Consider the following 50,618-nt stretch of genomic DNA (forward strand, 5'->3'; position numbering starts at 1 on the left):
TGCCGCCGGTAGCCGTGCTGGAAAAGTTTCCGGCCACTGAAAACGCATCTGAAACTGTCTATGAAGCGCGTAAAGCCATTCATAACATTTTAAATGATGAAGATGATCGCTTGCTGGTAGTGGTTGGCCCTTGCTCCATTCACGATACGAAAGCGGCTATTGAGTATGGAGCCCGCCTGAAAACATTGCGTGACGAACTGAAAGATCGTCTGGAAATTGTTATGCGTGTCTACTTTGAAAAGCCACGTACTACAGTTGGCTGGAAAGGTTTGATTAACGACCCGTATATGGATGACAGCTTTCAGTTAAATGACGGCTTGCGTATGGGTCGTAAACTGCTGCTGGATTTGACCGATATGGGCATGCCGACAGCCGGTGAATTCCTGGACATGATCACACCACAGTACATGGGTGATCTCATCAGTTGGGGCGCAATCGGTGCGCGTACCACTGAGTCCCAGGTTCACCGTGAACTGGCCTCTGGTTTGTCTTGTCCGGTGGGATTTAAAAACGGTACAGACGGCAATATCAAAATTGCCACTGATGCTATCGGTTCCGCCAGTGCGCCACACCATTTCCTTTCCGTAACCAAGTTCGGTCATTCCGCGATTGTATCAACGGCGGGTAATGAAGACTGCCATATCATTCTGCGTGGCGGTAAAGAGCCGAATTATAGCGCGGAGCATGTGAATGCTGTGGTTGATCAACTCGAAAATGCGGGTCATCGTCAGAAAGTGATGATCGACTTCAGCCACGCCAACAGCCTGAAGCAGTATAAGCGCCAGGTTCTGGTTGCTGAAGATGTGGGTCAGCAGATTGCCAGCGGTAACAAAGCTATCTTCGGGGTGATGATTGAAAGTCATCTGGTTGAAGGTCGTCAGGATATTGTCGATGGCAAGGTTGCTACTTACGGCCAGAGCATCACGGATGCCTGTATTGGTTGGGAAGACACTGAAAACGTGTTGCGTGAGCTGGCAGATAAAGTCGAACAGCGTCGTCAGAAGTCATGATCTGATATCGGCGCGGCCACTCAGCGCCAGCGATGATTGAAAAAGCGAGAGTCTGACCGGGCTCTCGCTTTTTTTTGTATTCAGGTATGGCGCTTGAGGTGATATCAGCCGCCCTGACCGGGCGGGTACTGTGTGAACATTTCACTGACCTGTTCCTGTATGAAGTTGTCTCTGGCTGTCGGGGTCATGCTTTCTGTCAGTTGGCGACGGGAAATAGAACGCCAGATAACTTTATTGGTTTTGTTATCAATTAATTCAACGATCAGCTTGCCATAGGTGTATTCACGGAGTCTGACAGGGGCTGAATAGGCAATGCTGCTATAACCGTAACCAACTCCAAATCCGACTGAGGTGCCGTAAGAGTCAAAATCTGTCATTTCCCGGATATAGGGGTGAACCGTGATATCAGCCTTTGGCTCTGCTTCCAGTACCGGTTGCAGACCTTTATATCTTAATTCCCGTTTGATGGTGTCTTCCAGCCGCGCTTTATCAAGACTGACAATCGACGATTTTCCAGGCTCAGCAAACTGGAAGGTTTTGTACTGGCCGAAGTCGACGTTTGCATTGTAGTCAGTGGATACCTTGGCGCTGCACCCGCTCAGCAGAATCAGGACACTGGGGATAAGTATCAGTAAAGCTCTCATGCCATTACCCTCGCTAGCTGATTGGATCCCGGTTGCTTTGAGTATAGCGTTTTGGTGGCTTCTATAATCAATACATCTGAGAGTGACATTTTTCATCCGGGAGCAAGAATGAAAGTCGCAGGTGGTTGTTTTGCTGTGCTAATCATTTTCGTTGCTGCTGGTAGTCGTCTGTTGGCGGAAAACCCTGCGGCACAGGGGGCCGAGACAGACATTGTCAGCCTGTCGGTTCATTTCATCGACCAGACCAGAGTGAGCGATGCCCAGTCAGACAAAGCAGAGCGAGCAGATAAGACAGAGATACCCGGCCTTCTTTTTCATCCGCTAGACGGCTATGTGGAGTATGAGCGTATTTGGTGCCTGTCCGGTGATTTTTCAGTTAAAGACTACCAAGCGCGCATTCAGGCGTTTTGTCGTCGTCAAAAGGGTCGAATGGAAGGGGAGTGGTGCCAGGCAGCAGATGTACCACTCTTTAGTGCCTCCATTGCCCTGATGGGGGAAACGTGCACCCCGGCAGGAGAAACAGCGGTTGTACATGTTTATCAGCCGCTTACCAGCCCGGACTCTGCCGACTGGCAGCGATTTGCTGATGTCATGGGGTATCAGGCTGTAAAGAAGTAGCTCCTGTGTGGCACCGGGCAGAGTTTCATCATCTGCTAGCTGATTTTATCAATCAGTCAGGTACACTTATCTGGACTGACCAGATAACAAACAAGGATGTAGCATGTCAAACTGGCAACGGCTTTTGGTAACAGAAGAAGAGGGTATTGTTACCGTCTCTTTAAATCGGCCTGAGAAACTGAATGCGCTGGATATCAGGTTATTCAAAGAACTGGATAGCGTCAGCCAGTCTTTGCGTAAGCGAAAAGATATTCGTGCCATTATTTTAACCGGTGAGGGCGGTAACTTCAGCAGTGGCCTGGATGTTAAGAGTGTAGCGACCTCACCGAGCAAGGTGTTGGGAGTGCTCAAAAAATGGATGCCGGGCAATGCCAATCTCGCCCAGCGGGTATCGCGCAACTGGCGCCGTATTCCCGTGCCAGTGATTGCTGCGATAGAAGGGCGTTGTTATGGCGGTGGCATGCAGATAGTGCTGGGGGCCGATTTTCGTTTTGCCACACCGGAATCTGAACTGTCTATCATGGAGATACGCTGGGGCCTGGTGCCAGATATGGCGGGCTTACTGTCACTGCGCGAGTTGGTGGCAAAAGATGTGGCGATGAAGCTCACGATGACCGGCGAAATCGTATCCGGCTCTCGCGCGCAGCAACTTGGCCTGGTCACGGAAATTCATGATAACCCACGCCAAGCCGCGCAAGTGCTGGCTCAGCAGTTTTGTCAGGCGTCGCCAGATGCGATTGCTGCCATCAAATCAACCACAACCAGCAGCTGGTCTCGCAGCGAACGGTATTTGCTGGCCAGAGAAACCATCAGCCAGCTGAGATTGATTCTGGGGAAGAATTTTCACATCGCCGGATACAGGCAGCGTAACAAAGCGGATAAACCCTATCGGCAACGCCAGTCATTTTGGTAACAAATCCATGGGCTTATCTGTTCAGCAGGCTTATACTTTCTAAAGACCCCGCTGGAGGAGAGCCTGTTGGATCAAAGTGACAAAGACGCCATCTGTTTTATTGGCGCAGTCGTTGTGGTTTGTTTTGTCGTACAGGTTGTCAATGTACTGCTGAATGGCTACCTGCTGGATTTTGGCTTGCTGCCAAGACACCTTAACCATGCGATAGGCCTGTTAGCCTATCCGTTTATTCATGGCTCGTGGGCACACCTATTCAGTAATATGGTGTCATTTTCAGCCCTGGCTTATCTGGTGTCACGCTCAGGGACGGCCAGATTGATCTCTGTCTTTATGATCAGTTGGGCGGTCAGCGGGGCAGGCGTGTGGTTATTTGGCCGCATGCATTACCATATTGGCTTAAGCGGTATTATCTACGGACTCTGGGCGTATCTATTGGTTTATGCCGTGCTCAGACGTAGTATCAAGTCGATGGCGATTGCTTTGATTGTGATGTTTTTTTACGGCCCGATGCTGACGGGGATCATTCCCGCGCATAGCTGGATAAGCTACGAAAGTCATTTGTCCGGCGCGCTGGCCGGTGTGATGGCCGGCTATGTGTTCGCCCGGCGGGATAAAGCCAAAGCCATAGCAAATGTTGAACAATAAGAGGATGACGCATGTTAATTACCTTTCACTCCCAAGCCAGTGCCAACATCACCATGTTTGGCGATGTGGCAAAACAACTGATTCATATGATGGGATACTGCGAAAATATTCCCGGTATCATTGATGTCGATGACGTGCCGCAAGCGTTGTCGAATCTGCAAAGTAAACTGGCAGAAGCAGAAAAACAAGAAGCGGTTCAGCAGGCTGAAACAGAAGCGGAAGAGGATCCCTGGGAAGATCAAGAGCCACAGATCAGTATGATGACAAGAGCCAGACCGCTGATTGAGATGCTGGAATCTGCCATCGCGGATGAGGTCGTGGTGATGTGGGAATCAGACAACTGATTCACTCGACCAGATGAAGTGGTGCAAAAGGATCGTCGTCCGGATCGTTGCGCCACAGGTATTCTGCGTCAATGGCAACCTTACGTGCTGCTTCCTCCCCCATTAAAAAGGCAATGAGACCAAGCGACATATCCAGCCCTGCGGCAGTGCCGGATGAGGTAAAGGTGTTTGCATCCTGAACCCATCTGGCAACAGGCTGCCATTGCACGTTATGGTTGAGCTCACTGACCCAATGATACTGGTGTTTGCTGGTGGTTGCGGCTTTGTGATCCAGCAGTCCGGCCTGAGCCAGCAGTGCCGATCCGGTACAAACGGCACAGCAAATTCTGGCTTTGCGGCCCTGGCGGCTTATCCATTGAAGCAGCTGAGGGTTGTTCAGACTGGCTTTGACGCCTTTACCACCAGGTACCAGTAACAAATCGCAGAACAGATCGTCATTAAAGTCGGCCTCGGTCATCAGGCTGACACCCTGCTCACTGATAACGGCTGAGGCGTTCTCAGAGACCATAGTCACTGTAACCTCTTCTTCGAGCGCGTTCAGCAGCGTCAGCGGGCCACTGACATCCAGCAGGCAAAACTCTGGAAATAAGGGGATCACAATACTGATTCCACGCTGTTTGTCTGGGGCAAGGGCTTCTGTCATCCTGTCACACTTTAAATTGCTCAACCTAACGTAAAGCATAGTTGTTTAACTGGTTATCCAAAAAAATCCTGCCAGACCAGAGGTAATATTTTCTCCATGGTATGGCAGCCCTGAGGCAGAGATATCGCTTACATGACGGTCAGACTATCGATTCGAAGTTATTCTCTGGTAATGCGTGCTCATTTACATACGTATCATCAGTTAGTGCTGCCCCTGCATGGCAATATAACCATGACATTGCCTGGTTACTCTGGAAAGGTCGGACCTGGGCAGTGTGTGGTTATCCGTGCTGAAATGATGCATGAGTTTAAAGCGGATGAAAAATGCCGTTTTCTGGTTGCTGATCTGGACAACTTGCCAGAGAGCATGCAGCAGTTACCCCGACCTGTATTTGCGACTTCGCCTGAACTGGTCGCCTATTGTCAGTTTCTGGAACTTCAACTGACACAGTCGGCACAGCCCGGTTTGATAGAGTCAATGTCAGCGCTGTTTTATCACTTATTGCAGAATCAGGTCATTCCCGCTTGTCGTGATGGCCGGATAAGTGAAGCCGTACGTTTTCTTAATGAAGATATCAGTCGAACACCGTCTCTTGGTGAACTGGCGGTACGGGCCTGCCTCAGTCTCAGCCAGTTCAAGACGCTGTTCAAACAGCATATGGGGATGACGACAGGGCAGTACTTGCTCACTCAGCGTATGACAAAAGCCAAAGCGCTGCTGGCGCATTCAGATTTACCTGTTTCCCTGATTGCCGAGCGGGTAGGCTTTACGGATGTGTCAGCATTCAGCCGTCGTTTTTCGGTGTATTGGGGGGAAACGCCCCGACAGATACGCCAGCGGTGAGAGTTCGGCTTCTGGCAATACAAAACCGGCTTTTCAGCAAAAACGGCGGAATAATTCTGCGCTAATTTCTAACCTCTTTTAATCAGTGAGGCAGGAAAGAGTATGGATATTTGCTGGCAGGATTTCGAAAAAGTGGATCTCAGAATCGGACAGATCATTGCCGTCGAAGCATTTCCGGAAGCAAGGCGGCCGGCGTTTAAGCTCTGGCTGGATTTTGGTGAGGACATAGGCCAGCGTAAAAGCAGCGCGCAAATTACCGACTTATATGACGCAACAACGCTGGTCGGTAAAAAGGTGATGGCAGTGGTCAACTTTCCGGCCAAACAGATCGGCCCCTTTATGTCGGAATGCCTGGTGACCGGATTCTATCGCGAAGATGGCTCTGTCGTGCTGGCTGTGCCGGATCAGGATATCCCCGTTGGTGCGCGGCTCGGATAAAGCGGTCAGAAAGCGGTCAGGGCAGACAGCGGATAGAGTACCCGCTGTCTGTGGATGATTTATGGTTTGTGAATTTTACCCAGATAGAGGTAGGTGTCGTAGTCGAAGGTCAACTGTCCGTCGATCTGGTGAGTATGAAATAAAGTCGTCAGGGCATCAGTGAGCGCATGGTAAGCGGCGCTGTCTTGCGGCGGGCAATAAGACGCTGAACGTACTCTGCCGATAAAACCGTCTAAGTCGAAATATTGCCGGTATTCAAAGGCCAGTTTTTGCATTTGGCCATCGGCAAAGAAATGACTGAGATCGCCGTCGGTCAGATTCATGTGATTGACGCTGGTGTAATCCGTGCCGTACTGGGCCAACAGGTCATCATACTGCTGTTGAATCGGTGTGCAGAGCTTGCGCTGATTCCAGATTAACGCGAGATGCGCGCCTGGTCTGGCAATGCGCTGAAACTCGCGACGGGTTTGCTCATTGCAAAACCAATGAAAAGACTGGGCGGCGGTGATCAGATCAACCGACGCATCAGCTAAACCTGTGCGTTCAGCAGGTGCGGCCGAACTGGTATAGCCAGAGTATTCTGCCAGTTGCTGATCAGCAGTAAACCGCATGGCGTCATTGGGTTCAATGGCGCTCACCTGAAGCCCTTTATCGAGCAGCAATTTTGTCAGTATGCCGGTACCCGCGCCGATATCGGCAATCTGTGACTGACTATCGAGATGGGTTTGAGACACTAACGTCTCGATCAAGGCGAGCGGGTAGCCGGGGCGATATTTCAGATAGTCATCGACTCGGTCTGAAAAGCGTTCTGTATTCCCTGTCATAGCAGATGATTCCTTGCATTTAGTGATACGATTACCGGTTATTGAATCAGTTGCAGCCATTGTGCTGGCGTTTCAAACATATAAGCGGGATGCTCAGTTTCCAGCTCTTTGCTTGAACCATAGCCCCAGAGCACACCGGCAGATTGCAGGCCATTCTTGCGGGCCGCTGTCAGGTCAACCGCTCTGTCGCCAATCATGAGTGAATGCTGGCTGATCGTGAACCGCTGCCGCAAGTCTTGCAGTTGCTGCCACTTTTCAATCCCGACATCGCCACCATTGATAAATTCGAACAGGCCGTCCAGGCCGAACAGCGTCAGAATCTGTTTGGCAAAGACAGCAGGCTTTGACGTGCAGATACCCATGTGTATTTTCTGATTGTGCAGGGTAAGCAAGGTGTCTTTTACACCGTCATAAAGCCTGTTTTCAGAATAACCTATGTCTGCGTATCGCTCACGGTAGCGGGCCACCAGATCGGCGATGAATTGTGGGTCATGATTGCCCGTTAACGCGATAAACGTCTTGTCCAGTGGTGGGCCAATGTAGCTGGCTATCTTCTGCTCGGGCAATTCGGGCAGCCCGCCATGGGCGAGGGCGTAATTGAATGATTTAACGATCCCCTCTTTGGGGTCACTGATGGTGCCGTCCAGATCAAAAATCAAGATGTCATGCTTCATTTATGCGGTCTCCTGAACCTATAGCGTCTTATTATGGGGTGGGTGCACCAACAAACAGTGCCATGCTGAACATTATCCAGTCATTGATAATATGGGCGCCGGTAGAAACCCAGATACTTTTGGTCTTGAGGTAAGCAAGGGATAACACCAGCCGGGCGGTTCCTATGACTAACAGACATTGTAAGAGGTTCCAGCCATAGGTGGGTAAATGCGCCAGGCCAAAAATGACGGCGGTGATCACCCATGCCAGAATAATCGAGCGCGTTCTTGAAAAGTGGCAGTGGGAATAGAAAACATGCATCAGCGCCAGGAAAGGCAGAATAGTGAAAATTTCTTCGCCAAACAGCTGTGGCAAGGTCTTGAGAAAAAACAATACTTTTTCTACGGTCGTCATGTCTGACAACTGTGCCAAAGCATGATTAGGGTTGGCACCAAAAAGTTTGACGACCAGTAAACCGAGCAAGACGCTGATTACTAGATTTAACAGACCAATACCTATCATCCATTTGAGATGATTGAATGACATCGGGCGAAAGATTGCGCGCCAGTGGAAGGGAGCTATCCGGGCAAGATAGAAAAGAGGAATGGCAAAAAACAGGATGGCGGGAATGAATTGTCCAAATGGGGTGGCAAAGAGTGGGATGGGAGTAATCAATACCGCAAACCCAGCAAAGACTAGTACCACAAGGAGTAGCCACTGGCGGGGGCTGAAGGCAGCAGGTTTGTCGTTATAAAAAGGAAAATCGTCAATGGTTGAATCATTCTTGTCTATTTTCATTGCTTTCCCTACTTATTTATGTGCGTCTGATTGTACATGGTAAATGCGTGCTGGTCAGCATTCGTTAACTTGCGTAACATGGACCACAGAACTGATTGATAAGGAATTTATCATGCCTCAATTAGACTGCGTTGAAGTCAATCCTAAGGTCAAACCCACTGCTTCTGTTATCTGGTTGCACGGATTGGGATCGAATGGCCATGATTTCGAAGCCATTCTCCCTGAATTAAAGTTACCTGCTAATTCCCCTGTGCGCTTTATTTTTCCTCATGCACCGTCGCTGCCTGTGACAGTTAATGGAGGAATGGTGATGCCAGCCTGGTACGATATTCTCGAAATGGGTATCGGCCGGAAATTGGACAAAGAACAGTTGCTGGAATCTGCCGACAAAGTGGCGGATCTGATTGACCGTGAACGTGGGCGGGGCATTGCGAGTGATCGGATCATTCTGGCCGGTTTCTCTCAGGGAGGGGCAGTGGCTTATCAGGCCGCGTTAACCTATCCGCATCCATTGGCCGGTTTACTGGCGCTGTCCACCTATTTTCCGACCGCTAAAAGCATTGATGTGGCACCTGCTAATCGCCAACTGCCTATCGAAGTGATGCATGGCAGCTTTGATCCTGTCGTGCTGCCATCCATGGGTAAATCGGCAGTAGAAGATTTACAGGAGCTCGGCTTTCAGCCCCAGTGGCGGGTTTACCCCATGGAACATCAGGTGTGCATGCAACAGGTTAAAGATATTGCAGACTGGCTGAAGCACACCTTAAATATCGATAATTAACCTCGCTCTTTCGCCCGGCCTGTTATTAACCTGGCAGAGCCGGGACTATTTCCCGGCAATTTTACTGGCAAGTAATCCTTGCAGCTGGTAGATATTGGTTTTGCTGCCAAATTCCATACCGATTGGATCATGCTGGCCTGAAATCCAGATTTTTAACTCTGCGTCTAAGTCAAAATTGCCAGTCGATTCCACCAGAAACATGGTAATCGACTTATAAGGTATTGAACGATATTCCACTTTTCGCCCTGTCATACCTTGTTTGTCTATCAGCAATAAACGGCAGTCGGTCAGGATCAGCATGTCTCTTATCAGCTTGTAGGCCAGCTCAATCTTTTCATTAGGCCCCAGAATGATCTGAAGCTCTTCCGTCGCTTCAGAAATCGCCATTTCTCCGGCATTGCCCAGTAGTTTATCCAGTAGGCCCATGGTGTTTTCCTTTTTAATTATTGAGTTAGTCAGTAATTTGCTTTGTGTGGCGCTGATTAAACAATACGCATCAATGCAGAAATATACCAGCTCGGTATATTGACAGGTCAGAATGGACTTGTATATTTATACAGTGCTTTTTTTGTTGTTCATTAACTGGAGAATGATAATGCAAAAGGAAAAATTGTCTGCGAACTGGCTTGCTTATGTCGAAGTACAGGGGCCATACGGTGAGAATTATGATCCGGCATTAAGCACCCTGTTTGGCTGGGCGGCACAGCAAGGGCTGCAGGGAGGGCGGTGTATTTTCGTCTACCTTGATGATGTGGAAAAAACACCACCGCAAGAATGCCGCACCCGTGTCGGCATCACTGTGCCTGAAAGCACTCAGGTAGAAGGCCCGATTGCGCTGACTCATTTACCGGGTGGCGATTACGCAACGTTACGTAAACAAGTAACAGATAAGACGCAATACGGGAGGTACTGGCAACAGCTGCATCAGGAGATAGCGGAAGAGACCAAAATGCAGTTCGATTATGAGCGACCGTGTTTTGAGTTGTACCACAGTGTGGATGAAGCAAATGATATTTGTGACACCAGTTTCTGCATTCCGGTTAAGTAGGGAACTACTGTTGGTATCGCAGCCACCAACCCAGGTGAAATGTCGGGGGCTGGTGGCTGTAACCGGATAACGGTATACCAGAAATCAGAACAAATTAGCGTTTATCTAAATCCATGTATTCCAGCATTTCAGACAATTGCCGGTTGCGTTCAGCCGTGAGTATTCCCAGCCAGTCCTGCATGGTCAGGGTAGTGTTCAGAGAAGCCAGCATCATTGCGGTTTGTTCTCTGTAAATCAGCCAGGCTCTCTGTACGCTTTCAACATCCCGAGCAGTGACTTCCAGGTTAAAGTCTTCAATCGGCCCCATTTTCAGGCGCTGAATCAGGCTGTCATAAGTCTGGCTTAATGTAGAATCGGCTTCATCTAACGATGGAATGTCTTCTGGCTGGTTACCCGCTAACGTGTCCAGAATTTGCGACAGATATCTGTCGTTTTGGTTAGATACCGATTCAATGCGAAAGGCCGTATGGCTGCTGCCACCGTGAAGTTCTTCATGTATTGCTCTGTGCTCAAAGAAGTCTTCTGCCATTCTGACCGCGTTTTTAATGGTTTGCTGCTGAGAAACAGGCAACTGTTGGATAGCGGTATCCTGTCGCTGTTTTCTTTCAATATGCTGTTCACCGGCAAACCGATTGGCACAGAAAGCCGAGCCAACACCGCTAGTGATGTATTGGCACAAATCAAATGTGAATGGCTGATTATGTTGCCAATGATCAAACGCATCCTGTACGGCATACTTCTCTTCTGCAGGCGCGAATCCGCCTTCGCAGATGAGCTGTAGCGTAAGCTGATTCTTTTCTGTCAGGGGGTAAGTGGAACCTGTTGAGACCTTCTCTGCTATTTCCCACACTTGGTACAGTGTGTTATCAGCCTGTGCCAGCAGATAAGCCTCGCGGTCTGCCGGCGTTAATGCTGCCAGCTCGATATGACCCACTTGTGAACACATTTGTTCAGTACTGAGTTCTGGGCGATCGCCAGCCAAGGCTGATAACGGGTAAATAACGGAAAGCGTAATAAGAGACAGGGCTGAAGCCTGAATTAAAGGGATGCCTTTGATGGTGTGTCCTGACATGGTTAAGGTGTGATGGAACGTAATGAATGGCGATAAGATCGCAGGTTGTTCGTGAAAGAACAAGGGGTGAAATCAAAAATAAGCAGGAAAATTGCAAAGCATTGGCCTGATGCGATTCGGGTCATAGAAAAAAGTCGCAGCAGGCCAAAAACAGGGAGTCTGGTTACTGAGCTTGCGTCAGTAATTGTTCGATACTTTGCGTCAGTTTAGGATCGTTCGGCTTGGTGGTACTGGCAAAAACGGTGAGTACTTTGCCATTGCGATCGACCAGATATTTGTAGAAGTTCCATTTGGGCGTGATACCCGAGTCGTTAGTCAGTTGCTTAAACACAGGGTTGGCGTCGCTGCCGCGAACAGCGCTGCGATTCATCATGGGAAACGTTACGCCGTAATCCAGGTAGCAGACTTTTGCCGTGTTTTCTTCATTGCCTCTGTCCTGGAAGAAGTCATTGGACGGGAAACCGATAACGGCAAACCCCTGGTCTTTGTAAGTCTGATACAAGGTTTCGAGACCTTCATACTGAGGGGTGAAACCGCACTGGCTTGCGGTATTGACTACCAGCAGAACCTGACCTTGAAATTGCTGGCATAAATTCACGGAATCAGCACTGTTAAGTTTAGTGAACTCATGGTTTAACAATGGCGGACATTCAGGTTCAGCGGCTTGCACTGTAGTGAAAGTCGCTGACGCAGTGGCAATAGCAGTCGCTAGAATCAGGTGTTTAGTCATTGGGCGGAGCATAAGTGAATCCTGTCGTGTGAACCAGCCACAGCCGAGAGGCTATTTAAAGCTGTATGTTGATAAATTCTAACGTCTTATCGCAACATTGCGAGACATTCACCAGGTTTATTTGGCATGCAGTAAGAATTGATGCACAAAGTCTTGCAATCCGACAGACAAGCTTTAACGTGTGGCAGTTATTGATAGACACTTTAATTGTAGGAGGGCGCTTGAACAGACCCAAAAACAGCGGATGGCAGCGATTGCTGACGGCTTTTCAGTCCGTGATGGACTTTCAGCAGAGGATCTGGGTCGTCAATGTCCGTGAAAGCCGTTTCCAGGATGAATCATTCATAGTGAGTGAAGGCAGCTTTACAACACCGCTCCAGTGGATGAGCAAGAAAGGTTACAGTGAAGCGATGCTGAGTGAAGTAGAGAGCATGAAGCGCTCTCAGGTGCTTGAGTTTACATTAGGCGATAGCCATCATAGTGTCATGCGAGTGAAGTAACTCGTTTCTCCTTTTCTCTGCTGTGAATAATGACCAGCGCAGCCTTGTTTAAATCAGCCCTATCTCTTTAGTCTTCTGAAAAATAAGTCAAATTTAAAAATTATCAAACATTTTCACTTTCGAAAGTGCGCATTTTTATGCGTTTTTCCGTCTTCTTTGTTATAAAAAAGTTATGATTTAGATCAAACTTATAACATTAAGAAGATAAAAAATGCTCGTAGTCGCAAATACTAGATGCAGTGCAACTGAAGTGACTGTTGCGCCACATGAAAGAATAATGTTGATAACGAAGAAGAATGACTATGAAGACACTTTCGACCTACCTCACCTTAGCAACACTCCTTGCGGCGGGTTCTGCTCAGGCCGCGTTGAGCGATTACAAAGTCGTCCTGGTTCATGGCTTCCAGCCTGGGCAGTTGCAATCAAAACCCGACAGTAGTCAGGTTAATCTGGACGGGGCCTCGTACTGGCAAGATTATTGGCAATCCCGTGCTGATGCCCGTATCGACTGGCCATCTCACGAACGGATTACGGGAAAAATATCGACAGATTACGTGTGGCCTAAGCTGAAAGCGTTTTCGGAGCAAGGTTTATGTCATCCAGGTTGCGTGTTTGTCACCCATTCAACCGGTGATCTGGTGACGCGCTATCTGATCGATAACCAGGCAAACTGGCTGGAAAATGCCGGCCTGCAGCCACTCAATATTATTGCGACATTTGATTTTGCGGGTGCCGGTGGCGGGTCTGAATTAGGTGACATGGCAGTGAATGTTGCTGAAGGCAGCGGAACATGGAACAGCATGCTGAAATACGCAGTGTCCTTGTGGCTGGGAGAGATGCCCAGCAAAAACAATACGGGCGTATTGAACGATCTTCGTGTTGCCAATGCGCGCCAGCTTGCTGCCTTGCCGGACAGCCGTGTTCCCAGAATCCGTTTTACCGGCGACAGCAGTGATTATCTGGGGGTTACCTCAGGGTATTTGCCCGGTAATGATGACGGGGTAGTGGCCAGTCATTCCACTTGCGGTGCCAGTAACGCGGGAGACTTTACCAGCTGCTCGGTGAATGTGGGCTATAACGGTAAGCTTACAACACAATCTCGAGGTGTCAGCCAGTTCATGCCTTATCATTACCCATTACTGATGGGGGAAGGCTACAGCCACAGCGGCCTGATCCATAATAAGCATGAAGGACAAGTTACAACGGCCGCGGAGCAGGTCAGTTTGCTGGATGGAAACCTTGTCCGCGTGAATTCTACCGATGAATGGTACTGGCTAAATGGCGCCTATTACCGTTATGTCGATGGTTCGGACACCCTGACTATGTCTGAAGTGGTGCATTCTTTCTTATGATCTCGTTATGGCTTTGGCGCAGGCCAAAGCCATCCTCAGCAGGTTGGATATGAAAAAGAAAAGGATAATAGTCGTCGGGCTTTCAGGCACTGCTGTGTTGATGTTTGCCATCTATAGCATTTGGCCAACTCAGCACACGGATACGGAATCTGTGCAGGTTGCAGCCAGAGAAACTGTTAGTACCAGCAATAAAGCCGCTTTGGTGGCGACCCAGCCAGCAATAGTGACACCCCACTTATCGGTTTCAGATGACAGAAAAACTGCACCTGAGCAGAAGGAGATAACGCTTCCTGTTGATATGGCAGATCAATTTGCTGTGATTTCAAGTGTATACGCTGCAGAACTGGCTTATCCGTCTTACTCCAGGCCACTATCGGTTCAGGATACCCAGTGGCTTGAGCCGAACCGGTTTGTCGCGGTGCAGGCTCCCGTCATGGACGGTAATCATACTGCGTCGTTATTTCTTGATTCCTTTCGGCATTTTTATCCTGATCCCGTGAGCCTGACGGTGCAGAGCAGTTTGCCGGTTGAGTCGATATCTGTTGAGCTGATTGATGTCAATACATATCAAAAGCTGGCCGCTGAACAATCACTGGGCAATCAGGTTTTCTTTGAGTCTGACGAGAGCTGGCCGTCAGAAATACGAGCCAGAGCAAACATTTACTTCACAACAGGCTCCGACATACTTACCGCTGATTTTCGCTATTACATACCGGTGGCAGAAGTTGTTGCAGTTGCTAAGCCAGTTTCCGAGCGTGCTGATATGAGTATTCCGGTCACTTTGTCGGTTAAGCGTGATGGGATATACCGTGTCAGAGCCAACCTTTATACCCAGAGTGGGAAGCCTGTCGCCGTTCTGAGCGCCAGGCAATCGCTTTTTGCAGGTGAACAGACGGTCACATTGAAAGCGCACAATAGTGTCCTGTCTGACACAGATGACTATGAACTGAGAACGTTTCAGGTAGAGAAAATGTCGGGCTTTCCCGGTGAAGAAACGGAATATGGTATCAGCCAGAAACCCGTCTGGCCCTTGGGCACCATAGACGTGTCTCTGTTGAGTGATGAACCGTATACCCCCACACCAGAAGAGCAGCAACGCATGCAGTTTTTGCAATCGGCCGCCTCAGACTGAGGCGGGCGGAATGTCACTGAGAATCCAGTCAAACAGCAGGGACAAGGATGCATTCGGAGTCACGTTTGGCCGAACCAGATAATATCGTTTACCCGAAGGCACACTTTGCGGGCAGGGCATGATTAACCGGCCGGCATCTAAGTCTTGCTTGGCCAGTTCAACATCCCCCACCGCGATACCAAAGCCCTGAATAGCCGCACTTACTGTTAAATCCAGAGTGGCAAACCGCTGGTTCTGGATGGCGTGTTTACCCACATAACCCATATGTGTCAGCCATAACCGCCAGTCGGTATGCTGTGGCGTTGCATGCAGCCAGGTATGCTGACTGAGCTGCTCCGGCGAAACGGGCAGTTGAGAGTGTTGAAATAACACTGGTGAGCACATGGGTGACAAGTATTCATCAAACAGACGAAATGTTTTTACTTCTTTATGGGGAGGTTGCTCGTCATAGCAAATCGCCGCATCAAAAGGTTCGGACGAGAAATTCACGCTGTGCATGATGGCAGAGGTTAACTCGACATCAATATCTGGGTGGGCCTGCTGAAATGACATCAGTTTTGGTAGCAGCCAGGAGGTAATACAACTGGGGGCTTTTAACTTGATTTGCTGTTTCTCATTCGACACCTGATCGACTGCCTTTTGCAGTTGGGTCATGACATGCTGCACCATGGGCAAAAATGCATGCCCTTTGGTTGTCAGCGTCAGCCCGCGGGCATGGCGCTGAAACAGTCTGACTTTCAACTGTTCTTCCAAAGCCAGAATCTGGCGGCTAACAGCGCCTTGAGTGACATTCAGGTGTTTAGCTGCCATCGTAAAATTTAAGTGTTCAGCGGTTATCAGGAAAGCCTGAAGCTCTCGGGTAGAAGGAAGGCGCATCAGTGAATCAAACCTCTCAAGCCATGCGTTTTTCTCATGGCTAGTATGCCTACTTTTCGATTCTTATTTCAAATTTATTTGTTTAATTTATGTAAACGGAAAATATAAAGATTCTCAGGTTGAATGTTTAATCATAAATCTGGGCTTAATTTTGTTATTCATGCATTGCGAAGAGGTGTGTTGTGACGTCGCTAGCTACGAAATTAGTTCCAGAGGTAGTAAAAAACCTCATACCCTATCAGTCTGCTCGCCGCATTGGCGGGAAAGGACATATCTGGCTTAACGCCAACGAGCTGGAGCAGAGTGAGCGTTACGGCGAATCAGAGAGTTACAATCGCTACCCTGATTTTCTTCCGCACGTTATTGAAAAAGCGTATCTGGAATACAGCGAAAATGTCTTAGGTGGCGCAGCGCTGCAATGTCAATCGCTGGCGGTTCGCGGGGCCGATGAGGGGATCGATTTATTGATTCGGACGTTTTGCCAGCCGGGTAATGATCAAATCATTGTTTGCCCTCCCACTTATGCAATGTATGAGTTCTGTGCCGATTCAATTGCAGTGAACACAGTGAAAGTGCCTTTGGCAGAGGATTTCAGTCTGAATGTTGAGGCGATTACCCCTTATCTGAAAGACAGTAAAATTCTGTTTTTATGTTCGCCTAATAATCCGACAGGTAACGTTATCCCTCACGAGCAAATTGTGGCTTTGCTTGAAGCGAGCAAAGACTCCACCCTGGTGGTGGTTGATGAGGCCTATATTGAGTTCGCGCCGCACACCAGTGTGGTGAATCTGATAGCCGAGTATCCGCATCTTGTTGTGATTCGCACCCTGTCCAAAGCGTTCGGACTGGCCTCGATCCGAGTAGGATTTTTACTGGCTGACACGAGTGTGATGGATTATGTTGCACGCTTGATTCCTCCTTATCCGATAGCGGATCCAAGTGCGCTGGTCGCCAAAAAAGCACTCCAGGAAGAAGGACTTGAGGCCATGCGTCGTCAGGCGGATGAGCTGGTGTCCATTCGAAACTGGTTTGCTGAGGAAGTGGCAGGGCTGGCTTTCGTCGAGAAGGTGTATCCGTCTTCCACCAATTTTGTGCTGGTTAAATTCAGTACCGACGATTGCCTCTATCAGTACCTGCTGCAAAAAGGCATAGTGACCCGTAATCAGGCTCATGATCCACGACTGGCTCGCTGTGTACGTATTTCTATCGGTACCCGAAACAGCATGCAGGAAACACTGGATGCGTTAAAAGAGTATCCATTAAATTAAAGAATAAACACGACAGTGTAAGAGGGGACAACAATGAAAAAGCAACTAGGTCTGGGTCTGATCCTGGCAACAGCAATGATGGCGAATGTTCAGGCTGCGGATAAACCGGTACGTTTAGCATCCGATTTTACTTACCCGCCATTTAACTACAAAGACGCGAATGGCACCCCGAAAGGGTTTGATATTGAAATTGCCGATGCACTCTGCCAGGAAGCGAAACTGGACTGCGTTTGGGTAACGCAGAGCTGGGACGGTTTGATTCCGTCGCTGTTAGCCCGTAAGTCAGATGCAATCATGGCTTCCATGCGTATCACAGAGGAACGTAAGCAGCGGGTATTGTTTACCGACAAGTATTATCAGACTCCGGCCCGGTTTGTTGCTCGTAGCGATGCTGGTATCAGCATAGATAAAGCCGGCCTGGAAGGGAAAAAGATCGGTGTTCAGCTGGGCACTATTCATGACCGTTATGTCACTGACATGTATGGCGATGTAGCGAAAATTCAGCGTTACACAGGGCAGGACGAAGTGTATCTGGATTTAACTACCGGCCGTCTCGATGCCGCCTTTGGTAACTCGGATCAGCTTGCGCTGGCTTTTCTGGAAAAAGAGCAAGGCCAGAATTTCGAGTTTGTCGGTGAAGCGGTCACAGACAAAGCCTACATTGGCGAGGGAACAGCCCTGGCATTGCGTAAAACAGACAAAGCTCTGGCGGATAAATTCAACAAAGCGATTCAGGCTATCCGTGAAAATGGTACCTATGACCGTATTGCCGGTAAGTACTTTAAGTTTGATATTTACGGTGAGTAAGGGTTTCCGTTTACTCTCTGAAAAATCCGAAGCGGTTGCTTCGGATTTTTTTTGCGCTGGGGTTGGGTGAGTTTGTCGCGTATTTGATTCTGTGGCTTATTTGACATTGTCTGATAAGCCACAGGTACTCTTTGTCAGCCCAAAGCGTACCCAGAAATGCCTTGTTGTTCTTTGGTATTGTCCGGGCCGGTTGTAGGCGCTCCCGGCGCCGACAACCTAAAAATTCGTCCTGAATTTTTCCCTGATTATGTACCATCAAAGTACGTTACTAGGCCGTCATGCCCGCGTCAGGCGGGAATTCATAAAGCGAGTGCGATTTCTAAGGCTGGGTGGGTATTCGCATGTCTGCGGCATCTTTGCACGGAGAAAGTGACTGATGTCTCTGAGTTACAAGTGTATAAACACTGATTGTTTGGGGTAAGTCATGAAATACAAAAAAGTAAAGAATATCAATAGGGTGGCATAAGTAGTTTGAGTAAGATATACGACATGCTGTCGTGTATCTTGCTGATATATTTATATGGTAATGCGCAGTTAGTTTAATATGATCAAACACTAAAGTGGCTTCTGATTAAAAGAGTTATACGACATGGTGTCGTTGAATAAAATGTTATGTGCCTTATCAATATTGCATGTTCAATTTACTGTACAAGTAGATTGATGAAGACTATACTTGTCCCATTAAATGTACATGTGGAGGTTCTTATGAGAATCGTATCTTTTACTGAAGCTAGAAATGGTCTCAAAGCTGTTTTGGACGGTGTAGTTAATGACGCTGATACAACAGTTATTACACGCCGTGATTCTGAAGATGCTGTAGTTATGTCTTTAGACTACTACAATAGCCTTATGGAGACAGTTCACTTACTACGCTCTCCTCAAAACGCTGAACACCTAAACCGTTCGATAGCACAGTACCGTGCAGGTAAAACAACTGCACGAGAGTTAATTGATGAGTAGTAGTCAACATTTACTATCGTGGACTGATGACGCTTGGGATGACTACCTGTATTGGCAAACTCAAGACAAGAAAACACTCAAGCGCATCAATAAACTCATCAATGAAGTTAAGCGCTCCCCATTTGAGGGCATCGGTAAACCAGAGCCGTTAAAAGAGAACTTATCTGGTTTTTGGTCTCGTCGTATTGATGACACTAACAGGCTTGTTTATGCAGTCGATGATCAAGCGATAACGATAATTTCGTGTCGTTACCACTACTAAATAAGGTTCAGCGACCTGGCATCTAACAAATAAGGATATGTAGTGGTTTAATGAACCCGGACACCATTTTAGGTGGTAAAGTAGCCACCAAAGAAAGAGGTGTTTAATGACAAGAAAGCGTCGCTCATTTACTGCTGAGTTCAAACTGGAAGCTGCATGTCTGGTATTGGATCAAGGCTATTCGGTCGCTGAAGCCAGCCGCTCTTTAGATGTTGGGGAAACAGTGCTCCGCCGGTGGGTCAGTCAACTCCAGGCTGAGCGTGGTGGTAAGACTCCCAGCAACAAGGCTTTGACTCCTGAGCAGCAGAAGATCCAAGAGCTTGAAGCTCGCATCAACCGGCTAGAACGCGAAAAAGCGATTTTAAAAAAGGCCACAGCTCTCTTGATGGCGGACGAGTTCGAACGTACGCCCTGATAGACCAGTTAAGAGAGCAAGAATCCACTGAACTGGTCTGCTCCGCTTTCAATATTTCCACGTCCTGTTTTTATGAGTATAAGGCTCGAATTCGTAATGTCGATTGCGAGCGACTGAAGCTTCGAAGTGAACTTCGTCGCTTGTTCAAGGCGAGCCGTGGTTCCGCTGGTAGCCGATCGCTAAAGTCAATGATGCAGGAGTTGGGATATCAGGTTGGTCGTTTCAAGGTGCGTAACCTGATGAAAGAGGCAGGGTTAATGTCGAAGCAACCCGGACCACAGCAAAGAACAAAAGGTGTTTTCTGGTTACTCTTTGCACCCACAAAGAGTAACTGGCGCGCGTCAGATAATGGTGAGATAAGCGCCGGACTCAAGCGCGACATACCTTCAAACTCAGACAGCTCATCAGATCCAGAGAAATCCTCCTATTCCCCCAAAGCCAAAGCCTTTACCTCAACCGACTATGCTTATAACTTAAGGACAGGAAAACAGAACGTTTTTTAGCGTGTGCAAACAGGCATGTTTGGCATACCGAACAGACAAGGAGGAGAAATGAAGGTCTTAGTCGCAGGGGGCAATTCGGTGCTCGGATGCTATGTGGTCCGGCACTTGATAGATCACGGTTATCAGGTCTTTGCGCTCAGTCAGCATCCTGAGCAGGATAACCCGCTGGCTATCCCGCTTGCTTTGCAGGATGAACACATGGCAGGGAAATTTGATGCCGTGATCTGCTGTGCCAGACCTGTTATGGCACCTTATGCGCAGGAAAAGCAGGCACCGGATTTTTCGGTATTGATGGACAGCATAGAGCGCTTTGCGAAACCGAATGCCAGAAAGCTGTATACATCAGGTATCGAAGTGTTTGGGTGCGCCGATGAATGTTCACCCGATGAACTCCAGTTTGAGTCCCTGACTGCGGCAGAAAAAGAGGTTCCGGTGCTGAAGAAAGCCATAGAACTGAGCTGGACACCCGTTTTTGTGCCTACTCTGGTGTACGGTGGTCACGAATGCCCGATTCATACTTCACTGAATCGTCGCGAAAGCCTTCGCATTCCTGTCCTGATCCCGTCTTACGGCCTGTATTATGCCGCTCATCTTGATGATCTGGCGGCTTTTCACGTGACCTTAATTGAGAAGGACACGCTGGCGCCGTTTTATTTTCTGGCTGAGGAAAAGCGCTACAGCCCTGAAAACCTGGCTGACATGCTGGTGAAATACGGTTGGGCGGAGGGGGTGAAATGCTTGTCATTGCCAAGCTTTCTCAAACAATACGGCGAAGAGGTACTGGAAGTTGAAACCATGAATGTGAGCGTGCCGATCAGCCCGGATTTCGAGCCGTTCAACAGCCTGTCAGCCTACCTGTCTCAAACGCGGATAACGCCGGCCCATGACCTCCCATAATACTTGTTTGACCGGCACACTCAGTGATGCCGGGATAAGTGAACACTTGCTTTTTATTGATCTGCGATCAGTACAACGTTGAGAAAATGTTATTATGTCATCTGTTACTTATTGAATTGACTTGATTTAATTTCCTTCCGGCGTAGTGTGTGGGCTTTTGTTATATGCGGTTAAGAGAGGCTCCATGCGTTATCCTTCCCCACTGGTTCCCGGTAGTACAATAGCAGTAACAGCATTATCGGCAGGTGTGCCTGAAGATTGTCATGCACGTCTCGATCTGGTTATCCAGGGGTTGCGGGACAGAGGCTTTAAGGTGCTGGAAGGGCACTGCTTACGGGAAAATGCCGGCCATGTCAGTGCTCCGGCGCCAATGCGGGCCAGAGAATTGATGGCGTTTTTGCTGGATGATCGCGTTGATGCCATCCTGCCGCCCTGGGGAGGTGAACTGGCGATGGAACTGTTGCCATTGCTGGATCTGGACTTACTGCGTCACGCCAAACCTAAATGGCTGATTGGCTTTTCAGATATCAGCACTATCTCGTCTGTCTTAACGGCTCGCTGCGGTTGGGCCAGCCTGCATTGTGCGAATCTGATGCAGCTTCATCCTGCTGTGACGGATCCGCTCAATAGCGCAATATTTTCTTTGCTGAGCCTGACTGTCGGTGAATCTGTCAGGTTACAGCAATCGTCCTGCTATGAGCTGGCCTCGGCCAATTATGGCAAGGATCCCGAGGCACAATTCGCTTTCACTCAGCCAACGCAATGGACGGTGTTATCGGCAAACGATGCAGCGAAATCGGTCGCGTTTTCGGGCCGTCTGATCGGTGGCTGCCTCGATACCATAGGCCTGATATCAGGTACCGAGTACCTGAATCTGCCGCAGATGAAAATGCAGTATGCTCAGGACGGCCTGATTCTGTTTCTGGAAAACGCCGAGTTATCGCCAACCGCGATGGCCCGCGTGCTGATGGCAATGAAATTCAATGGTGTGTTTGATGCCGTCAACGGGGTCATTTTCGGTCGGGATGGTTCGCCGCTGAGTCACGGCAAATCACTGTCACATTCTCAGGTTATTCAGCAAGTGCTGGGCGATCTTTCAGTACCTGTCATCCTGAACGCTGACATCGGCCATCTGGCACCCAATATGCCATTAATGAACGGTGCTGTTGCAGAGATTCATGTAGCTGAAGGACAGGCTTGGGTTCATCAGACATTAAGCTGATCCAGAAGAATGGCAAGTGACTGATACTTCGTGGCTTGCCGTAGCGTCTATACTCTCAGGAACGGATTTACAGCCAACAGGTAAGCCTTGATGCTATGAGAGAAGACAACATGGCCGTGCTGTATCACCATGTTCGCACGGCTTTATCAGACGAACAGTGCCGCGCCCGGTATCTTGAAGAAAAAGCGGCCCGTCTGCTTGGGTTGCATTCCGCTGTCATCGCAGGGTTTACCGTTCTGGTATTTATTGCTTCTTCATTGTTTGTCCCGCCTCAGCATGCCATCGCCTGGCTGGCAGTTATTGCCGTGACCGTGACCTATCTGGGTTTGATATCTGCCTGGAGTTTTCTGTTTCGCCTGCTCAGGCCGGCCGATGTGTATGGTGTGCATTTACCCAACAACTGGCTGGAAGGAATGAAGCAACAAGGTGCGAATGACAATCTTCATCTGGCCGTGGTTCGCTGTTACGAAACCTGGCAGTTGTTACATCAGAGCAATCAGCATAAAAACGCGCTGCTGATTAAGGCTTACCATGAGATTGTATTCTCAGCCTGGTTAATTGCGATCTCTTTACTGCTTTTATTGGCGGCCAATTATCTGGTTGCTGCAGTTTAATCCATGGCTTTTGCCTGCAACTTGGCTGTTTTGCTGAAATTTTCGCTTAACGCTGGAAAAGTTAGTGGTAAAGTATTTGCCTGACTGAAGGCAATGATTGCCGAGTATTGTGAGCATCAGGAGGGATGATGCAGTTTGTTCATTGTACCTATGAAAAACATGGCGAAGCCATTCTGGCAATTTTCAATGATGCCATTCTTAACACCACCGCACTTTACGAATATCAGCCCCGTACGATGGACATCATGCAAACCTGGTTTGCCACCAAAACGGCCAATCAGTTTCCTGTGATTGGTATTGAAAATGATGCCGGTGAGCTGATGGGGTTTGTCAGTTACGGCACCTTCCGCGCATGGGCTGCGTTTAAATATTCTGTTGAACATTCTGTGTACATTCATCCGCAGCACCAGGGTAAAGGCTTGGGGCGAAAGCTGATGGATGCCCTGATTCAGGCAGCCCGAGAGCAGAATTACCATGTGCTGGTTGGCGGTATAGATTCGACAAACACTGGCAGCATTGCCTTGCACAAAAAGCTGGGGTTCGAATATTCCGGCACGATAAAGCAAGCGGCCTATAAATTTGAGCGCTGGTTGGATCTGGATTTCTACCAGCTGATACTGGATACCCCGAAACAGCCTGTTGCAGGGTAAATCGTGAGATAAGGACATTGGATGTTATTTAATAGCCCACTCAGCCTCGAAAAAGCACATCGACTGATCGACCTACTGAATCTCCACACTGACAGCCATGTTATTGATATTGGTTGCGGGGAAGGGGAATTTTTACTGCGTCTTGCCAGTGCGACAGGGGCACACTGTCTCGGACTGGATATTTCTGAGACTTGTATTGCCGCCGCGAATGCGAAAGCAGAAGCCTTGGGCTTGGCCGATCGCGTGAAATTCGAAGTAGCTGATGCCAACGACTATCCGTTCGCGATACAGTATGACGTGGCTATCTGTATGGGATCGACCCATGCGTTTGGTGAAGGGGATGCGGGTTATCCGGCAGCACTGACTCAAATGCAGCAATGGCTGAAACCCCATGGTCAACTGCTGATTGGCGAAGGTTATTGGAAGCAGCCACCGGCCCAGGCGTATCTGGACTTCATTGGTGAGCCGATTGGTATTTATTACGATCACCAGGGCAACATGTCGGTCGCCGAGTCTCACGGCCTGGCCACTGTGTATGCGGCCACCAGTAATCAGGACGAGTGGGATCATTTTGAAGGTTGCTTTCGCCTGAAAGCAGAACGTGCTGTGATGGCCAATCCAGAGGATGACAAAGCGCGTCAAAAGCGTGATGCGGTTCGCGAGTGGAACGCGTATTACCACCAGTTTGGCCGCGACACGATGGGATTTGGTTTCTATTTGTTCATCAAGGACAAGGGTTAATCTGAACCTGTGGCATAAGCACTGGCTGCATAATGGCCAGTCGCTTAGTCAAATCTGGCTTGAAAGGAGAGAGGGATGGCAGTGGCAGAATCACAAGCTCTGGTTGTCGAAGGCGGTGCGATGCGCGGCATTTTTGCCGCCGGTGTGCTGGATGGCTTTCTAGAGCAACATTACCGGCCATTTGATTTTTGCATCGGTGTCTCGGCGGGTTCTACCAATCTTGCAGCCTGGCTGGCAAATCAGCATGGCCGTAATTACAAAGTGATCACGGATTATTCCTGCCGCCCGGAATTTATCAGTTTACGTAAATTTATTCGCGGCGGGCACTGGCTGGATCTCGACTGGTTGTGGCAGATCACCATCAATGAAATACGCTTGGATCTGGATGCTTTCGACGCACAACCCATTCCTTTGTACGTGGTCACCACCCAAGTCTCTAGCGGAGAGGCGGTTTATACCCAAGCCACGGCAGATAATCTTGAACAATTGCTTAAAGCTTCTTGCTCTGTGCCGGTCGCGTACCGGGATTATCCGCTGCTGAATGGCGACGCCATGACCGACGGTGGGGTCGCCGATTCCATTCCCGTCATCAAAGCCTATCAAATGGGTGCCAGAGAAATCACGGTGATTTTGTCACGCCCGCTGGGCTACCGGAAGAAAACCAGCAAAACGAGCTGGTTTCTTCGTCGTATGCTGGCAGATACCCCTGAGCTGGCGCGGGTGATGATGAAGCGTGCCGACAATTACAATAGCGCCATTGAGTTTATTGAGAACCCGCCTCAAGACTGCCGCATTCATGTTATAGCACCGCCGGCAGAGTTTGATGTCGGCCGTATTACCACAGACAAAAAACGGTTAGATACCGGCTATCAGATGGGATTAGCGGCGGCACTCGCCGGACGATAAGCCTGTACCGAGCACACAGTTAACAACGACAGGGACATCATGATTTTTAACAACTTTGCACCGGCAACATTAGCGGAACAGTTTCAGCTTTCTCCCCAGGCGGCAGACTGCCTGTCGGCTTATCTGGTGACTTTACCGGAAGCTGAAATACCGGCCATTCCAAGTGTCAGCGCAGATTATTTCTGTGCAGACAAAGACAATGCAGACATTTGTGCCGAACTGGTACGAAAAGGAGAAAAGCAAGCCAGTTGCAGTATGAAATACTGGTATCTGGCTGGCGGTGCAGAAGAACCGGAGCCAATGCCGCAGGTCGGCCATTTGCAGGTGGTCACTGACTGGGAGGGCGTTCCGGTCGCGATCACGCAAATTACCCGGGTGGCAGAAGCCCGGTTTAAAGATGTGACCGCTGAGTTCGCGGCGGCTGAAGGAGAAGGTGATAAGTCGCTGAGCTGGTGGCGGGATGCCCACTGGCAGTTTTTCAGCACCGAGTGCGAAGAGCTGGCTATTGAGATGAGCGAGGACACTGTGCTGGTGCTGGAACATTTTCGAACCGTTTGGGCGAAACCTGCCTGATCTCTGCAATGAACTGCCGTAAGCCGCGCTGACATCAAGCCTGATATCAGTGGTTTGCTTTTCTGCTCTGCTATCTTTATCACAGCGGGCAGACGTATGTGCCCGCCATTTTTGCCAGCTGATCTCCAGGGTTGTTGCTGATACACGCACGAGGCTGTCTGGCAAGTCAGGTGATTTCACTTCACGGCAGGGCAGGCATGAAAACACACTGGTTTAATCGTTGGGAAGCGGTAAGGAGCAGTTTCTGGTTCGTCCCTGCCATGATGGTGATTATTGCCGTCGGGCTGGCCCGGATTGTAGTTACTCTGGATCATCAACTGGTGCACTTCTCTCTGGTTTTGCCTGATATCGGCTTCACGGGAGGTGCAGAGGGAGCACGCAGTGTCCTTTCTACGATTGCAGGTTCCATGGTAACGGTGGCCGGGGTGGCTTTCTCTATCACCATAGTGGCATTAACGCTGGCTTCCTCTCAGTTTGGTCCCCGTTTACTGCGAAATTTCATGCGCGATCCGGGTAATCAGTACGTGCTTGGCACCTTTATCGCGACGTTCATCTATTGTCTGCTGGTATTAAGCAGTGTGACCCATTCCAACGGTGATGTGTTCGTGCCTCGCATTGCGGTCAATCTGGCTTTGTTACTGGCCCTGTTCAATGTCGCGGTTCTGATTTATTTCATTCACCATGTGGCGACTTCGATTCAGGCGGATAACGTCGTCAATGGTGTGTATGAGGAGCTGAATCAGTACATTGAGCATTTTTTCCCTGATGAACTCGGTGAGTCTGATCCTGAACCTTTTCAGAGTGATCGCAATCCAACCGGCATGTTTCATCATGTGGTCGCGGCGGACAGTGAAGGTTACCTGCAAGCCGTAGACAGACAGTGCTTATGTCAGCTTGCCCAGCAGTTTGATTGCCGGATTGAATTGGGTTACAGAGCCGGGGCATTTGTCGTAAAAGGTAGCTCAATCGCTGTCGTGCGGTCTGACACTGAGCCGGAAGACGGTCTGGATACACAGCTTCTTGATTGCATGATTGTCGGGAAATTGCGTACCCCGGAACAAGATCCTGAATTCGCTGTTCATCAGTTGGTGGAAGTGGCCGTCAGAGCATTGTCACCGGGTATCAATGATCCTTTTACTGCCATGACCTGCGTTGACAGACTCAGTGCAGTACTTTGCACCCTGACTGGCCGGTCATTTCATCCCGCGCGATGGTATGGCGATGACGGCCAGCTGCGACTGGAAGAACCGCCTCTGACTTTTACCGGGATACTCAACGCCGCTTTTGAACAGATCCGCCAGCACGGCAAATCCGATACGGCGGTTACCATCCGTTTGCTTGAAAGCCTTGGCCGGATTGCCAGTTACTGCAGAACGCGTGAGCAGCAAAGTGCCGTTTGTCGTCAGGCCGAAATGATCCTGCGATCCAGTCAGGATTGCCTGAATGAACCACAGGATCTGGCAGACATTGAACAGCGGTTTCAGGCGATACAGGATGAAATGCGTCAATGCTGATTGAGGTTACTTCAATGCTGACTCGTTAGCCAACAGCCATTTTCGCAATAATCCCGCTAGCTGGGCCTGCTCATCTTTGTCTAAGGCCGTCAGCATCTGATGCTCATTGGCAACATGGGCTGTGACGGCTTTGTCGACCAGAGCCTGTCCTGCTTCTGTTAACGACACCTTACAGCTGCGTCTGTCATCGTCACTCGGCTGCCGGTAGATCAGCCCTCTGTCGGTCAGCTTATCCAGCCGGGCTGTCATCGCCCCGGAAGACAGCATCACGGTGTGATAAAGCTGGGTTGGCGTAAGGGGTTCGCCAGCTCTGCGCAGCGAGGCCAGAATATCAAACTCAACCTGGCTCAGCCCGTAGCCTTTGAACACGTCATTGATGCTGTCCGTCATTATTCTGTGGGCCCGATACATGCGGCCAATGATCCCCATAGGAGAACAATCCAAGTCTGGCCGGTGTTCCTGCCATTGAATCAATAGTTTATCGACATGATCTTGCATAGGGTTGTGTTTGTCCGTTCTTCATTGAGTCAAAAATATGTCATTAACTTTTCGAAAAAGATACTTGATTAAAAGGCAAATAGCCACTAATTTATCTTTATGCAAAGATATTTGATATGAAGATTCTTAAAGGGAAGTGAAATGAACTATCTGCTCGCGTTATTAGTGCCAATGTTGTGGGGTAGCACCTATGCTGCCGTCAGCCTGTTTCTGCAAGATATGTCTCCTTACTGGGTGGCTGTGTGGCGGGCTTTACCTGCCGGACTGGTGTTGCTTTTGCTACGACCAAAGCTGCCGCCGCTGAGCTGGAGTCGCATGACCTTGCTGAGCTTTTGCAATATTGCCGCATTCTTTGTGTTACTTTTTATCGCTGCTTACCGCTTACCTGGCTCTGTCGCCGGTACGTTGGGGGCAACGATGCCGTTGCAGATGATGCTACTGCAGTGGATAGGTGAAGGTAAAAAACCGGACCCTCGCTCAGTGGTGTTAGCGATACTGGGTTTAATTGGAGTGGGCTTATTGCTGAACCCGTCTGCAGATTTGGATCCGATTGGCACCCTGGCCGCTCTGGCTGGCACAGCTCTGGTCTCGCAGTCCGCTATCTGGATGAAACGATGGCCGGTTAACGATGCGCTGAGCTTTGCCGCCTGGCAGCTCGTCCTTGGCGGCATGATGCTGATTCCCTTCGCTTGGTTCGTGGCCGGCGCGCCGGTTGCGCTGCCTGTGGATGCGATACCCGGTCTGTTGTGGCTGGTATTACTGAACACTGCATTTGGTTACTGGGCCTGGGTACGTTCAGTGAAAAAACTCGGCCCGAACGTGATGTCGATGTTCTCGTTGATAAACCCGGTTACTGCTGTCTTGCTGGGTATTGGACTGGTCGGAGAAAGCCTTGGGCTCTTGCAATGGGCGGGAATTAGTTTGATCCTGATGGCATTGCTATTCATGAAGAAACCCGCCAAACCAACCCGGATTACTGCTTCGGCACTGGATGGTCAACAAGAAAAGCCAGGCCAGAAGAAAGCGAGTCACCAGCAGAATAATCCTTCGGCTTCTGTCAGGCAGCAATAGACAAATACGGAAAAACCAGGCGAGAAGATAGCAGATCATGAATAAGAAGCGGCTTAGGCCGCTTCTTTCAGTTCAGTCCCAGTTGCCGACGGTACTCGTCTTCAGTGGCGTAATCGTGCGAGTCTGCACGATCAAGAAAAACGATACCGTTTAAGTGGTCTAACTCATGCTGGAATATCCGCGCGATGAAGCCAGATAACTCACAGCGGACTTTTTGCCCATCAAGCTGTTCGTAACCAACACTTATTCTGGTGGAACGCGGTACCAGCGCGCGAATACCGGGGATACTCAGGCAACCTTCCCAGTCTTTTTCTATCTCCTCGCTCATCCAGTAAATCTCAGGGTTGAGCATCAGCGTTGGCGTCATGGTCGGCGCATTCGGGTAACGGGCATTCGGAGAAGAGGCAACGATAAAAGCACGCAGTGATTCACTGACCTGCGGGGCTGCAATACCTACTCCCTGGTGGCTGAGCATCAGAGATGCTAAGTCAGTAAAAAAGGGGGCATATTCTTTCCATTGTTCAGTCGACAGGGCTTTCGCCTGCTGGCGTAGTATCGGATTGCCTAACTGCGCGATGATCATCCTTGTTCTCCCTGAGTCGTTTATGGATGGGTTATAGCGTTATCAGGCATGTACTGCAAGGATTCCTTTTTTATATTCCGGAATGACACTAACAGAACGCTGTTAAGCAACTATGCTTATATCTGCAATTCATTTATCTACGATTCACTGGCCGCAACTGTGAGCCACCCACTTTGAGAGAGTATGAGATGGACAGAAAAGCATTTGTAGAAAAGCTCAGCGCACAAATGAAAGAGATCAATGCAGAAATCGACAAATTAGAAGCAAAAGCTCAGCACTCAGGCGCAGAGCTGAAAGAAAAATATCGTGATGAAATTCAACAACTGAAAACCAGAAAAGCAGAAGCGGAAAAGAAACTGGACGAAGTGAAACATGCCAGCGAAGAGGCATGGGGAGAATTACGGCAGGGTGCTGAAGAAGCGTTTGATTCAATGAAAAAAGCGTTCAGGGCAGCCTGGGATAAATATAAATAACTTGCCCGACTGGTATCGGGCAAGTGTAGTTACAGACTGACTTTCTTCAGGGCAACGGCATTCATGCAGTACCGCAGTCCGCTGGGTGCCGGGCCGTCAGGAAAGACATGACCGAGATGAGCATCGCAGACAGCACAGACGGTTTCAATTCGCTGCATGCCGTGCGAGGTGTCCATCAGATAATTGATAGCATTGACGCTTACCGGTTGTGTGAAAGATGGCCAGCCTGAACCGGAGTCAAATTTTTCCCCGGCGTCAAACAGCATATTGCCGCAACAGACACAGGCGTATTCCCCCGGCTCGAACAATTCACACATTTCTGACTTAAACGGTCTTTCCGTACCTTTCTGGCGCGTAATGTAGTATTCATCGTCAGTCAGTTGCTGGCGCCATTCCTCTTCGGCCTTTTCAACGCGGCGGGGAGGCACGATATCGCCTTTGGTTGCGTGTTCAATAACTTTTTCCCAAGTGAGCATGTCGTTCTCCAACTAACTAGATGTGGTTTTATAGATAGGGCCATAGTTCAAGAATTTCAAGAAAAGCGCCCTCAAAGGTATAGACCCGAGATAACCGTATAAATTAACCATATTCTAAATGTGTGTTTTATGCGGACAGACTTGGCTATAATGCCGCGCTTATTCACTTTTGTATGCTGTCTGTAGGTGCAGTCATAGTAAAACTGTGAATGACGAGTCTTTTGGCCAGCCGGTATCAGCCTGAAACTGGTTGGCTGGGTATTGCTGCGAGAACAAGTAGCAGGGTCAGCAAACGCTACCCGTTGATGTATAGAACAATGCTCTGGATTTACGATCCAGTCCGCACTGAGGAAAAACGATGTCCCAATATGTAGTTTGTGCACTGTATAAGTTTGTTGCACTGGAAGATTTTGAAGCCCTTCGTGAGCCATTACAGAACCTGATGGAAGAGAATCAGGTTCGCGGTACGTTACTGCTTGCTAAAGAGGGTATTAACGGCACAGTTGCCGGCAAGCGCGAAAACATTGACGCTCTGCAGGCCTGGTTTAAGACGGACTCTCGCTTAACAGACATAGTGTACAAAGAGTCATTCGACGATCATCAACCGTTCAACCGCTCAAAGGTTAAGTTGAAGAAAGAGATAGTGACCATGGGTGTAGAGGGTATTGACCCTCGCCATGTTGTCGGCACCTATGTGAAGCCAAAAGACTGGAACGAGCTGATTGCTGACCCGGACGTTTTCGTCGTCGATACCCGTAATGACTATGAAATCGAAGTAGGCACTTTCAAACGCGCTGTCAACCCGAAGACAGAGACTTTCCGCGAGTTCCCGGAGTACGTGAAAGAGAACCTGGACCCGGCTAAACACAAGAAAGTGGCGATGTTCTGTACCGGGGGTATCCGCTGCGAAAAATCCACCGCTTACCTGAAAGAGCAGGGTTTTGATGAGGTTTATCACCTGGAAGGCGGTATCCTGAAATACCTGGAAGAGGTGCCTGCCGAAGAGAGTTTGTGGGAAGGCGAGTGCTATGTCTTTGATGGCCGTGTCACAGTAAATCACCAGTTGGAAAAAGGCTCTTATGACATGTGTAACGCCTGCCGTTTACCGATCACAGAGCAGGATATGCAGAGTGTGCAATTTGAAAAAGGCGTAAGCTGCCCGAAATGTTTTGATAAACATTCTGACGAGCAGAAAGCCTGTTTTCGCGAGCGTGAGAAGCAGGTTCAGCTGGCAGCACAGCGTGGTGAACAACACGTTGGCGGTGATGCTAAAAATATTATCGAAGCCCGTCGGCAGGAAAAGCTGACACGCAAGAAACAGCAGCGCGAACAGCGTTAACTGCATTAGAAAAGAACACATCCCCGGGCAGCCTTGCCCGGGGACAGCCTTCCTGTAGTCCGTCAGACCATAAAGTGCTCATCCGGCCAATAGAGCACAGTGCTGAAACCTCTTTACTTTCCAGCCTGCTAACCGTTTCAGAGACGGTTGTTGATTGCTTCCCGCCAGAGTCATTTCGGCCTGCTACTGTGTTGTTCTATCGGCGAAAAATGGCTGGCTGTCGCAGCGAGTGCAACATTTGATTACATAAATTGCGCAGAGAAATCGGCAAGATGCTACTGTCGGTGAAACCATTTCCTGCCTGAAGGAGTCCAATTACCAAAGTCGAATGGATAAAGCAGGAGGCACTGGATGGAAACTGTCGGTCTGGGCGGAAGTTGCCATTGGTGTACGGAGGCTGTGTTTCGGTCGCTGAAAGGCGTTGGCGAAGTCGATCAGGGCTGGTTGTCAGCTCAGGGACACGAAGAGATGTCTGAAGGGATTTTATTACGCTTTGATCCTGCCAGGATCGATCTTTATACCCTGATTCAGATTCACCTTTATACTCACAGCTGTACGTCGAACCATGCCTTGCGCCACAGATACCGCTCGGCTGTTTATGCGTTCAGTCCTGACCAGCAACGTGCCGCACAGGTTTGTCTCAAAGCTCTTCAACCGGAATTCGAACAGCCTATCTTAACGCAGGCCCTGCGCTTTGATGCGTTTCAGCCATCACGGCATGAAATCCAGAATTATTTTTACAGCAATCCGCAGAAACCTTTTTGTCAGATGCGTATCAGTCCGAAACTCAGCATTTTACTGAGTCAGTTCAGTGATCGCGTTGACGATAGGAAACGGCATGTGCTGGAGCAGTTACCTGTCGATATAAAGTGACACTAAAAACCGGGCAGTGCACTGATTCAGCGGGTTTGTGATGAGCGGCACCAGAGGTCTTCGCAATAAATTAATGCTTGACCTCAAGTTAACCTGAGGTTTTATCGTGGCGTTATCAAATCTGATTCAACGGAGCGATTAAATGAAAAACCTCATCGATCAATATCTGCAAAGCCTGGGTATTAATGAGCCGCAAATCAGCCTGGAATGGCTGCAATCTCTGCTAGCTGCCCATTTGGCACGTTATCCGTTTTCCAGTACGAATGTTATTCTGAAGCATGATTTAAGCCTGGAACCAGACGCTTTGTTTCATCGTTTGGTAGTGCAACGCCGCGGCGGGTATTGTTTCGAGCACAACAAGGTCTTATTTTTGGTGCTGAAACAGCTGGGCTTTGATGTCCGCCCTCTGATTGGTCGTGTGATGCTCAACGGTAACCCGGACAATGGTCGTTCTCATCGCTTAACCTTACTCACCCTGCGCGATAAGCAGTATCTGATTGATGCCGGCTTCGGGATAATGAACCCAAGACAGATTATTTCCCTGGATACCAACCTGCCTCAGCCTGATGTCAGATACCAGTACAGCGTGGAATCAGACAACCGTGGCGGCATGCTGGTGATGGCCACAAACTCTGATGAAGTAGTAACACTGTATCGCTTTGATTTTGCAGAATACCTGGAATCGGATTGCACAATCAGCCATTTTTACAGTCATCAAGCTCCTGACGCCGTATTTGTGAATCATCTGGTGGTATCGCGGATTCTTGAGAATCGGCGGTATCTGATCCGAAACCTGACCTACTTTGAATATGAAGATAAGACAGGGCAAGAGAGAACTGTCGATATCAGTGACGGCACCATGTTATATCAGCTTCTGACCACGCAGTTTAATTTACAGTTAACAGAACAGGATGCTGCAACCTTGTATTCACATCAAATGGCTAAGATACGTCAGAAGCAGTAATCGCCGATAAGCAGAAGCAATCAAAGCAGAGCGGTATAATTCCAGATAAAGCTGGCGTATAGCCATGATATCTTTAGAATGAACGGTTAGAAATTTTATTATAAGCCTCAGTCAGGAGAAATGTGTGAGCGCTATTTTGTATTACGTTCATGATCCTATGTGTAGCTGGTGCTGGGGTTATCGTCCTGCTTTTCAGCGGCTCAAAGATCAGTTACCGGCTGGTGTGGAAATCCGCTGTGTGTTGGGTGGCCTGGCTCCTGACAGTGATCAGCCCATGCCGGAAGAGATGCAGCAAATGTTGCAGCTGACCTGGCGTCGGATAACCAGCCAGCTTGGGACGGAATTTAATCATGAATTCTGGACACAGTGCCAGCCGCGCCGGTCGACGTACCCTGCCTGTCGGGCTGTTCTTGCCGCAAAAAAACAGGGACAGGAGTATACAATGACAGAGGCGATTCAGCAGGCCTATTACCTGAGAGCAATGAATCCTTCTGACTACCAGACCCACGCCAGACTGGCAGCTGAGCTGGGTTTGGACGTTGCGCGTTTCATGACAGACATTACCGGTGCTGAGGTTGACGCATTACTTCAGGAAGACATAGAACACGCGGCAGCATTGGGTGTGTCGGGCTTTCCTTCACTGGTTCTGGAAGTGGAAGGCCAGCGCTGGCCGATTGCGGTTGCCTATCAGAATGAACTGACCACACTGAATGACATCAAGGATAAGCTTAAATGGGCAAACGCCAAGTCGGTAATGAAAGGGTGGTTTGCGAAAAAAAGCTAGCCGGTTATGAATCACACGATGGCAGCGCAGGCTGCCATCGTGTGTAATGTGATTAAAACGAATAGGCCAGCCCTATACTGTACAGGTTCTGAGTTTCTTCATAAAAATCAATATTGGATGTCAGGTTATCGAATCCAGCCCGGGCAATAGCACTGGCGTTTCGCCAGTTAAACGGGGCCAGGTAGATCAATGTTGCGGAAAAACCGTATTGGTTGTCATCCCGGATCTGGTTAAAAATGGGATGGGCCTCGTCATAGTCAATCCATGCCGCACTGGCACCCAGCATCACAATATAGCGATCGATCCGTTGCCGGGCTGTCAGCTCAACACCATAGCGATTGTTCGCTATCGCACTACCTTCCGCGCTGTCATCGATGTAGTGAATTTTCCAGTCGATACCAAACTGACGATTTAAATCCAGTTTTTGACTCAGTGCGGCATAGAAAAGATCGCCTTCACGAACCAGCGCGTCTTGTGTCGCCGAGCTATAGCTGGTTCCGCTGCGCTCATCGTCGATTTTTCGTTTACCCGCAGCCAGCTCCAGTGACACATTGGTTCCCGCAATGCGGTTATAGTCCAGCACTGCGCCCCGGATTGAGCGCTTGGTTTCCTGTCTTGGTGCTCCGGTCAGAAAAGGGTCATCCCACACTTCGTTGTCAAAAAAGCCGGGAATAACGCCAATGCCTAAGCTGGAGCCATCGCTCAAATACTGAGTAAGGCCAGCCTGCATATATAAACTGCTCGCCATACCCCCCAGTGCTGATTTGAAATACAGCGCAGTATTTGGTGTGACACCCAGCTGTAAATCCCACATGGGCAGGGGCAGATTTTTTTCTTCGTCCGTGCCGGATTCGTCCAGTGAACTGAGTACGGAAGACTGCTCGGTGCTCAGGTGGGAGTCGTTCTTAAACCAGCCCAGGTTAATACTGACATTACCTGACAAGCCGGGTTTGACAGCACTCTGAGCTGAAACGGAAAAAGCAGACAGTGCTCCAAGAATGAGCACTGTCTGTCGAATAGTTCGTAACATGGCCACTTCCTGTGAAAAACATTGGTTAATGTTTCTTTTTGTTACGCTTTTTTGTCTTCATTTTATAAAGATCCAAGCGCCGATGCTTTAGGTTAGTGACAGAGCCTTCGTTGTGCAACAGTTTTAATTTTGACAAGTCGACATCGGCGAAAATAATCATTTCGGTATTGGCATTGGCTTCCGTAATGATCGCATCGTGCGGGAAATACACATCGGAGGGAGAAAACACTGCAGACTGGGCATATTGGATGTCAACATTATCGACCCGGGGAAGGTTGCCGACGCTGCCACCCAGCGCGACATAGCACTCGTTTTCAATCGCCCGCGCCTGACCACATATACGTACCCGCAGATAGCCGTTTTTAGTATCTGTCCAGAAAGGGACAAACAGAATCTGGACTCCCTGATCGGCCAGCAGCCTGCCCAGTTCGGGAAACTCGACATCGTAGCAAATCAGAATACCAATCCGCCCGGCATCGGTGTCGAAGACTTTGACTTTATCGCCTCCGTCTATGACCCAGTCTCTGACTTCGTGAGGCGTGATGTGAATTTTATATTGCTCGTCAATGTCCCCGTCTCTGTGCAGCAGGTATGAGACGTTATATAGCTTGTCACCTTTCAGGTAAGGCATACTGCCGGCAATGATGTTGATGTTATACGTGACAGCCAGCTGAGAAAATCGCTGACGGATTTCTTCAGTGAACTGGCTGAGATAGCGAATGGCCTCAACCGAGTCTTTGTCTCTGGCTAACCCCATCAGCGGCGCATTAAAAAACTCAGGGAACAATGCAAAATCGGACTGATATTTGGATAAAGAAGAAACAAAAAACTCGGCCTGATTCATCAGGTCGTCGACCGACACGACCCGACGCATGTGCCACTGCACTATGCCCAACCTTATCAGTGTTTTTTCGGTTTGATGGATCGAGATATCTTCTTCGTAGAAAATGTTGTCCCATTCAAGCAATGTGGCATAGCCTTTGGACTTCGCATCTTCAGGGAGATAACGGTTCATCAGGCGTTTTACATCGAAATCATTGGCAAGCTGAAACGAGAGTATCGGGTCATGAATTTCACGGCGTTTGACCTTGGCAATATACTCAGAAACATGCATTTCATCCGCATACTTGTGATAACCCGGAATGCGTCCGCCGGCAAGAATGGCTTTGAGGTTGTTGGCCCGGCAGAGCTCCTTACGGGCTTCGTATAAGCGACGCCCTAAGCGAAGGCCGCGATAATCAGGATGGACAAATACGTCCAGTCCATACAACGCATCTCCACTCGGGTTGTGACAGGCCACATTGTTGGCATCGACTATATCCAGATACGTGTGGTTCAGGGAATAGCGGTTGTAGCTGACTTTAATGGTCAGTGCTGCGGCAATGATTTTTCCCTTGTCCTCAATGCAGATTTGCCCGTCGGGAAAATGTTTGACCAGCCCTTGAATGGTAGATTTTGGCCAGGCACCGCCCACATCAGGAAAAACCAGATCTTCCAATGCAGCAAGTTGCTTAAAGTCAGAAGGCTCAATGGTGCGCAGATTCAATAAAGTGCTATTGTTCTCATCCATAACTTATTGTTTTTCATTGTTGAAACCAGTGCTATAAAGTATGGAACATCCGTTAGGATTCGCCAGTGAACCGTATCCTGACAGTGAATGAACACAATGTTATTCGGGATCAACCATACTTTAGGTCTGATTTTTCATTCATATCACGACGCTTGGAGGAAATATGAAAGTGAGTGTAGTTCGTCGTTATGCCTCAGTATGTGCATTAGTGGTGTCTATCGGGCTGTTGCCTGGTGTAGTCACTGCGGCCCATCACGAAAAAGAAGAAGCAGTGACATCAGCTGAGCAGGTGAACAAAGAAACGAAGGATTTGCTGGAGTCACTGAAAAACTACTCCGCAGAGCAAAAAGACGAAGCCATGAAGGCGACGAAAGAGGGCATCGACAGCCTGGATAAACATATTGAGCAGTTGCAGACCCAGATAGAAGACGACTGGGATGATATGGATAAGGCAGCCCGTGAGAAATCCAGAGAAAGTCTCAAATCTATGCAGGAACAGCGAGTGAAACTGGCTGAATGGTATGGCAGTATGAAAAGCAGCTCAGCCGGTGCCTGGGATCATGTCAAAGAAGGCTTTTCCGGTGCCTATGACAGCCTGAGTGAAGCCTGGCAAAAAGCCAGCGAAGAATTTTCTAAAGAAGAGAAAGAGTAATATTACCGCTGCGCCTCTGCGAACGGGGCGCATTTTCCATTGTGACGTTTTTCCCGTCATTTTTGCCAGAAACCAGAAACCAGAAACCAGTAAGCAGAACCTGTAATAAGTTGCCTTCCTGTATGGGTTTGCAGACCGGGTGTTGGCTGGCACGGCTTGCAAGCCGGCAGATGATATGAGAAAGTTTGTCCCGTTGTGGTCATCGGTTTAGCGTAAACCGATACAACCCGCTTCGTATAACCCCACTGATAGGGTGTGGGGGTCTCTACCAGAATCCGTAAAATTCTGATTACGAAGAGTTAAGTCGATTAATCGCTTTTCTCTTTGTCATGGTCGGAATACCCATTCTCCTTTGCTGCAGAAAAGCTGTTAATCATCCCAGTCAACGTATTGAGAACCTGATTAAGAGCACCTTATGACATCTTTTATTACTGGTTTACCGAAAGTGGAATTACACCTGCATATTGAAGGCTCGCTGGAACCTGAGCTGATGTTTGCACTGGCCGAAAGAAACCAGATTGCGATTCCGTTTCATTCACCTGATGAAGTGCGTGCGGCGTATCAGTTCCACAACTTGCAGTCTTTTCTGGATATTTATTACCAGGGCGCAAACGTACTGATCCACGAGCAGGATTTTTACGATTTAACCTGGGCCTACCTGTTGCGCTGTAAAGCCGATAACGTGGTACACACAGAGATCTTCTTTGATCCGCAAACCCATACCGAGCGGGGTATTGCCTTCGATACTGTGGTGAAGGGCATTCACCGCGCACTGGAGCAGGGCAGGGAAACACTGGGTATTTCCAGCCAGCTGATCATGTGTTTCCTGCGCCATCTCGATCAGGACTCTGCTTTTGCCACGCTCAGTCAGGCGTTGTCGCATAAAGACAAAATAGTGGGAGTGGGTTTGGATTCTTCAGAGCAGGGCAATCCGCCGGAGAAATTCAACGCGGTCTTTCAGCAAGCGCTGGCAGAAGGTTTTCTGACCGTAGCCCATGCCGGTGAGGAAGGGCCACCGGAAAATATTACCAATACCCTGGATCTGCTGGGGGCGACCCGGGTGGATCACGGCATTCGTTGTGTTGAAGATGCAGCTCTGGTTGAGCGTTTAGTGCGGGAGCAGGTGCCGTTAACCGTGTGCCCGCTGTCGAACTTAAAACTCAAGGTGTTCGAAGACATGAAAGATCACAATATCGTCGAACTGTTGCGCAAAGGCCTGTGTGTCACCATCAATTCTGACGATCCGGCGTATTTTGGTGGGTATATGACAGATAATTTTCAGGCGGTGGCCGATGCACATCCTATGACGCAGGAAGAGATCGCGCAGTTTACCCTCAATGCGATTCAGGCCAGTTTTATCTGCGAGGAAGAGAAGCAGCGTTTAACCCGAATGACACTGAATTACCTCCAAAGCGAACAATCATCAGCTAATAGCAAGGCATAATATCACTATGGCCAAGTGGCTCCCTGCGCTGATTATGCAGCGCAGGGAGCCGCTTTTCAATTAGCTGACTAATTCGCCGGATAGCCAGCTTAAGATTTCGCGCAGCTTGTCATCGCTCAGGTTAAGCAAATTGTCGCCGACATACCATTCGAGGAATGATTGCTCAGGTAAGGCCGCTTGTTGCGGATTTCCCAGCCAGATTTTCTGCTCTGTCGCCAGCCTGTCGCGAATGACACTGGCTTTTTCGGCACTGACGGGCAGATACAGATGCAGCATATTGGCCTGTGGCGCAGCCGGGTTTGGCGTTAACAGCGGGTAATCTTTCAGTATGCGGTAGAGCTGCTGAGTACGATCGAACAAGGCTGGCATCAGCGCCAGGCGCTGATCGAACTGCATCGCCGCGGAAACCGAATACGGTGTGCGGCGAAATACATTACCGCCCTGGCGTTGCATCCAGAGGCGAGCTTTTTTAATCAATGCTTGATCGCCCAGCAGCATAGAGCCGCCTAATCCGCCAATGCCTTTGTATAAAGAGACATAAGCTGAATCGAAACCTTCCGCAATCTCGCTGTACTCACGGCCATACCAGGCTTTGGCTTCCCACAATCTGGCACCGTCCATGTGCAGATGAATACCCTGCTCGCGACAATGGGCTTTGATAGCGTTTAAATCATCCCATTCAGGCAGTTGACCGCCAATTTCGCGCATGGGAAGTTCATACAGCACGGCAGCAATATCGTCCGGCCATTCCTGCAGATCGGCCAAAGACCAGGTTTGATAAGGGTTGCCGACAGGCAGAACGGTAAAGCGTTGCTGAAGCAGATAGCCTTGCGCTTCATGCAGGTAAATATGACTGGAGGGATGCATGGCCACAATAGGGTTTTTGCGTGCCATACAGGCCAGTTGCAGCGCAGTAGGTTGGGTCATTGTACCCGAGATAACGAACAGGCCGGCTTCGTAGCCCAGAAGATCGGCAACTTTGGTTTCAAACTGCTGCAGATCATCGCCCTGACCGTAAATATCATGTTTGATCTGATTGCTCTGACACCAGTTTGCCATTTGCAGGAAGATGTCGGCCGGAGACATTTCACGGTTGCCGGGGACAGACAGAGTGCAATGAGAGCGTAATTCCGTGCTCATAATAATCCTTGAAATAAGCCACTTAATTTTAATTTGTCGCCAGGAGTTTATGGTGGCTTATTCCAGTGCGCAACAGATTTCATTGGCAGTTATGATAGCGATCCGCTCTGGGAGTCTTATTTGCCTGCTTAATATTCAAAGCGGGAAAATTCGCTTTCAATCGATGCATACAACTCTGAGATCCAGGCCGGGGAGGTGTCGGGTACAGGGCGGATCGGGTTTTTCCGTGGATCATGCGGGGCAATCACCACTTCGACATTGTCTTTGCCGATTTTCCCCACCAGGGTAAACAATTCTTCCACCGCGCTGTCGCCGATAGCAAGACAACCAATGGAGTCGGCTTTGCCATGAATGAAAATATTGGAACCCGGTGATTGCCGGCCTTCGAGCGCGGCGTATTTGAGATCGAAGTTGTTGGGATAGTTAAGCTTCATCGACAAGTGGAAACGGCTGTTCGGATTGAGGCCGATGATTTTGTAGATACCTTCCGGCACCTGACGGTCGCCTTCTTTGAGTTTTGGCCCTGCTTTGCCGCTCGCCGCTGTGACAGGGTAACTGTAGATAAAATGGCGACGACCCTGCTGATCAAACGCCCATAGCTCCAGGACTTTTTCTTCTTTCAGGCCAAGCAGCGCAATTTTCTCAGGCGGATAGCTCACATTGGCCTGGCGAAATCTGTATTTCAACCGCATTTCAGACAAGTGGCCGTAAGTCGCTAATACGTCATCAACGGTTCGCTTTCCCAGCAAAGAGGGCGCGACAGAGGTTGAAACGGACTGTCCATGAGCATGAGTGGTCATCAGTAAATACACAGCGGCAAACAGGGCTGAAAATTTAATAGTGCGCATAATTCCCCAACGTCATATCTAGTCCATTAAACGAAAAATGTTGATTACATTATCAGCAGTAAGTTGTCAGTGTGTCAGATCACAGCGGCTGGAAAGTAAAATCTTCAATAACGCCATTGATGTCTGCATTCAGCACGTAATCAAGGTGCATGTTCCCTTTTTGCTGGTAGAAGCTGATTCGGTAACCTTGATCGCTGTGGTTATTATCCACACTGTAATTACTGGTTACTCGGGTACTGATCGCATCGCCCCGGACAATGCCGTTTACAGCCGGAGACGTGGCAACGATGTACGTCAGCTGATTTTCTTCTAAGCTATTGAATTTTATATAGGCATAAGTTTTCTTTTTGACCAGCTGCCCATTTTCCAGAACATTGCCGTTGCTCTCTGAAAAATAGTAGCCATTCAGGTTAACTGTAGACTCAAACCCGATCTCAGGATCTGGCTGGCCCATAGATGCACAGCCTGATAACGATGAGAGAAGAATAATAGATAGTGCCTTTTTCATACTCACCTTGATTCTTATAATGATGAAAAGGGGTCAGAAACCCCCAACCAATGACAGTATTTAATGGCGTCAGAACGCTGTGTGTCATTAACTGGTTATTGCAAAATGGCAGGTAAGCAGAAGGTTTAAGCGGGGAATCGGTATAAGCGCACTCTTGTCAGGCAAAAAGCGGCAGGCAACAAACGGTATGAACGGCAGACAGATGACTGTCAATTGTATAGGCAGGTCACTATACAAAGCATTGAATGTTTCCTCAGTGCGTCTTAGATAGCTCAGGCTAAAGTAACATGTCTTTCGCACAATAAATGCTGCTGATGCCGGGGGCGCTGTAGCAATTCAGATTGTCTTGTATTATGGCTGAAGGTAATGCAAATCCGGTTTGACCGTTTACCTTAATGGTGGCCGTGTTTGCGTTGATGTGATGGGAGATCTCAGAACCGTTGCTGAGTGTCCAATAGGTATCAAACTCGCTGGTATTGGCACAGACCGAAATGGAGCAACTGACCGGTGTTGTTTCACCGTGCTCGAACACAATGCACTGGGCTTGCATTTCACCACAGCCCGCGTTCGCTGCTGCCGATACCATAAAGCCACACATCAGGGTGAGGGATAAACAGGTAACGCCTTTCATAATCCACCTTGCTTCTTTTAGTAATGAGTCTGTTCATGGGGTGTGTTACTAAGGCGACCAAAGAGAGGACAGTATGCAGGTTTTTCCGGATGGTGCCGATTTGAGCTTCATTGTATTGATGAAGACAGGTGTTTTACCTACCTGCCTTTATCAATTCGTGCTCACAGGATAACGGGCACAGCTATGTAGGTGTTTACCGCTGGAAATTGCGATGCTCCACATCGCAGCGGATGACAGATTGGTCGTCGATTAACCCGGCTAAGTGCTTGCGGCTTTCCAGGTAATGCGGTGTCAGTTTGTGCGCTGCAAGTGCGTCTTCACTGGTGTAGATTTCATACAGGTAGAAGCAGTGGTCGTTGTCCTGAGCTGACAGCACATCGAACACCAGGCAGCCTTCTTCATTCTCTACCGAAGCCTTGGCATTTTCCTTCATGATCGAGAGATACTGGTCTCGAAACCCTGCTTTGACTGAATTTTTCACAACAATACAAAACATAAAGCGCACTTCCTTTTTTGTCGGTTTGAGGAACAACTTGTTCTTCGTTTGAATATCTGGCCTCTTATTGTATACAATGAATAAAATTATTGCACACGGAGTGGCTGAATATGGCTGAGAGACCAAAACCTTTGAACGGATTACGACATTTAGCACTAGCGGTATATCCCTTTGAGGAGTGTATCCGTTTCTATACCGAGATACTGGGTATGGAAGTGCTAAGAAAAGCGAGCGATAACCTGATTTACCTCAGTTGCGGTAATGACAACTTGTCGCTGAGCAGGGCGTATGAACCGCAGGAGAATCACAATCAGTCCCTTGATCATTTCGGGTTCATAGTGGACAGCAAAGAAGAATTGCAAGCCTGGTTCGTGTTTCTCAAAGCCAAAGGCGTGCCGTTACTGGACACACCGCACGATCACAGTGATGGTGCGCGCAGTTTTCATTGTACCGATCCGGCCGGTAATGTCGTTCAGCCTATTTATCATCCTGCCATTTCTGGCCAGCGCCTGCGCTAGTAAAGCAATTTACCCGACACAATCGTTGTGATTGTGTCGGGTGCAGGCTTTATTTTTGATTCAGTAAATAATCTAAAATATCAACTACTTGTGCTGGATCTGTTGCCCATGCATTGGCACTGGCATCCACTTCTTTAAGCGGGTGGACAATGTCTTCGCTGTGCAGTGTGATGTAGGGTTTATCCAGTGCGGCACAATATCCGGCATCAAACGCGGCATTCCACTGCTTGTATTTATCACCGAAACGGATGACGGCCACGTCGCATTGTTTGATCAGTTTCTGTATCCGAATCGCATTGACCTTGGCCGATTTATGGTCGCGCCAGAAGCTGTTAGATTCAGCCCCTAAACCATCACCTGCAGCGTCACTGCTGTCGTGATCTGTAACGGCTGAAGTAAACACAACATTGAGATCTCTTGCCTCACAGCCTTTAATGATTTGTTCCCGCCAGTCGGTGTGGATTTCACCAGAAAGATAGACATTCCAGGTCATTGCTTACCCCTTTTCCTTTATTGCATGTCTCTGTTATCAATGTTCACACAATATGTGTACATGATATGGAGATGGATATATGGATTATAAGATAGTTTATTGTACACAAGTTGGTGTTTATTGCACATGCAAAGGGCGGGGATTCAGAAGTAGCTTGGGTAAGTGTGCAGGGTAATGTCTGGCGATCGGGTGATGAACAGGCAATCGCTTTGGCTGTTGATCCGCTCAAAGCCGAGTGCTTCATAAAAGGTGGTGTCGATGTCGCTGTGAAGAAAAACCGTTGTTGTCGTTGTGCTTGAGAAAAGATGACGGACAATGTCGAGAATTAGCTGACTGGCATAGCCTTGCCGGCGATGCGCTGGCGACGTTGCTATCGAACCTATTCCTGCTTGCCCGTCTTCCAGACCAAACTGATGACGGTACAGAATCAGAGAAGCGACAGGCATATTAGCTTCTGGCAGCACGTACCACTGGCCAGCGGTGTATTTCCGGCTGCGTTTGCAGGCGGTCAGATACTCAGCCTGGGGCATTTCATCGCCCCAGGCGTCATAGCCCATCATATACACTGAGTTCATCTCGGACTCAGTAGCTTGTCTGATTTGCATCCGTTTTCTTTTTGTTAATTGCCGGTCTGATAATTGCTGATCACCGAAAGCAGAACTCCGCCCAGCGACTCAGGCCAGCGGTGACCGAACCAAAATAATCACCGGCCACGATCGGCACACCGGGCAGGCGTTGCTCGATAAGCTGGCGTAACATGGGGGAGCGGGCACTGCCACCTGTCATAAAGATAACGTCCGGTGCGCATTCCGCCTGAGACAAAGCTTCATTGATCAGACTGCTGATTTTCTCCGCGTTGCTGCTGACCGCCTCTGCCAGTTCATGGCTGGTACAGCTGATCGGCAGTGTTTCCTGTCCGATGCGGATCTCGGTACTGGCACTGGATGATTCGGACAACGCGATTTTCAGCAGTTCGGCTTCACGCACTAATTGATGACCTAAAGTATGGTGGTAGACCTGCAGCAGTCTTTGCAGCAAAGCAGGTTCTGCGGAATCCCGCACGAGCTGTTGCAGCACGGCTAAGTTCGCGCTGGCGTAAAAATCACTTTGCGCGGCCACATTGTTGATCGCCACCGGGTTCCAGAATTGGCTGATCGGCGCTGCCAGTCCGCGCTGGTTGGTGCTGTGCTTGCCAAACAAAGGCATGATACGCTCGAAGGCGAGGGCGATATCCAGATCGTTTCCGCCAACGCGGCTGCCACTGTGAGCCAGTAATCCTTCTGTTCTGTCTTCTTTATTTAACCAGCCCGGCCCCATTTGCAGCACGGAGCAGTCGGTGGTACCACCACCAATATCGACCACCAGTACGGTTTTGTCTTCTTGCAACTGGCTCTCGTATTCCAGACCGGCAGCCACAGGCTCGAACTGGAATTCTATCGCTTTGAAGCCAGCACGCGTTGCTGCCCGGCGCAGAATACTCTCGGCCTGCTGGTTAGCCTTACTTCCGCCTGTACCCTGAAAGTTGACAGGGCGACCGATAACAGCCTGCGTAATACTCTCACCGCACTGGTTTTCACTGCGGTGTTTGATATTTGCCATCATGGCACAGACCAGATCCTCAAACAGACTCAGTTGGATGTCATGTAAACCGGAAGCACCAAGAAAGGATTTTGGTGATTTGACGTAATACACTTCATCAGGATCATTGAGGTAGGTGTCCAGCGCCTGCTGACCAAACTGTAAGGCATGCGCATCAACGATGATGTCGTCGTCTTTGTTGGCAGAGATCGAACGACGCAGTAATTGCTCTCCAATCTTATCAGCGGGTTTGATGTCATAGTGACGAAATAGCGCCTCGCTGACGGCCTCGCGACTTGGTGCCGCAAGCGTTGAAGGAATGAAAAAGCTGTCGCCTTCAAGGGGAAGCAACCTTGGCTGACCATTCTCCATAACAGCAACAGCGCAGTTGGCTGTGCCGTAGTCGAAACCTATGTACATACTTCCTCCTGACAACTAAAAAGCTGACCAGTGTACGAAAATTTCGGCCTAAGACAAGAAAAGGAAGCACTGACCGTGAGAATTGCATTCCATCTCGCTGAACAGCTTCTAGCGATAAAGCTTACGGAAGAACTTTGACGTGAGCGTGTAGTCGTAACGGAGTTGGATCAGCGAATATATTAAGGTAGAACCGGCCACTGTTCCCCATGGGTAGAAGAAAAAGAGTATGCAGCCAAACAACATAGTGGCTTTTTCAGCCCAGGGATGGCGGATTAATAGTCCGTATCCGGCAGTGAGGTGAAGCACTATCATCAACACAGCCAGCAGCACCATAGAGAAATTGTTGGTTTCAATGTTCATGATGCCGTCGATGGCGGCCTGAAAACCTGAAACGATGCCCCATATCAGCCAGATAATCGCGTAAAGGGCATGAAAACCTATTGCCAGCCTGAATTTGAGTGAGTATTTCGAGCGCAGAGAGTCGTGAGACTGCGATTGTTCGCCCTCAGTACATTTTTTACACATTTCTACCGGAGTACCGTCAGGTTTATCCAGTGTTCGAACACCGCATTGTACGCAGTACATTATTTACGCACCACTTGCCTGTTTATCGCATCGCATTTCATTGCGATAGCTGTAGTTACAAATTCACAGATGCAAAGCTTCATCAGTTAACAACATTTCCTAACAATTATAATTTCATATAATGCCGTGTTCTTTAACATTTGAATGTCAGTTTTTCGCTTTTATGGTGTTCGAAATGATGAAAATGCTGTGGGAGTCTCATTTTGGTGAATTAAATGTACCGTTACATAAGGTTATGAAATTTAAGGCTTATATAAATTAGGGTGGTCTAATTTATATGTGGCAACTGTCGGCAATATATTATTTGCCTTTTTTCATGTGTAATGGCATAGCATGATACTGCTTTTCTTTTATCAAAGAATGCATCGGACAGGTTTGATGAATCATTTTCTCTGCGGATATTATTCTGGCCACTTCTTTTTAAAATCAAGTAATTCTGGCAGGCAACGGTTAAAGGCCTCGACAAGAATCGGGTCGAAGTGAGTGCCACTATTTTTACAGATATAGTCAGAAGCATCTTCAATGCTCCAGGCCGGCTTGTAAGGACGTTGACTTGTCAGTGCATCAAATACATCGGCAATGGCTGTTATACGTGCTTCAATGGGAATGGCGTCTGTCTGTAAACCGTAAGGGTAGCCTGTGCCGTCCCACTTTTCATGGTGATAAACGGCGATGTTTTTGGCCATTTGCATCAGTTCTGAGGTGTCATTGCCCAAAATTTCTGCCCCTATCAGGGTGTGGCGCTGCATGATTTTCCATTCTTCACCAGACAGCGCCCCTTTCTTTTGCAGAATATGATCCGGGATACCAATTTTGCCGATATCATGCATGGGTGCTGCATGCAGCAGGGTTTCCGACCACGCCGGGCTGTAACCTGCGGCCCTTGCAATGGTATAAGCGTAATGGCTCATGCGAATAACGTGATGGCCTGTTTCGTTATCTTTGTATTCTGTTGCTCTGCTCAGTTTCTGAACCACGGCAAGCCGTGTTGATTTCAGCTCATCCATTTTGACCAGCGACAGCTGATTTTTCACACGGGCCCGGACAATGGGCGGGCTGACGGGTTTGGTGATGAAATCGACCGCGCCCAACTCAAAACCTTGTGTTTCATCTTTGGTGTCTGACAGCGCGGTCACGAAGATCACTGGAATGTGTTTGGTGTCCGGTGCGGCAGAAAGCTGTTGAATAACCTCATAGCCGGACAGGCCTGGCATCATAATATCCAGCAGGATCAAATCGGGTTTTTCTGTGTTGGCAAGTGTAATGGCGCGGCTGCCGTCTCTGGCGAATAGCAGGCGGTAATCCGATGCCAGAATGTTTTTCAGCACCTGTAAATTGGCGGGTTCATCATCCACAACCAGAAGGGTTTTACGTTCATCCATGTTATGCCTCCACTGCCTGCTGGCTGACGAGATAGTTATTTAGCAGCGTGGCTGCTCGATCCAGTTCAAAATCGCTCATGGCCGATTCCACATCCATTGCCAGTTCTGCAGGGAGCTGGGATTTAACCGCTGAAAAAGCGCAGTCCGGCATCTCGCCCTGTTCCAGTTGCTGAATGATTTTCCTTATATCGTCATGGTTGAGGGTTGTCGCTGTTTGATGCTCAGGTTCAGCAGAGAAATCCTCTACCGAAGTGAGCAGCAGCGTAATGGCATTAAACATCTCGCGGTATTGAGTAAACAGTGGAACCGTATTTTCGTCACGCTGTAATGCTTGTTCCAGTTTTTTCATGCAGTGATGGATACCCGGCATGCACAGGTTGCCAGTCACACCTTTCAGGCGATGCACATGCGACAGGGCTTTTGTCTGGCTGCCACTGAGCAAGCGAGCCAGAAAATCAGGGTGATGCTGTGGCTGGCTGATGAACTTCTGTATAGCGGTGAGCTGCGATTGTTCATTGCCCCAGAGCAGGCGCCCTTTCTCCAGATCGATAAGGGTGTCCTGATTGTCGTCTTGTTTCTCAGGGTGAACCGGAACCTGGGCGATAATCCCTTTCAGGTAAGCAATTTCTGCTTTCAGCGCATAGATATCGATCGGCTTGACGGCAAATCCATTCATGCCGGCGGCGAGTGCGTTACGCCTGTCTTTTTCAAGTACGCTTGCCGTCAAAGCAATAATAGGTACTTCTTTTAACTGCTGTTCTTTTTCGTAAGCCCGGATGGCTTTACTGGCTTCCAGACCATTCATCTCAGGCATTTGAACATCCATGAGAATGATATCAATGTGCCTGGATTTATATTGTTTTATGGCTTCTGTTCCGGTTCTGGCCGTGACTAACTGATGGTTATCTCTTTTTAATAATCCCGTCATCAGCTCCAGATTTTGCTCGACATCGTCTGCCACCAATATGGTCATAGGCGGTAGATGAACATTGTCTGTTATGTTGTCATCAATCTGAGCGGACTGTCCTGCCGGTAACGGCAAATCAACACGGAAGGTCGAGCCCTGACCTGGCTGGCTGTAGACAGCGATTTTGCCGTCCATCAGTTCAACCAGCTGTTTGGCTATGGTCGTTCCCAGGCCTGTGCCGCCAAAACGGCGCGACATAGTGCTGTCTGCCTGAGAGAAAGGGGCGAAGATGCTCTCCAGTCTGTCTGGCGCAATGCCAATTCCCGTGTCTTCGACCAGAATGGTGATGCCTTTGGTACGACTGGAAGTGATGTCCAGTCTGACATAACCCCGCTCGGTGAACTTTACAGCGTTACTCAGTAAGTTCAGGATAATTTGCTGAACGCGGAGCGGATCACCCTGGAAATATTCACTGAGCTGCGGGTCATAGCGCATTGTCAGCTCTATGCCTTTTTTGTTGGCCAACAACGATTGAGTTGCGATCAATTGCTCACAGATTTGACGAAGAGAGAAATGGCGGGATTCAAGCTGTGTGGTCCCGCTTTCAAGCTTGGCAGAATCCAGCACATCGTTAAGCAGGTTGAGCAGGGTTTTCGCAGATTGCCGGATAATGCCAAGGTGTCTTTGCTGTTCGGTGCTCATTTTTCCGTCCAGCATGAGTTCAGAAAAACCAATAATGGCATTCATTGGTGTTCGCAATTCATGACTCATATTGGCCAGAAAGGTGCTTTTTGCCTGAGCCGCGATTTCTGCTTCTTCTTTGGAGCGGCGCAGATCGGCTTCCATTTGTTTCTGCTTGCTGATGTCAGTGATCACACCGACAAAGGTGCTGACGCCATTGAGCTTGGATTCGCCAATAGATAAACGAATCGGTTTCATCAGGCCGTTTTTATGCAGCGCGGTGACTTCTCTGCCAATGCCGATAATACGTGCTGTTCCGGTTTTGCGGTAATTCTCCAGATAGGAATCGTGCGCACTTTGATAGGGCTCTGGCATCAGCATGCCGATGTTCCTGCCAATGACTTCACTTTCGTGATAACCAAAAATACGTTCTGCAGAGGCATTAAATGACAGAATAATGCCGCGGTGTGACATTTTTATAATACCGTCTACGGCGGTATCTATGGTGGCTTTCAGCTCAGCAGCGGTTTCTTCACTGTGCTGCAGTAATGAGCGGTAGCGGGTCAGGGCGTTGACCGCAGCAATGATCAGACTCAGGGATACGGTGACAATTGAAATGGTAATGGCGAGTAAGTAATGACGCTGGCTGCCAGGGATAAATGCTGGATCGGGCTGACCGACAAACCGGGTTGCTTCCATGGCAGTATAATGCATACCTGCAATGGCCAGTCCCATAACAACACTGGCAATCAGCTGGATCTGGTAGCCAGGCATTGAGCGATGCTTGCGCAGACCAAAACTGATCCATAAGGCCAGTGTGGCTAACGAGGCAGCGACAAAAATGGAGAGTGCGAATAAGGCCGGGTCATATTTTAGCGCAGGCCCCAGTACCATCGCCGCCATGCCAATGTAGTGCATTGAGCCTATGCCCAGCCCGACGGTTATACCACATAGGATCAGTCGTGCATTACTGACAGCCCGTTTCGTCAGTAAATGGAGCGTTACCCAGGAAGCAAGAAAGCTGGGTATAGCGGAAAGCAGGGTAGTGCTGATGTTGTAGTTCACCGTGGTACACAGCTCGAACGCCAGCATACCAATGAAATGCATGGCCCATACACCCACCCCTAACGAAGCTGCGCCTGTCAGTATATGGAGGCGGCGAAGTAATCGACTACGGCTCTGTTTAGCCGATTCAGCTAAAGAAAGCGCCAGTAAAGAGGCACCCACAGAGATAAGCAAAGAGATAGCAATCAGTGAATAGTTATATTCACCAGTGACCAGAAGGCTTGGGTCTGTGCTGTCGGAGATAAAAAAAAGCGAAAATAGTTCTGCAATCATGATTCATCAAAGACCAGCCATCCGCCATCTGATGCGAGATAACCGGTTAGGTTAAATTAGTGTTGTATTTTTATGTCAATGGGCGCTCACATTATCCTGTCGGTCAGGAAGAGTAAACCATTCTGGCGTTAGTAAGTGC

At 48.9% G+C, this 50,618-nt stretch carries 58 protein-coding genes, 1 pseudogene and 1 riboswitch (1 of these 60 only partly in view); of the genes and pseudogenes, 34 read left to right on the forward strand and 25 right to left on the reverse strand.

Annotated features, from left to right (window positions below; all coding sequences use genetic code 11):
• On the forward strand, positions 1 to 1,010 hold the 3' portion of the coding sequence (aroG, locus tag L6J37_RS12215) for a 3-deoxy-7-phosphoheptulonate synthase AroG (RefSeq protein WP_192014168.1). The gene continues 46 nt to the left of window position 1, outside the view; 1,010 of the gene's 1,056 nt are visible here — the last part of the coding sequence; its start codon lies off the left edge, out of view; the stop codon is at positions 1,008 to 1,010.
• Between the two features lie 104 nt (positions 1,011 to 1,114).
• Here the strand turns inward: aroG and L6J37_RS12220 are convergent, their stop codons facing one another.
• Positions 1,115 to 1,654: a DUF4136 domain-containing protein gene (locus tag L6J37_RS12220; protein ID WP_237795283.1), complete on the reverse strand. Its 540-nt coding sequence runs from the start codon at positions 1,652 to 1,654 to the stop codon at positions 1,115 to 1,117.
• A gap of 108 nt (positions 1,655 to 1,762) precedes the next feature.
• Between L6J37_RS12220 and L6J37_RS12225 the strand changes: the two genes are divergently transcribed.
• The 4 genes from L6J37_RS12225 (at position 1,763) to L6J37_RS12240 (ending at position 4,174) form a co-directional block, all read left to right on the forward strand.
• Positions 1,763 to 2,272, forward strand: a complete 510-nt coding sequence (locus L6J37_RS12225) for a hypothetical protein (protein ID WP_218386643.1) — start codon at positions 1,763 to 1,765, stop codon at positions 2,270 to 2,272.
• Positions 2,273 to 2,375: 103 nt separating this feature from the next.
• Positions 2,376 to 3,185 carry a crotonase/enoyl-CoA hydratase family protein gene (locus tag L6J37_RS12230; protein WP_192014164.1) on the forward strand — a complete coding sequence of 270 codons (810 nt, stop codon included), beginning with the start codon at positions 2,376 to 2,378 and terminating at the stop codon, positions 3,183 to 3,185.
• Between the two features lie 66 nt (positions 3,186 to 3,251).
• Positions 3,252 to 3,830, forward strand: a complete 579-nt coding sequence (locus L6J37_RS12235; protein ID WP_225445001.1) for a rhomboid family intramembrane serine protease — start codon at positions 3,252 to 3,254, stop codon at positions 3,828 to 3,830.
• Positions 3,831 to 3,841: 11 nt separating this feature from the next.
• Positions 3,842 to 4,174 (forward strand): DUF1840 domain-containing protein, encoded by a 333-nt coding sequence (locus L6J37_RS12240; RefSeq protein WP_192014163.1) that lies wholly within the window; start codon positions 3,842 to 3,844, stop codon positions 4,172 to 4,174.
• A gap of 1 nt (position 4,175) precedes the next feature.
• On the opposite strand, the gene L6J37_RS12245 is transcribed toward L6J37_RS12240, so the two are convergent.
• The gene (locus L6J37_RS12245; RefSeq protein ID WP_237795285.1) at positions 4,176 to 4,817 is read right to left on the reverse strand and encodes a DJ-1/PfpI family protein; all 642 of its coding nucleotides are present in this window, start codon (positions 4,815 to 4,817) and stop codon (positions 4,176 to 4,178) included.
• A gap of 132 nt (positions 4,818 to 4,949) precedes the next feature.
• Here L6J37_RS12245 and L6J37_RS12250 point away from each other — a divergent pair, with 132 nt between their 5' ends.
• Both L6J37_RS12250 and L6J37_RS12255 read left to right on the forward strand, forming a co-directional pair.
• A complete protein-coding gene (locus L6J37_RS12250) occupies positions 4,950 to 5,660 on the forward strand; it encodes an AraC family transcriptional regulator (protein WP_192014161.1) in 711 nt (236 codons plus the stop codon).
• 102 nt (positions 5,661 to 5,762) lie between these two features.
• Complete coding sequence (locus L6J37_RS12255; protein ID WP_192014160.1) at positions 5,763 to 6,098, forward strand: tRNA-binding protein; 336 nt, start codon at positions 5,763 to 5,765, stop codon at positions 6,096 to 6,098.
• A gap of 59 nt (positions 6,099 to 6,157) precedes the next feature.
• On the opposite strand, the gene L6J37_RS12260 is transcribed toward L6J37_RS12255, so the two are convergent.
• The 3 genes from L6J37_RS12260 to L6J37_RS12270 are packed head-to-tail and all read right to left on the reverse strand — an operon-like array spanning position 6,158 to position 8,374.
• Positions 6,158 to 6,922, reverse strand: coding sequence for a class I SAM-dependent methyltransferase (locus tag L6J37_RS12260; protein WP_237795286.1), 765 nt, complete (start codon positions 6,920 to 6,922; stop codon positions 6,158 to 6,160).
• A gap of 38 nt (positions 6,923 to 6,960) precedes the next feature.
• Positions 6,961 to 7,596, reverse strand: a complete 636-nt coding sequence (locus L6J37_RS12265) for an HAD family hydrolase (protein ID WP_237795287.1) — start codon at positions 7,594 to 7,596, stop codon at positions 6,961 to 6,963.
• 31 nt (positions 7,597 to 7,627) lie between these two features.
• A complete protein-coding gene (locus L6J37_RS12270; RefSeq protein ID WP_237795288.1) occupies positions 7,628 to 8,374 on the reverse strand; it encodes a CPBP family intramembrane glutamic endopeptidase in 747 nt (248 codons plus the stop codon).
• Positions 8,375 to 8,486: 112 nt separating this feature from the next.
• Between L6J37_RS12270 and L6J37_RS12275 the strand changes: the two genes are divergently transcribed.
• Positions 8,487 to 9,155 carry an alpha/beta hydrolase gene (locus tag L6J37_RS12275; RefSeq protein ID WP_237795289.1) on the forward strand — a complete coding sequence of 223 codons (669 nt, stop codon included), beginning with the start codon at positions 8,487 to 8,489 and terminating at the stop codon, positions 9,153 to 9,155.
• Between the two features lie 45 nt (positions 9,156 to 9,200).
• Here L6J37_RS12275 and L6J37_RS12280 read toward each other — a convergent pair whose 3' ends face one another.
• Complete coding sequence (locus L6J37_RS12280) at positions 9,201 to 9,581, reverse strand: PH domain-containing protein (RefSeq protein ID WP_161455251.1); 381 nt, start codon at positions 9,579 to 9,581, stop codon at positions 9,201 to 9,203.
• 169 nt (positions 9,582 to 9,750) lie between these two features.
• Here L6J37_RS12280 and L6J37_RS12285 point away from each other — a divergent pair, with 169 nt between their 5' ends.
• Complete coding sequence (locus L6J37_RS12285; protein WP_218386650.1) at positions 9,751 to 10,203, forward strand: AraC family transcriptional regulator; 453 nt, start codon at positions 9,751 to 9,753, stop codon at positions 10,201 to 10,203.
• Positions 10,204 to 10,297: 94 nt separating this feature from the next.
• Here L6J37_RS12285 and L6J37_RS12290 read toward each other — a convergent pair whose 3' ends face one another.
• On the reverse strand, positions 10,298 to 11,275 hold the full coding sequence (locus L6J37_RS12290; protein ID WP_192014149.1) for a hypothetical protein: 978 nt from the start codon (positions 11,273 to 11,275) through the stop codon (positions 10,298 to 10,300).
• A 163-nt stretch (positions 11,276 to 11,438) separates the two neighbouring features.
• A complete protein-coding gene (locus tag L6J37_RS12295; RefSeq protein WP_370630711.1) occupies positions 11,439 to 12,017 on the reverse strand; it encodes a glutathione peroxidase in 579 nt (192 codons plus the stop codon).
• A 266-nt stretch (positions 12,018 to 12,283) separates the two neighbouring features.
• Between L6J37_RS12295 and L6J37_RS12300 the strand changes: the two genes are divergently transcribed.
• The 3 genes from L6J37_RS12300 (at position 12,284) to L6J37_RS12310 (ending at position 14,989) form a co-directional block, all read left to right on the forward strand.
• On the forward strand, positions 12,284 to 12,505 hold the full coding sequence (locus L6J37_RS12300) for a hypothetical protein (protein WP_237795320.1): 222 nt from the start codon (positions 12,284 to 12,286) through the stop codon (positions 12,503 to 12,505).
• Between the two features lie 302 nt (positions 12,506 to 12,807).
• Positions 12,808 to 13,857 carry a hypothetical protein gene (locus L6J37_RS12305; protein WP_192014147.1) on the forward strand — a complete coding sequence of 350 codons (1,050 nt, stop codon included), beginning with the start codon at positions 12,808 to 12,810 and terminating at the stop codon, positions 13,855 to 13,857.
• 49 nt (positions 13,858 to 13,906) lie between these two features.
• The gene (locus tag L6J37_RS12310) at positions 13,907 to 14,989 is read left to right on the forward strand and encodes a hypothetical protein (RefSeq protein WP_237795290.1); all 1,083 of its coding nucleotides are present in this window, start codon (positions 13,907 to 13,909) and stop codon (positions 14,987 to 14,989) included.
• On the opposite strand, the gene L6J37_RS12315 is transcribed toward L6J37_RS12310, so the two are convergent.
• Complete coding sequence (locus L6J37_RS12315; RefSeq protein ID WP_192014143.1) at positions 14,981 to 15,865, reverse strand: LysR substrate-binding domain-containing protein; 885 nt, start codon at positions 15,863 to 15,865, stop codon at positions 14,981 to 14,983. The genes L6J37_RS12310 and L6J37_RS12315 overlap by 9 nt on opposite strands.
• A 182-nt stretch (positions 15,866 to 16,047) precedes the next feature.
• On the opposite strand from L6J37_RS12315, the gene hisC reads away from it, so the two are divergent.
• The 13 genes and pseudogenes from hisC to L6J37_RS12380 all read left to right on the forward strand — a co-directional run bounded on the left by hisC (position 16,048) and on the right by L6J37_RS12380 (position 27,197).
• Positions 16,048 to 17,133 carry a histidinol-phosphate transaminase gene (hisC, locus tag L6J37_RS12320; protein ID WP_237795291.1) on the forward strand — a complete coding sequence of 362 codons (1,086 nt, stop codon included), beginning with the start codon at positions 16,048 to 16,050 and terminating at the stop codon, positions 17,131 to 17,133.
• 33 nt (positions 17,134 to 17,166) lie between these two features.
• Positions 17,167 to 17,940, forward strand: a complete 774-nt coding sequence (locus L6J37_RS12325) for an ABC transporter substrate-binding protein (protein ID WP_192014139.1) — start codon at positions 17,167 to 17,169, stop codon at positions 17,938 to 17,940.
• A gap of 705 nt (positions 17,941 to 18,645) precedes the next feature.
• Positions 18,646 to 18,900: a type II toxin-antitoxin system Phd/YefM family antitoxin gene (locus L6J37_RS12330; RefSeq protein ID WP_005526636.1), complete on the forward strand. Its 255-nt coding sequence runs from the start codon at positions 18,646 to 18,648 to the stop codon at positions 18,898 to 18,900.
• Positions 18,893 to 19,162, forward strand: coding sequence for a Txe/YoeB family addiction module toxin (locus L6J37_RS12335; RefSeq protein ID WP_192014137.1), 270 nt, complete (start codon positions 18,893 to 18,895; stop codon positions 19,160 to 19,162). Before L6J37_RS12330 ends, L6J37_RS12335 begins: the two co-directional genes overlap by 8 nt.
• A gap of 106 nt (positions 19,163 to 19,268) precedes the next feature.
• Positions 19,269 to 19,852: pseudogene (locus L6J37_RS12340) on the forward strand (transposase); the annotation flags it as partial.
• 276 nt (positions 19,853 to 20,128) lie between these two features.
• The gene (locus L6J37_RS12345; protein WP_218385647.1) at positions 20,129 to 20,977 is read left to right on the forward strand and encodes an NAD-dependent epimerase/dehydratase family protein; all 849 of its coding nucleotides are present in this window, start codon (positions 20,129 to 20,131) and stop codon (positions 20,975 to 20,977) included.
• Positions 20,978 to 21,161: 184 nt separating this feature from the next.
• A complete protein-coding gene (locus L6J37_RS12350; RefSeq protein ID WP_237795293.1) occupies positions 21,162 to 22,199 on the forward strand; it encodes a S66 family peptidase in 1,038 nt (345 codons plus the stop codon).
• Positions 22,200 to 22,294: 95 nt separating this feature from the next.
• Positions 22,295 to 22,813, forward strand: a complete 519-nt coding sequence (locus L6J37_RS12355) for a hypothetical protein (protein ID WP_237795294.1) — start codon at positions 22,295 to 22,297, stop codon at positions 22,811 to 22,813.
• 125 nt (positions 22,814 to 22,938) lie between these two features.
• Positions 22,939 to 23,463, forward strand: coding sequence for a GNAT family N-acetyltransferase (locus L6J37_RS12360; protein WP_237795295.1), 525 nt, complete (start codon positions 22,939 to 22,941; stop codon positions 23,461 to 23,463).
• Positions 23,464 to 23,484: 21 nt separating this feature from the next.
• Complete coding sequence (locus L6J37_RS12365) at positions 23,485 to 24,204, forward strand: SAM-dependent methyltransferase (protein ID WP_237795296.1); 720 nt, start codon at positions 23,485 to 23,487, stop codon at positions 24,202 to 24,204.
• A gap of 75 nt (positions 24,205 to 24,279) precedes the next feature.
• Complete coding sequence (locus L6J37_RS12370) at positions 24,280 to 25,110, forward strand: patatin-like phospholipase family protein (protein WP_237795297.1); 831 nt, start codon at positions 24,280 to 24,282, stop codon at positions 25,108 to 25,110.
• A 39-nt stretch (positions 25,111 to 25,149) separates the two neighbouring features.
• A complete protein-coding gene (locus tag L6J37_RS12375) occupies positions 25,150 to 25,683 on the forward strand; it encodes an ASCH domain-containing protein (protein WP_237795298.1) in 534 nt (177 codons plus the stop codon).
• A 197-nt stretch (positions 25,684 to 25,880) separates the two neighbouring features.
• The gene (locus L6J37_RS12380; protein WP_237795299.1) at positions 25,881 to 27,197 is read left to right on the forward strand and encodes a DUF2254 domain-containing protein; all 1,317 of its coding nucleotides are present in this window, start codon (positions 25,881 to 25,883) and stop codon (positions 27,195 to 27,197) included.
• A gap of 6 nt (positions 27,198 to 27,203) precedes the next feature.
• Here L6J37_RS12380 and L6J37_RS12385 read toward each other — a convergent pair whose 3' ends face one another.
• The gene (locus L6J37_RS12385; RefSeq protein WP_192014121.1) at positions 27,204 to 27,695 is read right to left on the reverse strand and encodes a MarR family winged helix-turn-helix transcriptional regulator; all 492 of its coding nucleotides are present in this window, start codon (positions 27,693 to 27,695) and stop codon (positions 27,204 to 27,206) included.
• A 141-nt stretch (positions 27,696 to 27,836) separates the two neighbouring features.
• On the opposite strand from L6J37_RS12385, the gene L6J37_RS12390 reads away from it, so the two are divergent.
• Positions 27,837 to 28,766 carry a DMT family transporter gene (locus tag L6J37_RS12390; RefSeq protein WP_192014120.1) on the forward strand — a complete coding sequence of 310 codons (930 nt, stop codon included), beginning with the start codon at positions 27,837 to 27,839 and terminating at the stop codon, positions 28,764 to 28,766.
• 67 nt (positions 28,767 to 28,833) lie between these two features.
• Here the strand turns inward: L6J37_RS12390 and def are convergent, their stop codons facing one another.
• Positions 28,834 to 29,349 (reverse strand): peptide deformylase, encoded by a 516-nt coding sequence (gene def / locus L6J37_RS12395; protein ID WP_192014118.1) that lies wholly within the window; start codon positions 29,347 to 29,349, stop codon positions 28,834 to 28,836.
• A 188-nt stretch (positions 29,350 to 29,537) separates the two neighbouring features.
• Here def and L6J37_RS12400 point away from each other — a divergent pair, with 188 nt between their 5' ends.
• Entirely contained in the window at positions 29,538 to 29,822 is a 285-nt protein-coding gene (locus L6J37_RS12400; protein WP_192014116.1) for a coiled coil domain-containing protein, read from the forward strand.
• Positions 29,823 to 29,851: 29 nt separating this feature from the next.
• Here the strand turns inward: L6J37_RS12400 and msrB are convergent, their stop codons facing one another.
• Positions 29,852 to 30,298 carry a peptide-methionine (R)-S-oxide reductase MsrB gene (gene msrB, locus L6J37_RS12405; protein WP_192014114.1) on the reverse strand — a complete coding sequence of 149 codons (447 nt, stop codon included), beginning with the start codon at positions 30,296 to 30,298 and terminating at the stop codon, positions 29,852 to 29,854.
• 358 nt (positions 30,299 to 30,656) lie between these two features.
• Between msrB and trhO the strand changes: the two genes are divergently transcribed.
• From trhO to L6J37_RS12425, 4 genes are all read left to right on the forward strand, one after another.
• Entirely contained in the window at positions 30,657 to 31,637 is a 981-nt protein-coding gene (trhO, locus tag L6J37_RS12410; protein WP_237795300.1) for an oxygen-dependent tRNA uridine(34) hydroxylase TrhO, read from the forward strand.
• A gap of 351 nt (positions 31,638 to 31,988) precedes the next feature.
• A complete protein-coding gene (locus tag L6J37_RS12415) occupies positions 31,989 to 32,510 on the forward strand; it encodes a peptide-methionine (S)-S-oxide reductase (protein WP_192014110.1) in 522 nt (173 codons plus the stop codon).
• A gap of 142 nt (positions 32,511 to 32,652) precedes the next feature.
• Entirely contained in the window at positions 32,653 to 33,474 is an 822-nt protein-coding gene (locus L6J37_RS12420) for an arylamine N-acetyltransferase family protein (RefSeq protein WP_192014108.1), read from the forward strand.
• A gap of 124 nt (positions 33,475 to 33,598) precedes the next feature.
• Entirely contained in the window at positions 33,599 to 34,258 is a 660-nt protein-coding gene (locus L6J37_RS12425) for a DsbA family protein (RefSeq protein WP_237795303.1), read from the forward strand.
• 52 nt (positions 34,259 to 34,310) lie between these two features.
• Here L6J37_RS12425 and L6J37_RS12430 read toward each other — a convergent pair whose 3' ends face one another.
• Both L6J37_RS12430 and L6J37_RS12435 read right to left on the reverse strand, forming a co-directional pair.
• A complete protein-coding gene (locus tag L6J37_RS12430) occupies positions 34,311 to 35,288 on the reverse strand; it encodes a DUF2860 family protein (RefSeq protein WP_237795304.1) in 978 nt (325 codons plus the stop codon).
• A 25-nt stretch (positions 35,289 to 35,313) separates the two neighbouring features.
• Positions 35,314 to 36,858, reverse strand: a complete 1,545-nt coding sequence (locus L6J37_RS12435) for a bifunctional GNAT family N-acetyltransferase/carbon-nitrogen hydrolase family protein (protein WP_192014104.1) — start codon at positions 36,856 to 36,858, stop codon at positions 35,314 to 35,316.
• 163 nt (positions 36,859 to 37,021) lie between these two features.
• Here L6J37_RS12435 and L6J37_RS12440 point away from each other — a divergent pair, with 163 nt between their 5' ends.
• Together L6J37_RS12440 and L6J37_RS12445 are read left to right on the forward strand one after the other, a co-directional pair.
• Positions 37,022 to 37,510 (forward strand): hypothetical protein, encoded by a 489-nt coding sequence (locus L6J37_RS12440; RefSeq protein WP_237795306.1) that lies wholly within the window; start codon positions 37,022 to 37,024, stop codon positions 37,508 to 37,510.
• Positions 37,511 to 37,722: 212 nt separating this feature from the next.
• Positions 37,723 to 37,822, forward strand: a riboswitch (purine riboswitch).
• Between the two features lie 103 nt (positions 37,823 to 37,925).
• Complete coding sequence (locus L6J37_RS12445) at positions 37,926 to 38,954, forward strand: adenosine deaminase (RefSeq protein ID WP_237795309.1); 1,029 nt, start codon at positions 37,926 to 37,928, stop codon at positions 38,952 to 38,954.
• 60 nt (positions 38,955 to 39,014) lie between these two features.
• On the opposite strand, the gene L6J37_RS12450 is transcribed toward L6J37_RS12445, so the two are convergent.
• The 5 genes from L6J37_RS12450 to L6J37_RS12470 all read right to left on the reverse strand — a co-directional run bounded on the left by L6J37_RS12450 (position 39,015) and on the right by L6J37_RS12470 (position 42,577).
• Positions 39,015 to 40,094, reverse strand: coding sequence for a threonine aldolase family protein (locus L6J37_RS12450; RefSeq protein WP_237795310.1), 1,080 nt, complete (start codon positions 40,092 to 40,094; stop codon positions 39,015 to 39,017).
• Between the two features lie 128 nt (positions 40,095 to 40,222).
• Complete coding sequence (locus L6J37_RS12455; protein WP_225444999.1) at positions 40,223 to 40,942, reverse strand: L,D-transpeptidase family protein; 720 nt, start codon at positions 40,940 to 40,942, stop codon at positions 40,223 to 40,225.
• A gap of 79 nt (positions 40,943 to 41,021) precedes the next feature.
• Positions 41,022 to 41,450, reverse strand: a complete 429-nt coding sequence (locus tag L6J37_RS12460) for a hypothetical protein (RefSeq protein WP_192014098.1) — start codon at positions 41,448 to 41,450, stop codon at positions 41,022 to 41,024.
• 277 nt (positions 41,451 to 41,727) lie between these two features.
• On the reverse strand, positions 41,728 to 42,081 hold the full coding sequence (locus L6J37_RS12465; RefSeq protein WP_237795311.1) for a hypothetical protein: 354 nt from the start codon (positions 42,079 to 42,081) through the stop codon (positions 41,728 to 41,730).
• Positions 42,082 to 42,274: 193 nt separating this feature from the next.
• Positions 42,275 to 42,577: a putative quinol monooxygenase gene (locus tag L6J37_RS12470; protein ID WP_192014095.1), complete on the reverse strand. Its 303-nt coding sequence runs from the start codon at positions 42,575 to 42,577 to the stop codon at positions 42,275 to 42,277.
• A 110-nt stretch (positions 42,578 to 42,687) separates the two neighbouring features.
• Here L6J37_RS12470 and L6J37_RS12475 point away from each other — a divergent pair, with 110 nt between their 5' ends.
• Positions 42,688 to 43,095, forward strand: a complete 408-nt coding sequence (locus tag L6J37_RS12475) for a VOC family protein (protein WP_192014094.1) — start codon at positions 42,688 to 42,690, stop codon at positions 43,093 to 43,095.
• 49 nt (positions 43,096 to 43,144) lie between these two features.
• Here the strand turns inward: L6J37_RS12475 and L6J37_RS12480 are convergent, their stop codons facing one another.
• From L6J37_RS12480 to L6J37_RS12505, 6 genes are all read right to left on the reverse strand, one after another.
• Positions 43,145 to 43,588, reverse strand: coding sequence for a YtoQ family protein (locus L6J37_RS12480; protein WP_237795312.1), 444 nt, complete (start codon positions 43,586 to 43,588; stop codon positions 43,145 to 43,147).
• Positions 43,589 to 43,731: 143 nt separating this feature from the next.
• On the reverse strand, positions 43,732 to 44,193 hold the full coding sequence (locus L6J37_RS12485; protein ID WP_237795313.1) for a GNAT family N-acetyltransferase: 462 nt from the start codon (positions 44,191 to 44,193) through the stop codon (positions 43,732 to 43,734).
• Positions 44,194 to 44,233: 40 nt separating this feature from the next.
• Entirely contained in the window at positions 44,234 to 45,586 is a 1,353-nt protein-coding gene (gene yegD, locus L6J37_RS12490; RefSeq protein ID WP_218385629.1) for a molecular chaperone, read from the reverse strand.
• Between the two features lie 108 nt (positions 45,587 to 45,694).
• Positions 45,695 to 46,171: a hypothetical protein gene (locus tag L6J37_RS12495; RefSeq protein WP_218385628.1), complete on the reverse strand. Its 477-nt coding sequence runs from the start codon at positions 46,169 to 46,171 to the stop codon at positions 45,695 to 45,697.
• 401 nt (positions 46,172 to 46,572) lie between these two features.
• Positions 46,573 to 47,553, reverse strand: a complete 981-nt coding sequence (locus tag L6J37_RS12500; protein WP_192014086.1) for an HD domain-containing phosphohydrolase — start codon at positions 47,551 to 47,553, stop codon at positions 46,573 to 46,575.
• Between the two features lies 1 nt (position 47,554).
• Positions 47,555 to 50,479 (reverse strand): MHYT domain-containing protein, encoded by a 2,925-nt coding sequence (locus L6J37_RS12505; RefSeq protein ID WP_218385627.1) that lies wholly within the window; start codon positions 50,477 to 50,479, stop codon positions 47,555 to 47,557.
• Positions 50,480 to 50,618: the final 139 nt, after the last annotated feature.

This window comes from Photobacterium sp. WH77, assembly GCF_022014395.1.
Classification (GTDB): Bacteria; Pseudomonadota; Gammaproteobacteria; order Enterobacterales; family Vibrionaceae; genus Photobacterium; species Photobacterium arenosum.

Coding starts and splice junctions, on each gene's coding strand:
- L6J37_RS12220 (WP_237795283.1), bottom strand. CDS start 1,654: ATGAGAGCTTTACTGATACTTATCCCCAGTGTCCTGATTCTGCTGAGC.
- L6J37_RS12225 (WP_218386643.1), top strand. CDS start 1,763: ATGAAAGTCGCAGGTGGTTGTTTTGCTGTGCTAATCATTTTCGTTGCT.
- L6J37_RS12230 (WP_192014164.1), top strand. CDS start 2,376: ATGTCAAACTGGCAACGGCTTTTGGTAACAGAAGAAGAGGGTATTGTT.
- L6J37_RS12240 (WP_192014163.1), top strand. CDS start 3,842: ATGTTAATTACCTTTCACTCCCAAGCCAGTGCCAACATCACCATGTTT.
- L6J37_RS12245 (WP_237795285.1), bottom strand. CDS start 4,817: ATGACAGAAGCCCTTGCCCCAGACAAACAGCGTGGAATCAGTATTGTG.
- L6J37_RS12250 (WP_192014161.1), top strand. CDS start 4,950: ATGACGGTCAGACTATCGATTCGAAGTTATTCTCTGGTAATGCGTGCT.
- L6J37_RS12255 (WP_192014160.1), top strand. CDS start 5,763: ATGGATATTTGCTGGCAGGATTTCGAAAAAGTGGATCTCAGAATCGGA.
- L6J37_RS12260 (WP_237795286.1), bottom strand. CDS start 6,922: ATGACAGGGAATACAGAACGCTTTTCAGACCGAGTCGATGACTATCTG.
- L6J37_RS12265 (WP_237795287.1), bottom strand. CDS start 7,596: ATGAAGCATGACATCTTGATTTTTGATCTGGACGGCACCATCAGTGAC.
- L6J37_RS12270 (WP_237795288.1), bottom strand. CDS start 8,374: ATGAAAATAGACAAGAATGATTCAACCATTGACGATTTTCCTTTTTAT.
- L6J37_RS12275 (WP_237795289.1), top strand. CDS start 8,487: ATGCCTCAATTAGACTGCGTTGAAGTCAATCCTAAGGTCAAACCCACT.
- L6J37_RS12280 (WP_161455251.1), bottom strand. CDS start 9,581: ATGGGCCTACTGGATAAACTACTGGGCAATGCCGGAGAAATGGCGATT.
- L6J37_RS12285 (WP_218386650.1), top strand. CDS start 9,751: ATGCAAAAGGAAAAATTGTCTGCGAACTGGCTTGCTTATGTCGAAGTA.
- L6J37_RS12290 (WP_192014149.1), bottom strand. CDS start 11,275: ATGTCAGGACACACCATCAAAGGCATCCCTTTAATTCAGGCTTCAGCC.
- L6J37_RS12295 (WP_370630711.1), bottom strand. CDS start 12,017: ATGCTCCGCCCAATGACTAAACACCTGATTCTAGCGACTGCTATTGCC.
- L6J37_RS12300 (WP_237795320.1), top strand. CDS start 12,284: ATGGACTTTCAGCAGAGGATCTGGGTCGTCAATGTCCGTGAAAGCCGT.
- L6J37_RS12305 (WP_192014147.1), top strand. CDS start 12,808: ATGAAGACACTTTCGACCTACCTCACCTTAGCAACACTCCTTGCGGCG.
- L6J37_RS12310 (WP_237795290.1), top strand. CDS start 13,907: ATGAAAAAGAAAAGGATAATAGTCGTCGGGCTTTCAGGCACTGCTGTG.
- L6J37_RS12315 (WP_192014143.1), bottom strand. CDS start 15,865: ATGCGCCTTCCTTCTACCCGAGAGCTTCAGGCTTTCCTGATAACCGCT.
- L6J37_RS12325 (WP_192014139.1), top strand. CDS start 17,167: ATGAAAAAGCAACTAGGTCTGGGTCTGATCCTGGCAACAGCAATGATG.
- L6J37_RS12330 (WP_005526636.1), top strand. CDS start 18,646: ATGAGAATCGTATCTTTTACTGAAGCTAGAAATGGTCTCAAAGCTGTT.
- L6J37_RS12335 (WP_192014137.1), top strand. CDS start 18,893: ATGAGTAGTAGTCAACATTTACTATCGTGGACTGATGACGCTTGGGAT.
- L6J37_RS12345 (WP_218385647.1), top strand. CDS start 20,129: ATGAAGGTCTTAGTCGCAGGGGGCAATTCGGTGCTCGGATGCTATGTG.
- L6J37_RS12350 (WP_237795293.1), top strand. CDS start 21,162: ATGCGTTATCCTTCCCCACTGGTTCCCGGTAGTACAATAGCAGTAACA.
- L6J37_RS12355 (WP_237795294.1), top strand. CDS start 22,295: ATGAGAGAAGACAACATGGCCGTGCTGTATCACCATGTTCGCACGGCT.
- L6J37_RS12360 (WP_237795295.1), top strand. CDS start 22,939: ATGATGCAGTTTGTTCATTGTACCTATGAAAAACATGGCGAAGCCATT.
- L6J37_RS12365 (WP_237795296.1), top strand. CDS start 23,485: ATGTTATTTAATAGCCCACTCAGCCTCGAAAAAGCACATCGACTGATC.
- L6J37_RS12370 (WP_237795297.1), top strand. CDS start 24,280: ATGGCAGTGGCAGAATCACAAGCTCTGGTTGTCGAAGGCGGTGCGATG.
- L6J37_RS12375 (WP_237795298.1), top strand. CDS start 25,150: ATGATTTTTAACAACTTTGCACCGGCAACATTAGCGGAACAGTTTCAG.
- L6J37_RS12380 (WP_237795299.1), top strand. CDS start 25,881: ATGAAAACACACTGGTTTAATCGTTGGGAAGCGGTAAGGAGCAGTTTC.
- L6J37_RS12385 (WP_192014121.1), bottom strand. CDS start 27,695: ATGCAAGATCATGTCGATAAACTATTGATTCAATGGCAGGAACACCGG.
- L6J37_RS12390 (WP_192014120.1), top strand. CDS start 27,837: ATGAACTATCTGCTCGCGTTATTAGTGCCAATGTTGTGGGGTAGCACC.
- def (WP_192014118.1), bottom strand. CDS start 29,349: ATGATCATCGCGCAGTTAGGCAATCCGATACTACGCCAGCAGGCGAAA.
- L6J37_RS12400 (WP_192014116.1), top strand. CDS start 29,538: ATGGACAGAAAAGCATTTGTAGAAAAGCTCAGCGCACAAATGAAAGAG.
- msrB (WP_192014114.1), bottom strand. CDS start 30,298: ATGCTCACTTGGGAAAAAGTTATTGAACACGCAACCAAAGGCGATATC.
- trhO (WP_237795300.1), top strand. CDS start 30,657: ATGTCCCAATATGTAGTTTGTGCACTGTATAAGTTTGTTGCACTGGAA.
- L6J37_RS12415 (WP_192014110.1), top strand. CDS start 31,989: ATGGAAACTGTCGGTCTGGGCGGAAGTTGCCATTGGTGTACGGAGGCT.
- L6J37_RS12420 (WP_192014108.1), top strand. CDS start 32,653: ATGAAAAACCTCATCGATCAATATCTGCAAAGCCTGGGTATTAATGAG.
- L6J37_RS12430 (WP_237795304.1), bottom strand. CDS start 35,288: ATGTTACGAACTATTCGACAGACAGTGCTCATTCTTGGAGCACTGTCT.
- L6J37_RS12435 (WP_192014104.1), bottom strand. CDS start 36,858: ATGGATGAGAACAATAGCACTTTATTGAATCTGCGCACCATTGAGCCT.
- L6J37_RS12440 (WP_237795306.1), top strand. CDS start 37,022: ATGAAAGTGAGTGTAGTTCGTCGTTATGCCTCAGTATGTGCATTAGTG.
- L6J37_RS12445 (WP_237795309.1), top strand. CDS start 37,926: ATGACATCTTTTATTACTGGTTTACCGAAAGTGGAATTACACCTGCAT.
- L6J37_RS12450 (WP_237795310.1), bottom strand. CDS start 40,094: ATGAGCACGGAATTACGCTCTCATTGCACTCTGTCTGTCCCCGGCAAC.
- L6J37_RS12455 (WP_225444999.1), bottom strand. CDS start 40,942: ATGCGCACTATTAAATTTTCAGCCCTGTTTGCCGCTGTGTATTTACTG.
- L6J37_RS12460 (WP_192014098.1), bottom strand. CDS start 41,450: ATGAAAAAGGCACTATCTATTATTCTTCTCTCATCGTTATCAGGCTGT.
- L6J37_RS12465 (WP_237795311.1), bottom strand. CDS start 42,081: ATGAAAGGCGTTACCTGTTTATCCCTCACCCTGATGTGTGGCTTTATG.
- L6J37_RS12470 (WP_192014095.1), bottom strand. CDS start 42,577: ATGTTTTGTATTGTTGTGAAAAATTCAGTCAAAGCAGGGTTTCGAGAC.
- L6J37_RS12475 (WP_192014094.1), top strand. CDS start 42,688: ATGGCTGAGAGACCAAAACCTTTGAACGGATTACGACATTTAGCACTA.
- L6J37_RS12480 (WP_237795312.1), bottom strand. CDS start 43,588: ATGACCTGGAATGTCTATCTTTCTGGTGAAATCCACACCGACTGGCGG.
- L6J37_RS12485 (WP_237795313.1), bottom strand. CDS start 44,193: ATGCAAATCAGACAAGCTACTGAGTCCGAGATGAACTCAGTGTATATG.
- yegD (WP_218385629.1), bottom strand. CDS start 45,586: ATGTACATAGGTTTCGACTACGGCACAGCCAACTGCGCTGTTGCTGTT.
- L6J37_RS12495 (WP_218385628.1), bottom strand. CDS start 46,171: ATGTACTGCGTACAATGCGGTGTTCGAACACTGGATAAACCTGACGGT.
- L6J37_RS12500 (WP_192014086.1), bottom strand. CDS start 47,553: ATGGATGAACGTAAAACCCTTCTGGTTGTGGATGATGAACCCGCCAAT.
- L6J37_RS12505 (WP_218385627.1), bottom strand. CDS start 50,479: ATGATTGCAGAACTATTTTCGCTTTTTTTTATCTCCGACAGCACAGAC.